This is a genomic window from Sphingomonas sediminicola (genome assembly GCF_014489515.1).
Classification (GTDB): domain Bacteria; phylum Pseudomonadota; class Alphaproteobacteria; order Sphingomonadales; family Sphingomonadaceae; genus Sphingomicrobium; species Sphingomicrobium sediminicola.
In genome coordinates this window covers 57,672-112,249 of sequence record NZ_CP060782.1, presented here as the reverse complement: position 1 = coordinate 112,249, position 54,578 = coordinate 57,672, and the positions used below count along the sequence as shown (strand labels likewise).

Annotated in this window: 56 protein-coding genes and 8 pseudogenes (2 of these 64 cut by a window edge); 33 read left to right on the top strand and 31 right to left on the bottom strand. The window is 63.8% G+C overall.

Going from position 1 to position 54,578, the window contains the following annotated elements; genetic code table 11:
* The 10 genes in view from H9L14_RS16390 to H9L14_RS00585 are tightly spaced (each overlapping or abutting the next) and all read left to right on the top strand, a layout consistent with a single transcriptional unit that may run on beyond the window.
* Positions 1-668: the final stretch of a nitrate reductase subunit alpha gene (locus tag H9L14_RS16390; RefSeq protein WP_281389398.1), read on the top strand. Its footprint begins 1,516 nt before the window's first position; only the last 668 of its 2,184 coding nucleotides appear in the window; its start codon lies off the left edge, out of view; the stop codon is at positions 666-668.
* A complete protein-coding gene (locus tag H9L14_RS16385) occupies positions 608-1,915 on the top strand; it encodes a molybdopterin-dependent oxidoreductase (protein ID WP_281389397.1) in 1,308 nt (435 codons plus the stop codon). The genes H9L14_RS16390 and H9L14_RS16385 overlap by 61 nt, the downstream gene beginning before the upstream one ends.
* Entirely contained in the window at positions 1,831-2,058 is a 228-nt protein-coding gene (locus H9L14_RS16380; protein WP_281389396.1) for a molybdopterin dinucleotide binding domain-containing protein, read from the top strand. The genes H9L14_RS16385 and H9L14_RS16380 overlap by 85 nt, the downstream gene beginning before the upstream one ends.
* Complete coding sequence (locus tag H9L14_RS16375) at positions 2,055-2,282, top strand: hypothetical protein (protein ID WP_281389395.1); 228 nt, start codon at positions 2,055-2,057, stop codon at positions 2,280-2,282. The genes H9L14_RS16380 and H9L14_RS16375 overlap by 4 nt, the downstream gene beginning before the upstream one ends.
* Positions 2,279-3,814 (top strand): nitrate reductase subunit beta, encoded by a 1,536-nt coding sequence (gene narH, locus H9L14_RS00610; RefSeq protein ID WP_187708813.1) that lies wholly within the window; start codon positions 2,279-2,281, stop codon positions 3,812-3,814. Before H9L14_RS16375 ends, narH begins: the two co-directional genes overlap by 4 nt.
* Complete coding sequence (narJ, locus tag H9L14_RS00605) at positions 3,811-4,509, top strand: nitrate reductase molybdenum cofactor assembly chaperone (protein WP_187708812.1); 699 nt, start codon at positions 3,811-3,813, stop codon at positions 4,507-4,509. Before narH ends, narJ begins: the two co-directional genes overlap by 4 nt.
* Positions 4,506-5,300 (top strand): respiratory nitrate reductase subunit gamma, encoded by a 795-nt coding sequence (gene narI / locus H9L14_RS00600; protein WP_187708811.1) that lies wholly within the window; start codon positions 4,506-4,508, stop codon positions 5,298-5,300. The genes narJ and narI overlap by 4 nt, the downstream gene beginning before the upstream one ends.
* Complete coding sequence (locus H9L14_RS00595) at positions 5,297-6,205, top strand: peptidylprolyl isomerase (protein ID WP_187708810.1); 909 nt, start codon at positions 5,297-5,299, stop codon at positions 6,203-6,205. Before narI ends, H9L14_RS00595 begins: the two co-directional genes overlap by 4 nt.
* Positions 6,205-6,543 carry a hypothetical protein gene (locus tag H9L14_RS00590; RefSeq protein WP_187708809.1) on the top strand — a complete coding sequence of 113 codons (339 nt, stop codon included), beginning with the start codon at positions 6,205-6,207 and terminating at the stop codon, positions 6,541-6,543. The genes H9L14_RS00595 and H9L14_RS00590 overlap by 1 nt, the downstream gene beginning before the upstream one ends.
* Complete coding sequence (locus H9L14_RS00585; protein WP_187708808.1) at positions 6,540-6,746, top strand: hypothetical protein; 207 nt, start codon at positions 6,540-6,542, stop codon at positions 6,744-6,746. Before H9L14_RS00590 ends, H9L14_RS00585 begins: the two co-directional genes overlap by 4 nt.
* On the opposite strand, the gene H9L14_RS00580 is transcribed toward H9L14_RS00585, so the two are convergent.
* Positions 6,743-7,582 carry an alginate export family protein gene (locus H9L14_RS00580; protein WP_246444291.1) on the bottom strand — a complete coding sequence of 280 codons (840 nt, stop codon included), beginning with the start codon at positions 7,580-7,582 and terminating at the stop codon, positions 6,743-6,745. The genes H9L14_RS00585 and H9L14_RS00580 overlap by 4 nt on opposite strands.
* Positions 7,579-7,983 (bottom strand): hypothetical protein, encoded by a 405-nt coding sequence (locus H9L14_RS15320; protein WP_246444288.1) that lies wholly within the window; start codon positions 7,981-7,983, stop codon positions 7,579-7,581. Before H9L14_RS15320 ends, H9L14_RS00580 begins: the two co-directional genes overlap by 4 nt.
* Positions 7,984-8,090: 107 nt before the next feature.
* On the opposite strand from H9L14_RS15320, the pseudogene H9L14_RS17235 reads away from it, so the two are divergent.
* A pseudogene (locus tag H9L14_RS17235) lies at positions 8,091-9,272 on the top strand (TSUP family transporter); the annotation flags it as partial.
* A 127-nt stretch (positions 9,273-9,399) separates the two neighbouring features.
* On the opposite strand, the gene H9L14_RS15315 reads toward H9L14_RS17235, so the two are convergent.
* The 5 genes from H9L14_RS15315 to H9L14_RS00555 are packed head-to-tail and all read right to left on the bottom strand — an operon-like array spanning position 9,400 to position 12,299.
* Positions 9,400-10,584 carry a molybdopterin molybdotransferase MoeA gene (locus H9L14_RS15315; RefSeq protein WP_246444286.1) on the bottom strand — a complete coding sequence of 395 codons (1,185 nt, stop codon included), beginning with the start codon at positions 10,582-10,584 and terminating at the stop codon, positions 9,400-9,402.
* Positions 10,581-11,066: a cyclic pyranopterin monophosphate synthase MoaC gene (gene moaC, locus H9L14_RS00570; protein ID WP_187708806.1), complete on the bottom strand. Its 486-nt coding sequence runs from the start codon at positions 11,064-11,066 to the stop codon at positions 10,581-10,583. Before moaC ends, H9L14_RS15315 begins: the two co-directional genes overlap by 4 nt.
* Before the next feature lie 13 nt (positions 11,067-11,079).
* On the bottom strand, positions 11,080-11,598 hold the full coding sequence (gene moaB / locus H9L14_RS00565; protein ID WP_187708805.1) for a molybdenum cofactor biosynthesis protein B: 519 nt from the start codon (positions 11,596-11,598) through the stop codon (positions 11,080-11,082).
* Positions 11,599-11,601: 3 nt separating this feature from the next.
* On the bottom strand, positions 11,602-12,060 hold the full coding sequence (locus tag H9L14_RS00560) for a molybdenum cofactor biosynthesis protein MoaE (RefSeq protein ID WP_187708804.1): 459 nt from the start codon (positions 12,058-12,060) through the stop codon (positions 11,602-11,604).
* Complete coding sequence (locus tag H9L14_RS00555) at positions 12,060-12,299, bottom strand: MoaD/ThiS family protein (protein WP_187708803.1); 240 nt, start codon at positions 12,297-12,299, stop codon at positions 12,060-12,062. The genes H9L14_RS00560 and H9L14_RS00555 overlap by 1 nt, the downstream gene beginning before the upstream one ends.
* A 172-nt stretch (positions 12,300-12,471) precedes the next feature.
* Between H9L14_RS00555 and ccoN the strand changes: the two are divergent.
* The 8 genes and pseudogenes from ccoN (at position 12,472) to H9L14_RS00515 (ending at position 20,334) form a co-directional block, all read left to right on the top strand.
* Positions 12,472-14,113: pseudogene (ccoN, locus tag H9L14_RS00550) on the top strand (cytochrome-c oxidase, cbb3-type subunit I).
* 13 nt (positions 14,114-14,126) lie between these two features.
* Complete coding sequence (gene ccoO, locus H9L14_RS00545; protein ID WP_187708802.1) at positions 14,127-14,858, top strand: cytochrome-c oxidase, cbb3-type subunit II; 732 nt, start codon at positions 14,127-14,129, stop codon at positions 14,856-14,858.
* Positions 14,855-15,016 carry a cbb3-type cytochrome c oxidase subunit 3 gene (locus H9L14_RS00540; RefSeq protein ID WP_187708801.1) on the top strand — a complete coding sequence of 54 codons (162 nt, stop codon included), beginning with the start codon at positions 14,855-14,857 and terminating at the stop codon, positions 15,014-15,016. The genes ccoO and H9L14_RS00540 overlap by 4 nt, the downstream gene beginning before the upstream one ends.
* Positions 15,009-15,969 (top strand): annotated as a pseudogene (gene ccoP / locus H9L14_RS00535) (cytochrome-c oxidase, cbb3-type subunit III). Before H9L14_RS00540 ends, ccoP begins: the two are co-directional and overlap by 8 nt.
* Positions 15,956-17,866 (top strand): cytochrome c oxidase accessory protein CcoG, encoded by a 1,911-nt coding sequence (gene ccoG, locus H9L14_RS00530; RefSeq protein ID WP_187708800.1) that lies wholly within the window; start codon positions 15,956-15,958, stop codon positions 17,864-17,866. Before ccoP ends, ccoG begins: the two are co-directional and overlap by 14 nt.
* The gene (locus H9L14_RS00525) at positions 17,863-19,992 is read left to right on the top strand and encodes a heavy metal translocating P-type ATPase (RefSeq protein WP_281389394.1); all 2,130 of its coding nucleotides are present in this window, start codon (positions 17,863-17,865) and stop codon (positions 19,990-19,992) included. The genes ccoG and H9L14_RS00525 overlap by 4 nt, the downstream gene beginning before the upstream one ends.
* Positions 19,989-20,147, top strand: a complete 159-nt coding sequence (gene ccoS / locus H9L14_RS00520) for a cbb3-type cytochrome oxidase assembly protein CcoS (RefSeq protein WP_187708799.1) — start codon at positions 19,989-19,991, stop codon at positions 20,145-20,147. Before H9L14_RS00525 ends, ccoS begins: the two co-directional genes overlap by 4 nt.
* Positions 20,137-20,334 (top strand): hypothetical protein, encoded by a 198-nt coding sequence (locus H9L14_RS00515; RefSeq protein ID WP_187708798.1) that lies wholly within the window; start codon positions 20,137-20,139, stop codon positions 20,332-20,334. Before ccoS ends, H9L14_RS00515 begins: the two co-directional genes overlap by 11 nt.
* Here the strand turns inward: H9L14_RS00515 and H9L14_RS00510 are convergent.
* Together H9L14_RS00510 and H9L14_RS00505 are read right to left on the bottom strand one after the other, a co-directional pair.
* Positions 20,331-22,634, bottom strand: coding sequence for a bifunctional salicylyl-CoA 5-hydroxylase/oxidoreductase (locus H9L14_RS00510; protein WP_187708797.1), 2,304 nt, complete (start codon positions 22,632-22,634; stop codon positions 20,331-20,333). The two genes, H9L14_RS00515 and H9L14_RS00510, sit on opposite strands and share 4 nt — an antisense overlap.
* Positions 22,635-22,850: 216 nt before the next feature.
* Entirely contained in the window at positions 22,851-23,372 is a 522-nt protein-coding gene (locus H9L14_RS00505; protein WP_281389393.1) for a TetR/AcrR family transcriptional regulator, read from the bottom strand.
* Positions 23,373-23,445: 73 nt separating this feature from the next.
* Between H9L14_RS00505 and H9L14_RS00500 the strand changes: the two genes are divergently transcribed.
* Positions 23,446-23,916, top strand: a complete 471-nt coding sequence (locus H9L14_RS00500) for an ester cyclase (RefSeq protein ID WP_187708795.1) — start codon at positions 23,446-23,448, stop codon at positions 23,914-23,916.
* A gap of 96 nt (positions 23,917-24,012) precedes the next feature.
* On the opposite strand, the gene H9L14_RS00495 is transcribed toward H9L14_RS00500, so the two are convergent.
* From H9L14_RS00495 to H9L14_RS00480, 4 genes and pseudogenes are all read right to left on the bottom strand, one after another.
* On the bottom strand, positions 24,013-24,273 hold the full coding sequence (locus tag H9L14_RS00495; protein ID WP_187708794.1) for a hypothetical protein: 261 nt from the start codon (positions 24,271-24,273) through the stop codon (positions 24,013-24,015).
* A gap of 803 nt (positions 24,274-25,076) precedes the next feature.
* Positions 25,077-25,394 carry a 2Fe-2S iron-sulfur cluster-binding protein gene (locus H9L14_RS00490; protein WP_187708793.1) on the bottom strand — a complete coding sequence of 106 codons (318 nt, stop codon included), beginning with the start codon at positions 25,392-25,394 and terminating at the stop codon, positions 25,077-25,079.
* 1 nt (position 25,395) lies between these two features.
* Positions 25,396-26,555, bottom strand: a pseudogene (locus H9L14_RS00485) (acetyl-CoA C-acetyltransferase).
* 8 nt (positions 26,556-26,563) lie between these two features.
* Positions 26,564-27,346 carry an alpha/beta fold hydrolase gene (locus H9L14_RS00480; RefSeq protein ID WP_187708792.1) on the bottom strand — a complete coding sequence of 261 codons (783 nt, stop codon included), beginning with the start codon at positions 27,344-27,346 and terminating at the stop codon, positions 26,564-26,566.
* A gap of 127 nt (positions 27,347-27,473) precedes the next feature.
* On the opposite strand from H9L14_RS00480, the gene H9L14_RS00475 reads away from it, so the two are divergent.
* Together H9L14_RS00475 and H9L14_RS00470 are read left to right on the top strand one after the other, a co-directional pair.
* The gene (locus H9L14_RS00475; protein WP_246444281.1) at positions 27,474-28,421 is read left to right on the top strand and encodes an RcnB family protein; all 948 of its coding nucleotides are present in this window, start codon (positions 27,474-27,476) and stop codon (positions 28,419-28,421) included.
* An 88-nt stretch (positions 28,422-28,509) separates the two neighbouring features.
* Positions 28,510-30,358: pseudogene (locus tag H9L14_RS00470) on the top strand (DUF885 domain-containing protein).
* Here the strand turns inward: H9L14_RS00470 and H9L14_RS00465 are convergent.
* On the bottom strand, positions 30,351-30,824 hold the full coding sequence (locus tag H9L14_RS00465; RefSeq protein WP_187708791.1) for an Lrp/AsnC family transcriptional regulator: 474 nt from the start codon (positions 30,822-30,824) through the stop codon (positions 30,351-30,353). The pseudogene H9L14_RS00470 and the gene H9L14_RS00465 sit on opposite strands and share 8 nt — an antisense overlap.
* A gap of 146 nt (positions 30,825-30,970) precedes the next feature.
* Here H9L14_RS00465 and H9L14_RS00460 point away from each other — a divergent pair, with 146 nt between their 5' ends.
* The 3 genes from H9L14_RS00460 (at position 30,971) to H9L14_RS00450 (ending at position 32,317) form a co-directional block, all read left to right on the top strand.
* Positions 30,971-31,423: a S41 family peptidase gene (locus H9L14_RS00460; RefSeq protein ID WP_187708790.1), complete on the top strand. Its 453-nt coding sequence runs from the start codon at positions 30,971-30,973 to the stop codon at positions 31,421-31,423.
* A complete protein-coding gene (locus tag H9L14_RS00455; RefSeq protein WP_187708789.1) occupies positions 31,395-32,009 on the top strand; it encodes a S41 family peptidase in 615 nt (204 codons plus the stop codon). Before H9L14_RS00460 ends, H9L14_RS00455 begins: the two co-directional genes overlap by 29 nt.
* 101 nt (positions 32,010-32,110) lie before the next feature.
* Positions 32,111-32,317 (top strand): hypothetical protein, encoded by a 207-nt coding sequence (locus tag H9L14_RS00450; protein WP_187708788.1) that lies wholly within the window; start codon positions 32,111-32,113, stop codon positions 32,315-32,317.
* Here H9L14_RS00450 and H9L14_RS00445 read toward each other — a convergent pair.
* Positions 32,314-33,870, bottom strand: coding sequence for a lysine--tRNA ligase (locus H9L14_RS00445; RefSeq protein ID WP_246444278.1), 1,557 nt, complete (start codon positions 33,868-33,870; stop codon positions 32,314-32,316). The two genes, H9L14_RS00450 and H9L14_RS00445, sit on opposite strands and share 4 nt — an antisense overlap.
* 70 nt (positions 33,871-33,940) lie before the next feature.
* Here H9L14_RS00445 and H9L14_RS00440 point away from each other — a divergent pair.
* Positions 33,941-36,644: pseudogene (locus H9L14_RS00440) on the top strand (ATP-dependent DNA helicase).
* Positions 36,641-37,150, top strand: coding sequence for a SixA phosphatase family protein (locus H9L14_RS00435; RefSeq protein WP_187708786.1), 510 nt, complete (start codon positions 36,641-36,643; stop codon positions 37,148-37,150). Before H9L14_RS00440 ends, H9L14_RS00435 begins: the two are co-directional and overlap by 4 nt.
* Here H9L14_RS00435 and H9L14_RS00430 read toward each other — a convergent pair.
* From H9L14_RS00430 to rpmF, 5 genes and pseudogenes are all read right to left on the bottom strand, one after another.
* Entirely contained in the window at positions 37,147-37,530 is a 384-nt protein-coding gene (locus H9L14_RS00430) for a MerR family transcriptional regulator (RefSeq protein WP_187708785.1), read from the bottom strand. The two genes, H9L14_RS00435 and H9L14_RS00430, sit on opposite strands and share 4 nt — an antisense overlap.
* An 8-nt stretch (positions 37,531-37,538) precedes the next feature.
* On the bottom strand, positions 37,539-37,832 hold the full coding sequence (locus H9L14_RS00425; protein WP_187709805.1) for an integration host factor subunit alpha: 294 nt from the start codon (positions 37,830-37,832) through the stop codon (positions 37,539-37,541).
* A gap of 139 nt (positions 37,833-37,971) precedes the next feature.
* A pseudogene (locus tag H9L14_RS00420) lies at positions 37,972-38,935 on the bottom strand (beta-ketoacyl-ACP synthase III).
* Positions 38,932-39,978, bottom strand: coding sequence for a phosphate acyltransferase PlsX (gene plsX / locus H9L14_RS00415; protein WP_187708783.1), 1,047 nt, complete (start codon positions 39,976-39,978; stop codon positions 38,932-38,934). Before plsX ends, H9L14_RS00420 begins: the two are co-directional and overlap by 4 nt.
* A gap of 29 nt (positions 39,979-40,007) precedes the next feature.
* Complete coding sequence (gene rpmF, locus H9L14_RS00410; RefSeq protein WP_187708782.1) at positions 40,008-40,187, bottom strand: 50S ribosomal protein L32; 180 nt, start codon at positions 40,185-40,187, stop codon at positions 40,008-40,010.
* Here rpmF and H9L14_RS00405 point away from each other — a divergent pair.
* Positions 40,114-40,476, top strand: coding sequence for a hypothetical protein (locus tag H9L14_RS00405; RefSeq protein ID WP_187710013.1), 363 nt, complete (start codon positions 40,114-40,116; stop codon positions 40,474-40,476). The two genes, rpmF and H9L14_RS00405, sit on opposite strands and share 74 nt — an antisense overlap.
* Before the next feature lie 529 nt (positions 40,477-41,005).
* On the opposite strand, the gene H9L14_RS00400 is transcribed toward H9L14_RS00405, so the two are convergent.
* The 3 genes from H9L14_RS00400 to H9L14_RS00390 are packed head-to-tail and all read right to left on the bottom strand — an operon-like array spanning position 41,006 to position 44,904.
* Complete coding sequence (locus tag H9L14_RS00400) at positions 41,006-41,671, bottom strand: MBL fold metallo-hydrolase (protein ID WP_187708781.1); 666 nt, start codon at positions 41,669-41,671, stop codon at positions 41,006-41,008.
* A complete protein-coding gene (locus tag H9L14_RS00395; protein ID WP_187708780.1) occupies positions 41,668-43,584 on the bottom strand; it encodes a S9 family peptidase in 1,917 nt (638 codons plus the stop codon). The genes H9L14_RS00400 and H9L14_RS00395 overlap by 4 nt, the downstream gene beginning before the upstream one ends.
* Before the next feature lie 36 nt (positions 43,585-43,620).
* Positions 43,621-44,904 carry a dipeptidase gene (locus tag H9L14_RS00390; protein WP_343070204.1) on the bottom strand — a complete coding sequence of 428 codons (1,284 nt, stop codon included), beginning with the start codon at positions 44,902-44,904 and terminating at the stop codon, positions 43,621-43,623.
* A gap of 83 nt (positions 44,905-44,987) precedes the next feature.
* On the opposite strand from H9L14_RS00390, the gene H9L14_RS00385 reads away from it, so the two are divergent.
* Positions 44,988-45,236 carry an aminotransferase class IV gene (locus tag H9L14_RS00385; protein ID WP_187708779.1) on the top strand — a complete coding sequence of 83 codons (249 nt, stop codon included), beginning with the start codon at positions 44,988-44,990 and terminating at the stop codon, positions 45,234-45,236.
* A 278-nt stretch (positions 45,237-45,514) separates the two neighbouring features.
* Here H9L14_RS00385 and H9L14_RS00380 read toward each other — a convergent pair whose 3' ends face one another.
* Entirely contained in the window at positions 45,515-45,796 is a 282-nt protein-coding gene (locus H9L14_RS00380) for an NADH dehydrogenase ubiquinone Fe-S protein 4 (RefSeq protein ID WP_187708778.1), read from the bottom strand.
* Positions 45,797-45,916: 120 nt separating this feature from the next.
* Between H9L14_RS00380 and H9L14_RS00375 the strand changes: the two genes are divergently transcribed.
* The gene (locus tag H9L14_RS00375; protein WP_187708777.1) at positions 45,917-46,498 is read left to right on the top strand and encodes a hypothetical protein; all 582 of its coding nucleotides are present in this window, start codon (positions 45,917-45,919) and stop codon (positions 46,496-46,498) included.
* Between the two features lie 21 nt (positions 46,499-46,519).
* On the opposite strand, the gene H9L14_RS00370 is transcribed toward H9L14_RS00375, so the two are convergent.
* The 3 genes and pseudogenes from H9L14_RS00370 to H9L14_RS00360 form a co-directional block, all read right to left on the bottom strand.
* The gene (locus H9L14_RS00370) at positions 46,520-47,533 is read right to left on the bottom strand and encodes a polyprenyl synthetase family protein (protein WP_246444276.1); all 1,014 of its coding nucleotides are present in this window, start codon (positions 47,531-47,533) and stop codon (positions 46,520-46,522) included.
* A gap of 32 nt (positions 47,534-47,565) precedes the next feature.
* Positions 47,566-48,869, bottom strand: a pseudogene (locus tag H9L14_RS00365) (sensor histidine kinase).
* 92 nt (positions 48,870-48,961) lie between these two features.
* Complete coding sequence (locus tag H9L14_RS00360) at positions 48,962-49,636, bottom strand: response regulator transcription factor (RefSeq protein WP_187708776.1); 675 nt, start codon at positions 49,634-49,636, stop codon at positions 48,962-48,964.
* A 233-nt stretch (positions 49,637-49,869) separates the two neighbouring features.
* Here H9L14_RS00360 and H9L14_RS00355 point away from each other — a divergent pair, with 233 nt between their 5' ends.
* Together H9L14_RS00355 and H9L14_RS16370 are read left to right on the top strand one after the other, a co-directional pair.
* A complete protein-coding gene (locus tag H9L14_RS00355) occupies positions 49,870-51,432 on the top strand; it encodes a TonB-dependent receptor (protein ID WP_187708775.1) in 1,563 nt (520 codons plus the stop codon).
* Complete coding sequence (locus H9L14_RS16370; RefSeq protein ID WP_343070270.1) at positions 51,429-51,866, top strand: hypothetical protein; 438 nt, start codon at positions 51,429-51,431, stop codon at positions 51,864-51,866. The genes H9L14_RS00355 and H9L14_RS16370 overlap by 4 nt, the downstream gene beginning before the upstream one ends.
* 151 nt (positions 51,867-52,017) lie before the next feature.
* On the opposite strand, the gene H9L14_RS00345 is transcribed toward H9L14_RS16370, so the two are convergent.
* The 3 genes from H9L14_RS00345 to H9L14_RS00335 all read right to left on the bottom strand — a co-directional run bounded on the left by H9L14_RS00345 (position 52,018) and on the right by H9L14_RS00335 (position 53,386).
* Positions 52,018-52,356 carry a hypothetical protein gene (locus H9L14_RS00345; protein ID WP_187708773.1) on the bottom strand — a complete coding sequence of 113 codons (339 nt, stop codon included), beginning with the start codon at positions 52,354-52,356 and terminating at the stop codon, positions 52,018-52,020.
* 197 nt (positions 52,357-52,553) lie between these two features.
* The gene (locus H9L14_RS00340) at positions 52,554-52,892 is read right to left on the bottom strand and encodes a hypothetical protein (RefSeq protein WP_187708772.1); all 339 of its coding nucleotides are present in this window, start codon (positions 52,890-52,892) and stop codon (positions 52,554-52,556) included.
* On the bottom strand, positions 52,892-53,386 hold the full coding sequence (locus H9L14_RS00335) for a winged helix-turn-helix domain-containing protein (protein ID WP_187708771.1): 495 nt from the start codon (positions 53,384-53,386) through the stop codon (positions 52,892-52,894). The genes H9L14_RS00340 and H9L14_RS00335 overlap by 1 nt, the downstream gene beginning before the upstream one ends.
* A 131-nt stretch (positions 53,387-53,517) precedes the next feature.
* On the opposite strand from H9L14_RS00335, the gene H9L14_RS00330 reads away from it, so the two are divergent.
* Positions 53,518-54,417, top strand: a complete 900-nt coding sequence (locus H9L14_RS00330; RefSeq protein WP_187708770.1) for a TolB-like translocation protein — start codon at positions 53,518-53,520, stop codon at positions 54,415-54,417.
* Between the two features lie 55 nt (positions 54,418-54,472).
* Here H9L14_RS00330 and H9L14_RS00325 read toward each other — a convergent pair whose 3' ends face one another.
* Positions 54,473-54,578 carry the final stretch of a hypothetical protein gene (locus H9L14_RS00325; protein ID WP_187708769.1) on the bottom strand. The gene runs 191 nt beyond the window's last position, so 106 of the gene's 297 nt are visible here — the last part of the coding sequence; its start codon lies beyond the right edge, outside the window; the stop codon is at positions 54,473-54,475.

The window sequence follows — 54,578 nt, the reverse complement described above, 5'->3', positions numbered from 1 at the left end:
GGGCCGAGAAGGTCACCGGTGTCCCGCGCCAGGCCATCATCCAGGTCGCGCGCGAATTCGCATCGAACGCAGAGATCACGAACGGCCGTTCGATGGTGATCCTCGGGGCAGGCCTCAACCATTGGTACCACATGGACATGAGCTATCGCGGGATCATCGCGCTGCTCGTCATGTGTGGATGCGTCGGCCAGTCGGGCGGCGGCTGGTCGCACTATGTCGGCCAGGAAAAGCTCCGTCCGCAGACCGGCTGGCTGCCGCTCGCGTTCGGGCTCGACTGGAGCCGCCCGCCGAGGCAGATGAACGGAACGAGCTTCTTCTACGCGCACACGGACCAGTGGCGGTACGAGAGCCTGAAAATGTCGGAGATTCTGTCTCCGCTCGCTCCAGAAGGCGACTGGTCGGGGAGTTTGCTCGACTACAATGCCAAGGCAGAGCGGATGGGCTGGCTTCCGTCGGCGCCGCAGTTCGACGCCAATCCGATCGAATGGGGCAACCGCATCAAGAGCATTGGCGCCGACCCGGCGACGGTTGTCGTCGACGCCCTGAAATCCGGGACCTCAAGCCCGCGAGCCTCGATCCCGACAATCCGGTCAACTGGCCGCGCAACATGTTCTTCTGGCGCTCGAACGTGCTCGGCGCGAGCGGCAAGGGACACGAATATTTCCTAAAGCATCTCGTTGGCTCGATGCACGGAGTGATCGGCACGGACGAAGAATCAGCGGGCCTCGAACGCCCGAAGGACGTCGTGTGGCGAGAAGACGCGCCGGTCGGGAAGCTCGACCTGATGGTCAACATCGACTTCCGCATGTCGACCACCAGCATCTATTCCGACGTAGTCCTTCCAACCGCCACCTGGTACGAGAAGCACGACCTCAACACGTCGGACATGCACCCGTTCATCCACCCGCTTTCGGCGGCGGTGGATCCGGCGTGGGAAACGAAAAGCGACTGGAACATCTTCCGGGAGATCGCGAAGAAATTCTCCGACGTCGCGCCGGAAGTTCTCAGGGTCGAGCACGACCTGGTGATGACTCCGATCTTGCATGACACGCCGGCCGAGCTTGCGCAGCCCTATGAGCCGAAGGACTGGTTGAAGGGCGAATGCGAGCCGATCCCCGGCAAGACCATGCCGAACGTGACGATCGTCGAACGCAACTATCCGGAGACGTTCGCGCGCTTCACGTCGATGGGTCCGTTGCTCGAAAAGCTCGGCAATGGCGCCAAGGGCCTCAACTGGGACACCAAGCACGAGGTCCAGCTTCTCGGCGATCTCAACGGCAGGGTCATCGAGGGAACGACCGCCGGGCGCCCGAAGATCGATTCCGACATCGACGCCTGCGAGACCATCCTCATGCTCGCTCCGGAGACCAACGGGGAGGTCGCGGTGAAGGCCTGGGAGTCGCTCGGCAAGATCACCGGCCGCGACCACTCGCATCTCGCCGTGGGCAAGGAGGAGGAGAAGATCCGCTTCCGCGACGTCGCCGCGCAGCCGCGCAAGATCATCTCGTCACCGATCTGGTCGGGGCTCGAAAGCGAGCACGTCTGCTACAACGCCGGCTATACTAACGTGCACGAGTTGATCCCGTGGCGGACACTGACCGGCCGGCAGCAGCTCTATCAGGACCATCACTGGATGCGGGCGTTCGGCGAGGCGTTTGTTACCTGGCGTCCGCCGATCGACACCAAGACCGTGCGCCAGGTTCTCGGCAAGCTGCCGAACGGCAACCAGGAGATCCTGCTCAACATCCTCACGCCCCACCAGAAGTGGGGCATCCATTCGACCTACACCGAGAACCTGATCATGCTCAGCCTCAACCGGGCGGGCCGACGGTGTGGATCAGCGAGGATGACGCAAAGGCAGCAGGCATTGTCGACAACGACTGGATCGAGGTGTTCAACGTCAACGGCGCTCTGACCGCCCGGGCGATCGTGTCGCAGCGGATCATGCCGGGCTCCGCCATCATGTACCATGCGCAGGAAAAGCTGGTGAACACGGTGGGTCGGAGATCACCGGCCAGCGCGGCGGAATCCACAACAGCGTCACGCGCATCAACATGAAGCCGACGCACATGATCGGCGGCTATGTCCAACTCGCCTACGGATTCAATTACTACGGCACCGTCGGAGCCAACCGCGACGAGTTCGTGATCGTCCGCAAGATGAGCGAAGTGAACTGGTTCGATAAAGCGGCCGACGATTCCGCCAACGTCGAGGGTGGGACTGCCGACTGGGGAACAGGCGTTAGAGGCGACCTTGCCGCCCGAAAGGAGACGGCGCGATGAAGGTCCGTGCGCAGATCGCGATGGTCCTGAACCTCGACAAGTGCATCGGCTGTCACACCTGCTCGATCACCTGCAAGAACGTCTGGACCAACCGCGAAGGCGTCGAATACGCCTGGTTCAACAACGTCGAGACCAAGCCCGGCATCGGCTACCCGAAGGACTGGGAAAACCAGGATCGCTGGAAGGGCGGCTGGGTCCGCAGGAAAAACGGAAAGATCGTTCCGCGCCAGGGCGCCAAGTGGCGCATCCTGTCGAAGATCTTCGCCAATCCGCATTTGCCCGAGATCGACGACTTCTACGAGCCGTACACCTTCGAATACGAATGGCTGCAAAATGCACCGGAACTGCAGGCGCAGCCGACGGCGCGGCCGCGATCGCTGATCACCGGCGAAAAGCTCAACAAGATCGAGTGGAGCGGCAACTGGGAGGATATGCTCGGCGGCGAGTTCGAGAAGCGCAGCCACGATTACAATTTCGACGGCGTCCAGAAGGAAATCTACGGCCAGTTCGAAAAGACGTTCATGATGTACCTGCCGAGGCTGTGCGAGCATTGCCTCAACCCGGCCTGTCTCGCTTCCTGCCCGTCCGGCGCGATCTACAAGCGGGCCGAGGACGGCATCGTCCTGATCGACCAGGAAAAGTGCCGTGGCTGGCGGATGTGCGTCTCGGGCTGCCCGTACAAGAAGATCTATTACAACTGGGCGACCGGAAAGTCGGAGAAGTGCATCTTCTGCTACCCGCGTATCGAGACCGGGCAGCCGACGGTCTGCTCGGAAACCTGCGTCGGCCGCATCCGCTATCTCGGCGTCGTCCTTTACGACGCGGACCGGATCGATTCCGCGGCCTCGGTTGAGGATCCGAAGGACCTCTATCCCGCACAACTCGACGTTTTCCTCGACCCCAATGACGTCGCGGTGCAGGAAGCCGCGCGAGCCGAAGGGATCACCGATCAGTGGCTCGAGGCGGCGATGCGCTCGCCGGTCTACAAGATGGCCGTCGAGTGGAAGATCGCCTTCCCGCTCCACCCGGAATACCGGACACTTCCGATGGTCTGGTACGTCCCGCCATTGTCGCCAATCCAGTCCGCGGCGGAGGCCGGCAAGATGTCGGTCCAGGACGGAATGCCGGACGTCCGGTCGCTCCGGATTCCGCTGCGCTACCTCGCCAATCTGCTGACTGCAGGCGACGAGGAACCGATCGCGGCGGCGCTCGAGCGGATGCTGGCGATGCGCGCCTACATGCGTGCGAAGAGCGTCGAAGGCCGCATCGACGAGTCCATCCCGGAACGCGTGGGACTGACCCGCACCCGCATCGAGGAAATGTACCGGATCATGGCGCTCGCCGCCTATGAGGACCGCTATGTCATCCCGACTGCGCGCCGCGAGTTGGATGAAGACGCCTATGTCCTTCGCGGATCGTCCGGCTTCGGCTTCCGCGAGGGCACGCAGGGCAGGACCAAGGTCAATTTGTTCGGCGGCGGCGCGGACAAGGCCAGGGCAAAGCGCGAACCTCGATTGGACATTCCCTCATGAAGCTAACGCTGAGATCGCTCGCCGCATTGCTCGGCTATCCTTCGGCGGAGCTGAAGGAGAACGCCGGCGAAATCCGCCATGTGCTTCGATCGGAGGCGGTATTGCCCGCCGCCGAATTGGCCCGGCTGGAGACTCTTCTAACCAAGATCGGGACGACGGAATTGCTCGACCTTCAGTCCGCCTACAGCGAGTTGTTCGACCGCTCCCGCTCGCTTTCGTTGCACCTGTTCGAGCATGTCCATGGCGACAGCCGCGAGCGGGGCCAGGCGATGATCGACCTTGGCCAGCAATATATGGAAAGCGGCTTCTTCCTCGAAGCCAGCGAACTTCCGGACTTCGTGCCGGTGTTCCTCGAATATGCGTCCTGCCTCTCCGCTCGGGACGCTCGCGAGATGCTCGGTCAGCCCGCGCATGTCTTCGCCGCCCTCGCCGAGCGCCTCGACAAGAGGGAGGCACCCTACGGCGCCGTCTTCCACGCGCTCGTCGCCCTGTCGAAGGTTCGCGTGGACGCCGACGCCCGCGCGCTGGTCGACGAGAACACTCCCGCCGTGGATGCCGCGGATATCGATGCCGAATGGGAGGAGGCACCGGTCTCGTTCAACCTCGGCGGAGCACATGAAATGGGCGGCCCGACGGGAGTCGTCGCCAAGATCAGGGCCTCGAACCGCCCGGTGAACCAGGAGGCCGCACGATGACCGATTTCATCAACCAGCTCGCGTTCGGCTGGTATCCGTATCTTGCGGTCACGGTGCTGGTCGTCGGAAGCATCCTGCGTTTCGATTCCAACCAGTACAGCTGGCGATCGCAGTCGAGCCAGTTCCTCCGCCGCCGCCAGATGGTGCTCGGCTCCAACCTCTTCCACATGGGAATCCTGGTGCTCTTGATGGGCCATTTCGTCGGCCTGCTGACCCCGATCAACGTCTTCGACGCGCTCGGCGTGAGCCATTCTTTCAAGCAGACCACGGCGCTGGTGGTCGGCGGGATCGCCGGCCTCTTCGCCTACATTGGCTGCACCTTACTGCTCCACCGGCGGCTATTCGATTCGCGGATCCGCAAGAGTTCGTCGGTCGGCGACATCCTCGTCCTGGTCCTGCTATGGCTCCAGCTCACGCTCGGCTTGCTCACTACCTGGTGGACGTTGAAGCATCTCGACGGCAGCGAGATGGTGAAGTTCATGAGCTGGGCGAACGGAATGCTTCGGCTCAACCCTGCGGCACCGGAAATCCTCAAGGACGTGGCGCTCGTCTACAAGCTCCACATCATCCTTGGGCTGACGCTGTTCCTGATCACGCCGTTCACGCGCCTCGTGCACATCTGGAGCGCGCCGGTCTGGTTCCTGCTGCGGCCCGGATACCAGATCGTCCGGACCCGGCGCTCAAAGCACACCGCCGCATCGCCGACCCGCGGACCGGCAGGCGGGGCACCCAGCTACGGCGGGCCGACCGTGCTTCGGCAGATGGCCGAAAGCGGGCAGGAAGGCGCATGAGCCGCCGCCTCGACGTCATCAATCTCGGCGATCCGGCGCAGCGGCCGGATCCGCGGATGATGAGTTCCTGCGAGACCGGCGGATGCGGCGGCGGCGCGGAACCGCTGATCCCGCCGCCGCCAACATTCGGGGAAGTCCGGATCAACGGCGTGGAGATTTCGCCCGAAGCGATCGCACAGGAGATCCAGCACCACCCGGCACCTGACGCCGAGACCGCATGGGTGGAGGCGGCACGCGCGCTCGCCGTCCGTGAGTTGCTGCTTCAGGAAGCCCGCCGCCTCGGTGTCGAAGCAGAGCCGGGCACCGACGATTCCGGCCGTTCCGAGATCGGCGACGATGCTACGATCCGGGCCCTGCTTGAAGAGGAAGTCGTTCCAGCGGAGCCGGGCGAATCCGAATGCCTTCGCTACTATCAGGCGAACGAAAACCGCTTCCGGACTCCGGAGCTGTTTGAGGCGGCCCACATCCTGATCGAGCCTGAAGGCGATAGCGAAGAGGCCTGGAAGACAGCGCTCGAACGCGCCCAAGGCATTGTCGAGCAGGTCGGCGACAGACCGGAAGCATTCGCCGCTGCGGCTCGCTCACACTCCGCATGTCCTTCGGCACAGCAGGACGGCTCGCTAGGCCAAATCCGTCGCGGCGAGTTGGTGCCGGAAGTGCAGGCCGGGCTCGAAGCGCTGGGCGAAGGAAGCACGGCCCGCGAGCCGATCCGCTCCCGCTTCGGCTGGCATATCCTTCGCCTCCATCGCCGCATCGAGGGACGCACAATTCCCTTCGACGTCGTGCAGGGCAGGATCGCCGACATGCTCGAAGCGCGCAGCTGGTCGGTCGAGGCGGCGCGCTACGTGGCTTCGCTCGCCGCTCGAAACGAGGTCGAGGGCGTGCAGATCGCGGGAGCGCCCTGATGCCGATGCTCGGCGACATGCTGGCGGCGGCTCGGGATTCATCGGGCCATTTCCAGGCCTGGCTCGAACGGTCCGATCCGGAACTTGCGAAAGAAGTTCAGCGAGTTTCCACCCTGCAGGGCATGTCTCCGACCGGCTACGTCCGTGCCGCGATGTCGGACTTCAACCGCTTCGCCTCCGAAGAGGATTGGGCGACGCTCACCTCGAGTCTGAAGACAACGGACGATCCGGGAACCCTGTGCCTGCTAGGAATGGTGCACTGGCGCTTGACCGCCCGCGGGTGTGCGGAGCACTCTTCAATCCCGCGCGGTGGAGCGTCGGCGGAGCATCGATCATGAACGACCGAAAAGACGAACGGCAAAATGTCCCGCTCAATCCGGCACTGAAGAGCGAGACCGAAACCGTCTACGAGACGAAGGTCTCGTCGCCCGCTCCGATCGAGACGACTTCGGCCAAGGAGAATGAGGGCGAGACCTGGCCGATAGTCTGGCTGCTGGTGACCTTCCTGGGTCTCATTTTGGCTGTCTACTTCCTCGTCTAGAGGCTCCACTCGGCCTGAAGCCAAAGCTTGCGGGTGTCGATCCCGAAGTCCCTGGCGTTGTAGTCCGCATATTTCAGCAGGAAGCCGATCTTGCCGAGCTTGAAGCCTGCCGAAGCGTCCCACTCCGTTCCATATTCCAGACCGCCTTTGGCGCTGTCGAACTGGTGGAAGGCGACAACCGCGTTGAGGCCGGGTAGCGCCTTCACCTTATCGAACGTCCTGCCGACGGAGACATAGGCGTCCTCAAGTCCTGCCGGCGGAGTCGTGAGGAAGATGTCCGCCCATCCATTGAACTTGTGAAGCGTGGCCAGCGGCGTTTGCACCGATCGCCCATTGTCGCTGCCGAGCCGTTCCCAGCCTCCCGTAAGGTTGAAGCCGGCGAGCTTCGTGCCAGCCTCGAACGACCAGTAATCCGCCGCATAGTTGAACGGATTATCGCCGTAGTCCGACTGCCGGGCATAGCTTCCGCGGAGTATCAGTTTCGTCTTTCCGCCCAGGGGAATGGCGCCGCTTACAAAGCCGCCATAGGTCTGGCTGCTATTCGGCAGGGCGAAGGTCTCGTCATAGTCGATCAAATAGGCGAACAGCTTACCCTGCACCGGACCGAGCTTCGAACCGACACCGGCAAATACGAAATTGCCGTCGATCGAGGTTCGCGGACCTGCATCGCCGCCGAAGATCGTCCGCTGGCTGATCGCGTAGGTCAGGTCGGCCGTGACCGGGCCAAGCTTCCCCTCGCCGCGAACGCCGTCGAACGTCTGCTCGTTCTGGCGCCAGCCGACCGATCCTACCCAGCGCTGGTCGTCCAGGTTGATGCGCTGGCGGCCAATCGTCACGCCGACGTTCTTCGACTTGTACTGAAGCTGCAGCCGGTTGAGCTCGATGTTCTCGGGTCCGAGACCACCCCATATTGCGGACGCCTCTGGCTGTCGGCGATCGGGAAGGGGAAGGCATTGTAGTGATTGACCAGCGCCGCCGTGCCCTCGCCTTCCGCGAGGATCGAGAGCTTGCCCAGCTTCGCTTCGGCTCCGGCGCGCAGGCGCAGCGTGAACGCGTCCGCATCGAGCGCGCCCTGATCGACGGCCTCGTAACGCAGCCGCGCATCGAGGATCGGCTTGATCTGCAGCTGGTCGGCTCCAGTCGACTTGTCCGCTTCGGCCGCGAGTGCAGGGCTCGAGATCGCGAGCGTCGCCAGGACGGCCACCGCCGCCCCCGCCAGATGGTTCAACTTGCGCATAAGCTGCCCGCCGTTTGTCGTTTCCCGCTATTCTCATTAGTCCGGGCGAGCGTTGGCGAAGTGATCTAGCGCAAAGCCTTTTGGGTAGGCTGCATCGAGGGAGGGCGATGGACGGGACCACGATCATCTGGATCGCCGCTCTGATGGCCATAGCTGCAGCACTCTATTCGAGCGTCGGCCATGGCGGGGCGTCGGCCTATCTCGCGATCATGGCCTTGTTCTCCATCGCGCCCGAGACGATGCGTCCGACGGCGCTCGCGCTTAACCTGGTCGTCGCGACGTTCGCAGCCGCAAGCTTCGCGCTGAAGGGCCAGACGAACTGGAGACTGCTTGCCGCCTTTGCGGCGACCGCGGTGCCGGCTGCTTACATCGGCGGCAGTGTCGAACTTCCGCCCGAAATCTATAGACCGCTCGTCGGCGTAATACTCCTGCTCGCTGCGGCCAGGCTCTTCTGGCAGCCGGAACGGCTCGCTGCGCGCCCGGTGCACACGCCTTCGCTGGCGGTGACACTACCGGCGGGAGCAGCCCTCGGCTTGCTTGCGGGGCTGACCGGAACCGGCGGCGGAATCTTCCTCAGCCCGCTGATTATCCTGTTTGGGTGGGAGGAGGCGCGAAAGACTTCGGGCATCGCCGCGGCGTTCATTGTTCTCAATTCCGCGGCGGGCTGCTCGGCAATCTGGCGAGCGTTCAGAAGCTTCCGATCGAACTGCCGGTCCTCGTCGCGTCGGTCTTCGCCGGTGCGCTTCTCGGACCTGGCTGGGCGTGTCGCGCCTGCCAAGGCATCGCCTGCTGCAGGGACTGGCGATCGTCCTCGTGATTGCCGCCGTCAAGCTGCTACTGACGTGAAGATCGCCGCCGTCATCCTTGCTGGCGGCGAAGGGAGCCGCATCGGCGGCGATAAACCGATGCGACTGCTCGGCGGAACCACCTTGCTGGACCGGGCGATCGATTACGCGAGCGGACTGTCAGACGAGGTCGCGGTGGCGGTGCGCGACCAGCTGGTTGGCCATGCGGGAGTGGCGATCATTCGGGACAACCCGACGATAGAAGGTCCGCTAGCCGGCTTGGTCGCTGCGCTCGGCTTCGGACGCGATGAGGATGCGGATGCAGTCCTGACATTGCCCGCGGACATGCCGTTCCTGCCACCGGATCTCGCCGATCGACTTGCTGAAAGATTGGCGAATAACGGCGCCGCGATCGCGACGAGCGGCGGGTACCTCCATCCGGTCTGCGGGCTTTGGCTCACCGCAACGCTCGATTTCGTGCCGGAGTATCTCGCATCGGGGAGGCGGTCACTTAGGGGCTCGCGGAAACGGTCGGCTATGTCGCTGTCGACTGGCCTGCCGACCCCGAAGACCCGTTCTTCAATATCAATACTTCGGCCGAACTCGCTCAGGCGGAGCGAAGGGTTCAGCGCTAGAAGTCGAGGACTTCGACTTCCGCGCCTGCCGGCACGGCTGACGCATCTGCGAGTTGGCGGACGAGTACGTCGGCGTCTGCCAACGCCTGCTGGGCGCTCGAATCCTGGAAGCCGAGGATTTCGACCTTGCCCCCGCTCCACCGCGCCCGGTGAAACGTCTCGCGAGAACCGCACTCTTTCAGCGGCGTGCCCAGACTTGCGGTCCGCCACTTCAGCGCTTCGTCCGGGTTTCGCCCCGACAACCCGGCTAGCAATGGCGCGAGGAACAGCCTTCCGGTGACGAGCGCGGACGTCGGATTTCCGGGAAGTCCGATCACCAGCTTGGAACTGGCGCGGCCGAGCCAGACCGGCTTTCCGGGCTTGATGGCAACCTTCGAGAAAATCAGGTCGAGGCCCAATGGCTCGAACATCGCCTTCGCGAAGTCCTTCTCCCCCACCGAGGCGCCACCGGTGACGACCACCAAATCCGCGTCCGTTAGGGCCTCGACTGCAGCTTCCTCCATTACTGGAAGCTTGTCGCGAAGGCGTTTCCTCCGGACGACGTCAGCGCCCCAATCGGCCACCATCGCTGCAATGCCAAGCGATACGCTTTCTGGAATCGCGTCCGGAAGTTCCGCCGCCATCCCAGGCTCAGCGAGCTCATCGCCCGTACCGAGGATCGCCACGCGCGGCCTCGAATAGACTTCGACCTGGGCGAGGTCCGCAGCGGCCGTGGCCACGATAGCCCTCTTGTCGAGCAGGCGGCCTGCAGCGAGAAGCTGCTGCCCCTGCTCGAAGTCGCTGCCACGCTTCCGGATATGACGCGCGTCGCCGGCCTGTCCGATCACGGCGAGGTCGTCTTCGCGCCGCACATTCTCCTGAATGACGACCCGATCGGCTCCTTCGGGAACGGGCGCACCGGTAAAGATCCTGACGCACTTGCCCGATCCGATCGCACCATTCCAGCCGCCGCCAGCGAAGGAATCCCCGACGATCTTCAGCTTTGCCGGAAGGGTTGAGAGGTCGGCCTCGCGCACCGCATAGCCATCCATCGCCGACACGTCCCGGCGGGGCGATGCAATTCGCGCAATGGCGGGCGCCGCGAGCACTCGCCCGGCTGCCGCGTCGATTGCGACGGTCTCGGTCCCAAGCGGATGCGCAGCGCCGCGAACGCGCTCGAGTGCCTCGTCGAAGCTGATCATTGCGCCTCCGACCGCTCCCAGTCGCCGGACTTGCCGCCGCTCTTCGAAACGACCCTAATCGCGCCGATCGACATCGTCCGGTCGATCGCCTTGAGCATGTCGAACAAGGTGAGGCAGGCGACGGATACGGCGGTCAGCGCCTCCATCTCGACGCCGGTTACGCCGTTGGTGCGCACCTCGGCCGCGACCCGGAAGCCGGGAAGCGAATCGTCCATTTCGATCTTCACGTCCGCCTTCGTGATCGGCAGCGGATGGCAGAGCGGGATCAGCTCGGCGGTGCGCTTCGCGGCCATGATGCCCGCAAGTTCGGCAGTCCGAATGACAGAGCCTTTAGGCGCCGTTCCGGCCTTCACCTGCTCAAGCGTGACGGCACTGCACGAAAGCGCGCCCTCAGCCACCGCAACGCGCGCGGTCACATCCTTTCCGGACACGTCGACCATCCGCGCGCGTCCTTGCTCGTCGAGATGGGTGAGCTTGCTCACGCGCACAAATGCCTCAGACGGGGATCTGTCCGGCTAGAGAGCAGGGGCGATAGCGGCTGTCGAGCTCGTGGCGCAGCACGAGGTCCCAGCCGTCCCGGCAAGCCCCGGTCGAGCCCGGCAGGCAAAAGACGAACGTATCGTCGATCTGACCGGCGAACGCCCGTGACTGAAGCGTTGAGAAACCCACGGTTCCGAAACTCGCCTGGTGAAACAGTATCGAGAAGCCGTCCATCTCCCGCCGGAACAGGGGCTTGACCGATTCCGGAGTCACGTCCCGCGGGGAAAAGCCCGTGCCGCCGGTAGAGATGACAAGGTCCACGCCCGGGTCGTCGACCCACGACCGGACCTGTCTCCGGATCGCGTCCACGTCGTCGGTCACGATCGCCTTGCCGGCAAGCTCATGCCCAGCAGCTGTCAGCCGCTCTGCAAGAAGGCCGCCGGACTTATCCGTTTGCTCGTCGCGCGTGTCGGACACCGTCAGCACGGCAATGCGCAGCGGATAGAAGGTCAGGCTCTCGTCAATTCCAGCCACGCGTCACTCCCACCGGCCCCGGTCGGCATAATCCGCCTCGGTCGGCTCGATCCAGCTTGCGCCGGCCGGGCCTTCCTCGCGTTTCCAGAAGACTGCTTCGGTCTTCAAGCGGTCCATGAGGTAATCGGCCGCCTCGAACGCTGCCCGCCGGTGCGCGGACGCCGCGGCGGCGAAGACGATCGGCTCGCCCGCGCCAATCTCGCCGCAGCGATGGACGACCCTGACCTGGCTCACATCGAACCGCTCCGCGGCTTCGACCGCGATATCCTCGAGCGATTTCAGGGTCAGGCGCGGGTGATGTTCCAGCACCAGCCGGTCGACATTCGCTCCATCCTTCGATTGCGGCCGGGCGAGGCCGACGAAACTGACCACCGCGCCATCGTTCGAAGCAGCCTCGACCAATCTCGCCAGCTCGGCCGACGGATCGAACGGACCAGCTTCAAGGCGCGCTCTGACGCTCATCAGCCTCCGGATACCGGTGGGAAGAATTCGACGCTGTCGCCGGAGCGGACGATGTGGCTGTCCGCGACCACGATATCGCCGACCAATGCGCGGACCCGATGCCCGAGCGCATTCGCCGCACGCGGATACTCTGTCGCTAAAAGCGCCCGCAGCTCCGAGACCGAACAGCTTTCCGGAACATCGACTTCGATCTCCCGGCCGACCGATTCCGCCAGCCTTCCGTAGAAGTGAATCTTCATGCCTCTGCGCCTTATCATCTTGGCCGAGAGCGGCGCTAGCTGCCCGGGAAGCCTGGCAGAGTGATGCAGGTCAAGACTGCCCATACGTTCCAGTCCGTTATCCGCGAGAATTGACCTCCATCAAATGATCGGCTGCCCGCTCCGCATAGTGGCGAAGGCTGGGAGGGCCTCCATGGTCTCGACGATTTCGCGCAGTTTCTCACTGTTGGTCGCCGCGTGCGCCGCCTTGTTCATGGCGGCGGCCGCTCGCGATTCAGCATTTGCAGTCCACATGCTGATCTTCGCCAGTGCGGGCATTCTCGCCGCATTCGCGACCGCCAACGGCATTGGGTTCCTGCAGCCCTCGGCACGTGATCTCGAGAGTCGGTACGACGACCAGCTCATCAGGTTCGGCGTGATCCTGACCGTCTTCTGGGGCGTGGTCGGCTTCTTGGTGGGACTAGTCATCGCGGCCCAGCTCTCCTTCCCGCTGCTCAACCTCCATTTCGAATGGTCGACCTTCGGAAGGCTCCGGCCCTTGCACACCAGCGCGGTCATCTTCGCATTCGGTGGCACCGCGCTCATCACGACGAGCTTCTACGTGGTCCAGCGAACCTGCCGGGCCCGCCTAGCCTTGCCGTCGCTCGCACGCTTCGTGTTCTGGGTTACCAGCTGTTCATCGTCCTGGCCGCGACCGGTTACCTCATGGGGTCACGGAATCGCGCGAATATGCCGAGCCCGAATGGTACGTCGACATCTGGCTGACCCTCGTTTGGGTCGCCTACCTCGCAGTGTTTGTCGGCACGATCATGAAGCGGAGCGAGCCGCACATCTACGTCGCGAACTGGTTCTACCTCGGTTTCATCCTGACCGTGGCCATGCTCCACTTGGTCAACAATCTGAGCATGCCGGTCAGCCTGCTCGGCTCCAAGAGCTACTCCGCCTTCTCCGGGGTCCAGGATGCCCTCACGCAGTGGTGGTACGGCCATAACGCGGTCGGCTTCTTTCTGACCGCCGGCTTCCTGGCCATGATGTACTACTTCGTGCCCAAGCAGGCTGAACGCCCGATCTACAGCTACCGTCTGTCGATCGTGCACTTCTGGAGCCTGATCTTTCTCTACATCTGGGCCGGCCCGCACCACCTCCACTACACCGCTCTGCCCGACTGGGCGCAGACGTTGGGGATGGTCTTTTCGGTCATGCTGTGGATGCCGAGCTGGGGCGGGATGATCAACGGCCTCATGACCCTCAACGGGGCTTGGGACAAGCTTCGCACCGACCCGATCATCCGCATGATGGTCGCGGCGCTCGCCTTCTACGGAATGAGCACATTCGAGGGCCCGATGATGTCCATCAAGGCCGTCAATTCGCTCTCGCATTACACCGAATGGACCATCGGCCACGTCCACAGCGGAGCGCTCGGCTGGAACGGGATGATCACCTTCGCTGCGATCTACTATCTCGTCCCGCGCCTCTGGGGCCGCGAGCGGCTCTACTCGCTCCGCATGGTCAACTGGCACTTCTGGTTGGCGATCGTCGGGATTGCGATCTACGCCGCCTCCATGTGGGTGGCGGGCATCAGCCAGGGGCTGATGGCGCGCGAATATGGCGAGGACGGTTACCTCGTCTACTCCTTCGCCGACATCGTGAAGACGATGCATCCCTATTACGTGATGCGCCTGTCCGGCGGCGGCCTCTACTTCATCGGCGCGCTGATGATGGCCGTGAACGTATGGCGGACCATCCGCGGCGACGTTCGCCAGGAACAGCCGCTCTACGCACCGAAGTATGACGTTGCCGCCGACCGCCCGGTCGTCCAGCCGGCCCACGCCTGAGGAGTATCGAACAATGAGTATCCTTGCTCTTCAGAAGAAGCTGGAGCGCAACGTGACCCTGCTTGCGGTCGGCGCGCTGGTCACGGTCGTCATCGGCGGGATCGTCGAGATCGCGCCCCTGTTCTGGATCGATCAGACGATCGAGAAGGTCGAAGGCGTCCGCCCACTCACGCCGCTGGAGCAGGCCGGCCGCGACATCTACCAGCGCGAAGGCTGCTACACCTGTCACAGCCAGATGATCCGCCCCTTCCGGGACGAGGTCGAACGCTACGGCCACTACAGCCTCGCCGCCGAGAGCATGTACGACCACCCCTTCCAATGGGGCTCGAAGCGGACGGGGCCTGACCTGGCCCGGGTCGGCGGCCGCTACTCCGACGAATGGCATGCCCAGCACCTCAAGGACCCGCGCAGCGTCGTGCCGGAATCGATCATGCCGCCTTACGCATTCCTTGCTGACCGCGACCTCCAGACGGACGGTTACAGCGGCAATCTGACCGCGCTTCGCCGGGTCGGCGTCCCCTACAGCGACGAGGACATCAAGAAGGCCGAGGAGGATATGCGGACGCAGGCTTCCGGCGACGCTGACGCAGCGGGTCTGGCAAAGCGTTATCCCGATGCGCAGAGCCGCGACTTCGACGGCCAGCCTTCGCGCCTGACCGAAATGGACGCCTTGGTCGCCTACCTTCAGCAGCTCGGCACGCACGTCGACTTCCGCAAGGTCGAGCCGCACGAGGTGCAGCGGTGAGCTACGAGGCCCTTCGGCATTTCGCCGACAGCCACGCCCTCGCAGCAATGGCGGTCCTCTATCTGGCGCTTGTGGGATGGGCCTTCCGCCCCGGCGCGCGGTCGGCGAACCGGCACGCAGCCACCATGATTTTCGACGAGGAAAACAGCGATGGCTGAGCGCAAGCGCATCGACGAGCCCACTGGCACCGAGACCGTCGGCCACGAATGGGACGGGATCGAGGAGCTTGATACCCCGATGCCGCGCTGGTGGCTGTGGACGCTCTACGCGACCATTGCCTGGGCCGTCGTCTACACTGTCCTTTATCCCGCCTGGCCGATGATCAGCAGCGCGACCGCCGGGACTCTCGGCTGGTCGAGCCGCGGCCAGCTGGAAGCCGAGATGAAGGCCGAAGCGGACCGCAAACGCCCGGTCGAGCTCGCGCTGGCGCAAATCCCGATCGAGCGACTGCCGGAGGACAGCAAGCTGCTGAACGCCGCAGTCCAGGGCGGAGCGGCCGCGTTCAAGGTCAATTGCGTCCAGTGCCACGGCTCCGGCGCAGCGGGGACAAAGGGCTATCCGAACCTCAACGACGACGACTGGCTCTGGGGCGGCGACCTCAAGGCGATCCACAAGACTTTGGAGAACGGCATTCGCCAGCCGGGCGACAAGCAGACCCGCACGAGCCAGATGCCTGCATTCGGCCGGGACGGGATCCTCCAGCCGAACGAGATCCTGTATCTCACCAGCTACGTCCGGACTCTGTCCGGCGCGGAAAAGCCGGGGCCGCCTCTCAGCGCGGCGCGGCGCTCTTCGCGGTCAATTGCGCCCCTGCCACGGGGCGGACGGCAAGGGCAACCGGGCGCTCGGCGCACCGAACCTGACCGACAAGATCTGGCTTTATGGAGGTGACCGGGCCTCCATCGCCGAGACGATTACCAATTCGCGCTACGGCATCATGCCCGCATGGGGACAACGGCTCGATCCGGTCACCGTGAAAATGCTGGCCGCCTACGTCCATTCGCTCGGCGGCGGTGAAAAGTTCATCGCCGAAGCACCGGCCAGTGACGCGCAAGTGAAAGCGGAGGCCGGCGCGGTGCCGGCTCCGATGAAGGCCAATGCAAGCCGCTGACGATCTGACCAACCGCGCCAGGAACCGTTACTTCGAGAAGCGCAAGAAGGTCTTCCCCCGCCAGATCGACGGACCGTTCCGCCGGTTCAAATGGCTCGTCATGCTGGTCACGCTCACGATCTATTATGTGACTCCGTGGCTGCGCTGGGATCGCGGCCCGCACGCGCCGAGCCAGGCGGTGCTGGTCGATCTCGCCCACCGGCGCTTCTACATGTTCTCGATAGAGATCTGGCCGCACGAATTCTATTACGTCGCTGGCCTGCTGATCATGGCCGCGATCGGCCTGTTCCTGGTTACAAGCGCGGTCGGACGGGCCTGGTGCGGCTATGCCTGCCCTCAGACCGTCTGGACCGACCTGTTCCAGCACATCGAGCGCTTCGTCGACGGCGACCGGAATGCTCAGCGCAAGCTCGACGAGGCCCCATGGAGCGCGCTGAAGGTCACCAAGCGGCTGATCAAATGGACGCTCTGGCTGATCGTCGGAGTGCTGACCGGCGGCGCGTGGATCTTCTATTTCGCAGACGCCCCAACCCTGTTCCAGCAGCTGATGCACGGCGATGCTCCAAGAATCGCTTACCTGACGATCGGAACCCTCACCGCGACGACCTTTATCTTCGGCGGGTTCATGCGCGAGCAGGTGTGCATCTACATGTGCCCGTGGCCGCGGATTCAGGGCGCGATGCTCGACGAGCAGAGCCTCGTCGTAACCTACAAGGGTTGGCGGGGAGAACCGCGGGGCCGCGGCGTCAAGCGCCGGGAGGAGGATGCGGCGGCGCTCCTTCCGCAAGGCGACTGCATCGACTGCATGGCTTGCGTCGCAGTCTGCCCGACGGGCATCGACATCCGCGAAGGGCCGCAGATCGGTTGCATCACCTGCGCGCTATGCATCGACGCTTGCGACCAGGTGATGGACAAGATCGGAAAGCCCCGGAAGCTGATCGGCTACACGACGATCGCTGACGAACGGCTGGCTCGTTCGGGACAGCCGACAAGGACACCTCTGCAACGCCTGCTACGCCTTCGCACGCTACTCTATCTTTCCGTCTGGGTTGCGATTGGCGCTGCGCTCCTGTTCACGCTCGGAACCCGCGAGCGGATCGAACTGGACGTCGCTCAAAGCCGTAACCCGGTCTGGATTCGCCTCAGCGACGGACAGGTCCGCAACAGCTACACGATCAAACTCCGCAACATGGAAAATCGTGCTCGCCGCTACGAGCTGAGCGTACGCGGCATCGACGGCCGGATGTGGAATCAGGAGATGAGCCGCCAAGCCGCGACGCCCACCGTGACGTTCGAGGTCGAGCCGGACAGCGTCCTCAAGCAAAGCATTTATCTCGCGGCGCCCGACACCGGACCTACGCAGACTCCCATATTGTTCACGGCTCGCGCGCTCGACGAAGATGGGGACAGGCGGTCGGCCAGGCACGCTTCGAACGGCCGGAGGAATAAGCGAATGAACCAGCGTTTCACCGGCTATCACGCGACCGCAATCCTCGTCGGCTTCTTCGCACTGGTCATTGCCGTGAACCTGACGATGGCAAGGCTCGCGACGAGCACTTTCGGCGGAGTGCTTGCCGAGAACGGCTATGTCGCCAGCCAGGATTACAATCGCTGGATCGCCGAGAGTGCTGCGCAGGATCGGCTCGGCTGGGACGTTGCAGCTCGCGTCGAAGGCAATCGCCTGATCCTCGACACCAAGGGCGTGTCGCACGCAGTCGCAAATGTCGTCGCCGAGCACCCGCTCGGGCAGGTCGATGACCGTAGGATTCCCATGGTCGTCGCGGGGACCAATCACTTTCGTTCGGCGGATGCGATGCCATCAGGACGGTGGAAGCTCCGGATTACCTTGCAACAGGGCAATTCCGAGGCCCGTTACCTCCGCGAAGTGCGATCGTGAACGCGCACGCCGCAATCACAAAGCCGGATGCTTTCGAGGCGTCGCTCTTTGCGGTGGAAGGCATGCGCTGCGCCGCCTGCATCGCGCGCATCGAAGGCGGACTTGTCGAGATTCCCGGCATTCACTCGGCACGCGTGAACCTCTCGGCCCGCAGGGTCCGTGTCGAGCACGATCCTGCAGTCGGCGAGGACGTCATCCTCAAGGCCCTCCGGAAGGTCGGCTTCGACGCGCATCCGTTCGCCGGCGACGCCATAACCGGGAAGCGCTCGGACGAAAGCCGGAAGCTGGTGCTCGCGCTTGCCGTATCGGGCTTCGCGGCGATGAACATCATGCTCCTGTCCGTCAGCGTCTGGGCCGGCGCGGTTGGGACGACGCGCGACCTCTTCCACTGGATCAGCGCTCTGATCGGCGTGCCGGCAGTCGCTTATTCCGGTCGCCCGTTCTTCGAGAGCGCGCTTGCTGCGATCCGCAAGCGCCGAACCAACATGGACGTGCCGATCTCGATCGGCGTCATCGTCACGGTGGCGATGAGCCTCTACGAGACGGCGACCGGCGGCGAGCATGCCTATTTCGACGGCGCAGTCATGCTGCTGTTCTTCCTTCTGGCTGGGCGATTCCTCGACAGCGTAATGCGTGCCCGAGCGGAGGATTCGGTTGCAGCTTTGCTCCGCCGCGTTCCCAGCGAGGCGACCGTGCTGATCAACGGGAAGCAGGTGCGCCGCCGAGTCGACATGCTGCTCCCCGGCGACTTGCTGTTCGTCGCGGCGGGCGAGCGCATTGCGGCCGATGGGGTCGTGGTCGAAGGCAGCAGCAACATCGACCGAGCGCACATCACCGGAGAAAGCCTGCCCGAACGGATTGCGCCCGGCGGTCGCGTGCTGGCCGGCACGATCAACCTTTCCCGGCCGCTGACCATCCGCGCCACGGCGGTCGGCAACCAGACCGCTATCGCCGACATCGCGCGGTTGATGGAGCAGGCGAGCGGATCGAAGTCGCTTTACGTCCGGATCGCCGACCGCGCCGCGCGTCTCTACGCACCGGCGGTCCACAGTCTTGCCGGCTTGACCTTCCTCGGCTGGATGCTCGCGGGCACGGGCATTCATCAGTCGCTGCTGATCGCGGTTGCGGTCTTGATCATCACCTGCCCATGCGCGCTCGGCCTTGCCGTTCCGATTGCGCAGGTCGTCACCGCGGGCGCGCTGATGAAGCGGGGCATTTTGGTGAAAGAAGGCTCGGCTCTGGAGCGGCTGGCGACTGCCGACATCGCCCTGCTCGACAAGACCGGTACTGCGACACGCGGTCGCCTTGATGCTTCGGACCTGCCGGAGAAGGTAGGCGAGCGCGCCATCCTCGCTGCGCTCGCCCACGCCAGCCGCCACCCGCTCGCCCGCTCGGTGACCAGCGCCCTGGAGGGTGTCGAGGCGGCGAAGGGCGATCGGATCGCTGAAGTCCCCGGCCTGGGCGTCGAAGGCTATTTTGCCGACCGCCGCTGGAGGTTCGGACGGCCCGACTGGGTCGGCACCGACCGAGACGGCGGAACGACCACGGCGGCATTCGGGCCGACCGACGGAGGTGTCCGCCTCATCCATTTCGCGGACGCTCTTCGGCCGGACGCGCAACGCGCGATGGCAGAACTCGACGGCCTCAAAGTCCTCCCGCAGCTCATTAGCGGTGACCAGGTCGATGTCGTTCGACAGGTTGCCGGTGTTATGGGAATTCAATGGCGTGCCCGCGTCACTCCTGCCGAGAAGAACGTGCTGGTCATCGAGCAGCAGGCGGCGGGACATCACGTGCTGATGGTCGGGGACGGACTGAACGACGGGCCGGCGCTTAAGGCGGCCGACGTGGCAATGGCCCCTGCGGCGGCGTCGGATGTCGGGCAGATGGCGGCCGACATCGTGTTTTTCGGCGATAGCCTCGACGCCGTTCCGCGGTCCGTCCGCGCCGCGCGCAGGATGATGCGCGTTGTGAAGCAGAATTTTGCCCTCGCGATCGGCTACAACGTGCTGGCCGTGCCGCTCGCGATCGCGGGCATGGTCACGCCGCTGATCGCTGCGCTCGCAATGTCCGGGAGCTCGATCCTGGTCGTCGCCAACGCGCTTCGCCTGAGGAGTGCCGCGAGATGACCGGCATCGGCTTCCTTCTTCCGATTGCGCTCGGCCTTGGCCTGCTGGGTCTCGGCGCCTTCTTCTGGTCAGTGAAGAGCGGACAGTTCGAAGATCTCGACGGCGCCGCAATGCGCATCCTGATCGACGAGGAAGAGCAAGACGGTGGCAACTGAGCTCCAGGTCGTGCTCGCCGTCGGCGCCTGCCTTGGGCTCGCTCAAGCCCCGATGACGATGCACGGCCCGGGTAGGAGCCATTCAGGACACTGCGGCGAGAAAGCTCCGGCTCAGCCCGCTCCGGAGAAGGCCATGGCCGGCTGCCATGCCTGCACCTTGCCGAGACCGGACGACGAGGAAGACTAGACGCGTAGTGCGGCTGCGGCTTCGGCCTCCCGCTTCAGGTTCCGGGCGAGCTGGCTCATTCCATTGAGATACTGCGGCGGGACGTGGACGTCGCGGTAATCGAGCTGCGCCGCGGCGCGCAGAGTCCAGAACGGATCGATCAGGTGCGGCCTCGCCAGCGCGACAAGGTCGGCGCGGCCGGCGGCGAGGATCGAATTGGCGTGGTCGGGCTCGTAGATGTTGCCGACCGCCATCGTCGCGAGGCGAGCTTCGTTGCGGAGCTTGTCGCTGAACGGCGTCTGGAACATGCGTCCGTAGACTGGCTGTGCGCCGGTCCATGTCTGCCCTGCCGAAACGTCGATCAGGTCCGCGCCCCCGTGCGCGAAGGCTTCCGCAATCTCGACCGCGTCGTCGGGCGTGATTCCCTGTTCGCCGGCCCAATCGGTCGCAGAAATGCGCACCGACATGGGTTTGTCTGCCGGCCATGCGTCGCGCATCGCCGCGAAGACTTCGAGCGGATAGCGAATGCGGTTCTCGAGCGACCCGCCATATTCGTCGGTGCGCTTGTTCTGCAGAGGTGTCAGGAACCCGGACAGCAAATAGCCGTGCGCCGCGTGCAGCTCGACCATGTCGAAGCCGGCCTCGATTCCCATGCGCACTGCGGCGACGAATCGGTCGCGCACCGCATCCATGTCCGTGCGGGTCATCGGCATCGGCACCTGGTTGACCGGCGACCAGGCCACGTCACTCGCGGCCATCACTGGCCAGTTGCCGTCGGGCAGCGGCGCATTGTCCTCTTCCCAGCCGACGCGGGTCGAACCCTTCGCGCCAGAATGGCCGAGTTGGAGGCAGATCTTTGCCTTCGAATTGGCGTGCACGAAATCGACGATGCGTTTCCACGCGACGACATGGTCGGCGTTCCACATGCCCGTGCAGCCCGGACTGATCCGTCCCTCCGGCGACACGCAGGTCATCTCGGTGAAGACGAGCCCCGCACCGCCGATCGCACGCTCGCCGTAATGCACGAAGTGGAAGTCATTCGGCGTTCCATCGACCGCCGAGTACATCGCCATAGGCGAGACGGTGACGCGGTTCTCCACAATCATCTCGCGCAGCTTGAACGGTGCGAACATCGGCGGCGCGGTCTTGTTCGAGCGGCCCTCGGTGGCGCGCTTCCAGAACCAGCGCTCGACACCTTCCAGCCATTCGCGATCGCGAAGGCGGAGGTTCTCATGACTGATGCGCTGGCTGCGCGTCAACAGCGAGTAAGCGAACTGCAGCGGCTCGAAATGCGTGTAGCGCTCGAGTGTCTCGAACCATTCGGTCGAGTTGCGCGCGCTGTTCTGCAGCTTGAGGACTTCGAGATTCCGCTCCGCGACATATTCATCCATCGCGGCCTCGAGACTAAGCCCCGGGCGATTGAGCACGTCCGCAAGCTTGATCGCGTCCTCGAGCGCAAGCTTGGTGCCAGACCCGACCGAGAAGTGCGCCGTATGCGCAGCGTCTCCTAGAAGAATGACATTGCCAGTCGACCAGCGCTCGCATTTGATGCGCCGGAAGTTCAGCCATGCCGCCGACCCGCGCAAATGCGCGGCGTTCGACATGAGGCTGTGGCCGTCGAGATATTTGGCGAACAGCTTTTCGCACGCGGCGATGGCCTCGGCCTGCTCCATCCGGTCAAAGCCGAAATTGCGCCAAGTCTCCTCCGAACATTCGACGATGAAGGTCGAGCAGTCCGGCGCGAAGCGATAGGCGTGCGCCCAGATCCACCCGTGCTCGGTCTTCTCGAACGCGAAAGTGAAGGCGTCGAAGACCTTCGACGTTCCGAGCCACACGAACTTGTTCGCGCGCACATCGATGTCGACGCCGAATGCATCGGCATATGCGTCGCGGAAGCGCGAGTTGATGCCGTCCGACGCGATGACGAGGTCGTACTCGCGCCACTTCGCGTCCGCCGGATCGCACTCTGCATTGAATTCGATATTCACGCCAAGTTCGCGCGTCCGATCCTGAAGGATTTCGAGCAGGCGCTTGCGTCCGATGCCGATGAAGCCGTGGCCTGAAGACGTGATCGTCTCGCCGCCAAAGTGAACGTCGATATCGTCCCAATGCGCGAATTCGTCGGCAATGATCCTGGCGGACTTCGGATCGTTGGCTTGAAGGTTCTCGACCGTTTGGTCGGAAAAGACGACGCCCCAGCCGAACGTCACGCCCGGCGCGTTGCGCTCGAAAACAATGATGTCGTGCGACGGGTCGCGCAGTTTCATTGAGATGGCGAAGTAGAGGCCGGCCGGACCGGCGCCGACGCAGGCGATCTTCACCGGAAAATCCTCGGACGTTCGCCAAGTTCGCTCCTTAACGCGCGCGAGCGAGCCCGTGCGGCATCTGCTGGGCGGAGGTTCGAACTCGGGTTCAGGCAACGGAGCGACATGGCCGCAGCATGGCACAACAGGCCTCGCGTAGGACAGCGCAATGTCCGCAAACAGGTCAACCCACCGGCCTAGACAGCATGGCAAGGAGGTCACCGAGGCCAGCTTTCAGATCCTGCCTAACGGCCTTTCCGTTACCGGTTCGTCCTGCGGTTCCTTCGCTCCTCTTCCATGCTCCCAGGGCAAGGCCGGCCCCATTGAGATAAGCCCGAGCACGCGAGCGCGCCTCAAGGCCTCCTGTTCGCTGCACCCCATCGCCTGGAAATAGGATACGAAGGCCATCGCGGCCGCCTTCGCGTTCGGCCCTCGCCAGACACGAGTAGCGACGAGGATGAATGCGTCCGGGTGTCGTACGGCGAGCGTCAGATAGGCCGAAGCAGCGGCCGCGATATCGCCCGGAAGCGGAGCCGCAGGAAGCACTGAAGCGAGCAGCTGGTCCACGACGCCGTCGAGCAGATCGTCCATGCTGGCGACATGGTTGTAGAGCGACATCGCCTTGCAGCCGAGGCGGGCGGCCAGCTGCCGCGCGCTCAGCCCGTCGAGACCTTCCGAGTCGATCAACTCCAACGCAGCTTCAATGATCCGATCTCGGTTGAGCGCGCCTCTCGGCACACGCGGGGGTTCTGGCATGTTGACAAACATACAACGTAAGTTTATCGGGTCAAGTGTCACGTACGATGTACGTTGAAAAAGGAACGATCCAATGAAATCTCGAATCTTTCGTGCCGCCCTGCTGTTCGCCTGTGTCGCGTATGCCTCGCCGGCATTGGCGGACATCGCCGCCGACAAAATCACGGCTTCGCGGGTCTTGCTCGAGAAAATGGGGCGAGGCGACTTCAGCAAGCTCGACGAAATCTACGGGCCGGGTTTCGTCGCGCATGCCGGCGGCAAGGATTATTCGCTCGAAGAGGACAATCGGTCCGGCCAGGCGATCCGGGCGGCGGTGCCGAACCTGCAGGTGATGGTCGATCACCTCATTGGAGAAGATGATCTCGTCGCGGTTCGCTGGCGCGCCAAGGGTACGAACTCGGTTGCGGCGGCAGGTATGCCTGGCAAGGGCGCAACGATGGAGGTCGAGGGAGTGACGATCTTCCGTTTCAGGGATGGGCGCATCGTCGAGGAATGGAGCCTGACTGATCGCCTTGCGATGATGAATCAGCTGGCGGCGAATTGAATTTCACCAAGCTTCGGTGAAACCAGATTTGGGCGGGCGCGAATGTCCGTTTTCGGCAGAGAGCGTACGGAAGCGGTCTGGTGAGCCGGCGCCAACCTACGCGCCGCTTGCCCCTTGAATCAGATCCATGAAATTCCGCGCTGCCTCACGATCTGCGTCGGTCTCGAATACGACGTCCAGGTCGGGCGCCGACCCCAGTGTCTGCAGCAGCGCCCAAAGGGCAAACCGCTCACCTCGGTCCCTGGTCAGACCGAGGTCGACCTGCATGTGTTCGATGCCGGCGTCGAGAGCTTCCGGTGGGACTGCCGCCAGATCTGAAGTGCCAAAGTATCGGTGGAACTGATCATCGAGGTTCATCGATCTCATCTGATCCAGGACGGGCGGGCCGGCAAGTGGCAGCAGTAGCTCTTGCGACCCCGATGTCGAAGCAAAGCCAGGAGCGGAGTGAGCGAACCGAATGTCTTCTTTGGGTGGAAAGCGGACACTCGACGTGGGCCCAAACCCATACGCGGATTGTTGATTACCTATGTCAGACCCAAAAAAGCGCGCTGAGCGGCGAAAGCAGCACACAGCAGAGATCGAGGCGAGCCAAGACGACCTGCGGAAAAGCATTGCTGAGACTGAGCGTCTTGTGGGAGAATCCGACGAAATGCTGCGCCGTCACCGCAGAGAATGCGAGGAAGATGACGCCTAGGTCACCGATCCTACGGTCTGCCCGTCCTTAAGGACGTCGCACACCGGGCAGTCTTCGCTATCGGCGGCTCTTTGCACCGCGTCCCTGTCAGACGCCGCAAGGACGTCTTTCTTCTTGACGACCGCACCTCCTGGCCCAGTCAACTTGTTGATCCGATACAATTTCACGATGCCCGTCCCCGAGTCCCAGCGGCCCGGATCCAAGCACCAATGCTGGGTCACAGCAATCTCTAATGTCCGCTTTGGGTCGAGGCACTAGCAGCGTGTCTGGAAGTCCCGGATGGAGCGGCCCAGCCCCAGGTGGGCTCGGCTCTCTTACGGGTGGTGGTGAGGGGAGGAGAGCCGAGCCTGGGGATGAGGCATTGTCTCGCCGTTGTTTGCTAGACCGAAAGCGATGCCTCAATCGCCGGATACATTGGAATTATGACAGGCCGAATAAGGAGTTATCCGTAGGGGAAGTCCCTATGTCAGTCCTCGGGGGCGACCGTCACGCAGAGGCCTTCCAGCTCATCCGTCACCTTGATCTGGCAGGACAGGCGGCTGTTCGGTTCGCGCCAGTCGGAGAAGGCGAGGATGGTTTCCTCGTCCGACTGGATCGGCGGAAGGCGGTGGAACCAGTCGTCCGCGACATAGACGTGGCAGGTGCCGCAGCTTGCGCAGCCGCCGCACAGCCCAAGGATCTCGTCCATTCCGCCGCGCTTGAGATTGTCCTTGAGCGATTGGCCGGATTTCGCGTGGACCTCGCGTGTTTCGCCTCCGCGCGTCGTGGCCCAGACCGTCGGCACGTCAGCCCAGCGCCTCCACGATGGTGACGTTGGCGATGCCGCCGCCTTCGCACATCGTTTGCAGGCCGAAGCGCTTACCGTGAAGGCGGAGCGCGTGGACGAGCGTCGCCATCAGCTTCGCTCCGGACGCGCCGAGCGGATGGCCGAGGGCGATGGAGCCGCCGTGCACGTTGAGGCGCGACGGGTCGGCTTGGAGCTGCTGAAGCCAGGCCAGCGGAACCGGCGCGAACGCCTCGTTGACTTCGTACAGGTCGAGCTCGTCCATTGACCGGCCCGACCGTTCCAGCGCGACGCGCGTGGCGCGGATCGGCTCGTCGAGCATGATCACGGGGTCGCCGGCGGTGACCGTCAGATGATCGATTCGGGCGATCGGCGCCAGGTTGTGCGCTTTCAGGGCGCGCTCGTTGACGATCAGGACCCCGACGCGCCGTCGCAGATCTGCGAGGCATTGCCGGCAGTGATCACGCCGTCGGGAACCAGGGTCTTCAGGCCGCCGAGACCTTCCAGCGATGCGTCGTAGCGAATGCCCTCGTCGGTGCGGTGCGTGTCGCCGTTGACGGGCAGTGGCACAATCTCCGCCTCGAATGCACCGGCTTGCGTCGCGGCGGCAGCCTTGCGGTGACTTTCGAGCGCAAACGCATCAAGGTCGCCGCGCGAGAAGCCGTACTTCTTCGCCATCATCTCCGCGCCGCGGAACTGGGTGAAGTCGTTGACGCCGTAGCGATCCTTGATCGACTGCGGCCAGGGACCGATGCCGATGCCCGCCTGCATCGGCAGGATGATCGGGGTTCCCATCGGCACCCGCGTCATGCTCTCGACGCCCGCGGCTATGACCATGTCCTGCGTTCCGCTCATCACAGCCTGGGCAGCGAAGTGGACCGACTGCTGCGAGCTTCCGCACTGGCGATCAATCGACACGGCTGGAACGCTGTCGGGAAGCTTGGAGGCCATCACCACGTTGCGGCCGATGTGAAAGGCCTGCTCGCCCACCTGGCCGACGCAACCGACGATCACGTCGTCGATGGCCGCGGGATCGATACCGGTCCGTTCGACCAGGGCGTTGAGAACGGCGGCGCCGAGGTCCGCCGGATGCCAGTCCTTCAGAGCGCCTTCGCGCTTGCCGCCCGCGGTCCGCGCTGCATCGATGATATAGGCTTCCATTGCGGCCCTCAGTACGCTTCGGCCTCGACGGCGGAAAGGAAGTCGTCGATGGCCGCATTGAATTCGGCGGGCTTGTCGAGGTTGGCGAGGTGCGAGGCGCCCGCGATCACTTCCAGCCGCGAGCCGGGGATGAGCGCGTGAAGCTCTTCGGACAGGGCCGGCGGGGTGATGGCGTCCTCGTCACCGACGATGATCAGCGTGGGGACGGCGATGGAGGCCGCGCGGACGCGCTGGTCGGCGAGCCAGACGGCCTCGGCGCCGATCCGGTAGGCCGCGGGATCGATCCGGGCCATTGTGTCGATGACGTCCCCGCGAAGGTCCCTTTCTTCGGACGCGAGGAGCGCGCCGACGCGAGCCTCGGCGAGCCCGCGGATGTCACTGCTGGCCGCGATGGAACGGTTGTAGATGGCCTGACCGTCCGGGTGCACCGCGAAGCTGTCGGCGATAATCAGCGAAGCGCTTCGATCGGGTACGGCGGCGTTCAATGCAATGGCGACGACACCGCCGAGCGAGAGTCCGCAGACATGCGCCTTTTCTACTCCGAGCGCATCCATCGCGACAAGGACTGCGGCTGCAAAATCGTCCCGCGTCGCGCCTTCGACGAACGCGCTTTCACCGTAGCCGGGATAGTCGAACGCGAGCGCTCGCCGTGACCGGGCGAAATGCTCGAGCTGCGGGCGCCAGACGGACTTGTCAGAGCCCACGCCGTGCAGGAAAATGATTGGCGTACGGCCGTCGCCGCCCTGCTCGACGAAGCCAACCTTGCCTCGTGAAGTTTCGATCGCTGCCATCGCGTTCGCGTGAACGGCGGCGCCGCGGTTTGCAAGATTACGATTCGCTTGCGGAACGGTTCACGCTCCGCTCATCTGCAAAGGCGCACGGATCGCCGTAGAAACCGACAGTGCCGAGGTAGTGGCCATGCGTGACTTCCTTATCCTGATGCTCCTGGCCAGTGCGGCCTCGCCAGCGCTCGCGGCGCCCGACAATGACGGCACTCCCAATCGCCGGGCCAATCGTTCGGAGCGCGCGCAGTCCGACAATGATGCGCCTAGACGGGAAGCCCCCGTTGTCCGGCCACAGCGAAGCTCCGAAAACGTTAGCCGGCCGGATACGGGCGGCCAGCGCGCGTTCGGCGACGGCATCACGAATACGTCCGACACTCCCCGGGCCGAGCACGTGCAGCGCGGATCGGCCGGCGACACCGTCCGCAGCTGGCGGCAGGACTCGGATAGCTCGTTCGATCAGAGAGTCCGCAAGCCGGAGGGGCGTCCGACGCTTCCGGAGCGGCCGGCGACCGAGCGAGTGCGCGAGGTCACGAACCAGGGCGACACGGTCCGCAACTGGCGCCGGGTCGAGCGCGACGGGTCGGGCAGCAATTCGTCGATCCAGGACCATGTGCGCACCGCGCCCGGCACCCGCGAAGGCGGGCTGGTCGAGCCGCGCCGCCCGCTTCCGCGAGTCCTGACCCCGACCGAGCGTCGAATCAGCCGCACTCCGGTATTCGGGACCGAGCCGCCGGAGCCGCGCGCCGCTAAAACGCTGCAGGCCAATCCCAGCAGGCGCTGGGACCACAACTGGCGGCACGATCGGCGGTACGATTGGAACGACTGGCGCCACCGGCACCGGTCGCGGTTCCACATCGGCTTCTATTACGATCCGTTCGGCTGGGATTACTTCCGCTACGGCATCGGCTGGCGCCTGTGGCCCAGCTATTACGGCAGCAGCTTCTGGCTGAACGATCCGTCCTATTATCGCCTGCCGCCGGCGTACGGACCGTATCGCTGGATCCGCTATCACAACGACGCCGTGCTGGTGAACATCTACACCGGTAGCGTGGTCGATGTGATCTACGACTTCTTCTGGTAGACAGCAGAAGGTCATTGGACGAAGGGGCGTTGCGGCTTGGCCGCAGCGCCCCTTTTCCATCCCGCCAGCCCGCAATGAAAGTTTCACGATGAAGCACAGTTTCCGCCTGCTCGTTCTTGGCGCATCGATCGTCGCGCTTGCAGCCTGTGCGACGGCGCCCGCTGCAGCGCCGGAGCCGATCGCTTCGGCCGCCGGGCCTGCTGCGCCGCCGGTTGCGGAGAAGAGCGCCCACGATCGGCTGTTCGAACTCTTCAAGGCGAGCGACGAGGCCTATCTCAAGCGCAATCCGGTGCAGGCCTCTTCCGCGGGGACCTTCGCTACGCGGACCGGCTCGGCGACAACATCACAGACGAATATTATGCGGGCGAAAAGGCGGCTGCAGAGGCAGACCTCGCCGCGCTCAAGGCAATCCCCCGCGACCATCTCGATGCGACCGACCAGCTCGCCTACGACACGTTCGATTATACGACCAAGGACGAGCTGCGCGCGTACCAGCCGGACATACTGAACTTCACCAAAGTCCGGCCCATGAACCACTTCTACGGCCTGCACACCTTCTATCCGACCTTCGCCAGCGGGAAGGGTGGTGCGCCGTTCAACACGCTCGAGGACTATGAAAACAACCTCAAGCGTCACAAGGATTTCGTCACCTATATCGACCGCGCCATCGGTCGGTTCCGGGAAGGCGAGCAGGCGGGGTCGTCGAGACCAAGCTGACCGTCCGCAACATGATCGAGCAGCTCAACGAGCAGCTGAAGATGAAGCCGGAGGACTCGCCCTATTACGGACCGGTCAAGCAATTCCCGGAGGCGATCAGCGCGGCGGATCGCGCGCGGCTGACGAAGGAGTATCGCGCGGCGATCACCGACGAGCTCTTTCCCGTCCTCACCCGCCTGCGCGACTTCCTGAAGAACGAATATCTCGGCAATGCCCGGGAGGGCGTCGGCCTCATGTACATGAAGGGCGGCGACAATCTGTACCGCTACGAGGTCCAGTCGACGACGACGCTCCCGATGACTCCCGAGCAGATTCATGAGCTCGGCCTGAAAGAGGTAGAGCGGATCACGGCGGAGATGGAGAAGGTCCGGCAGGAGGTCGGCTTCAAGGGCACTCTCCACCAGTTCTTCGAACACATGCGCTCGGCGAAGCAGTTCCAGCCGAAGAGCCGGGATTCGCTGACCCAGGACTATTACCGCATCGGCAGGACGGTCGAGGCGAAGATCCCGACATATTTCTCAACGGTCCCCAAGGCGTCGCTGGTCATCAAGCCTTACGATCCGTTCCGCGAGAAGTTCGAGGCCGGCGGCTCGTACGAGCAGGGCACGCCCGACGGCTCAAGGCCCGGCACCTTCTACTTCAACGCCTATGACCTGCCGTCACGCAGCACTTGGGGCGAAACGACCCTGTTCCTTCACGAGGGCGAGCCCGGGCATCACTTTCAGATCAGCCTGGCGCAGGAGAATGAGGCGCTGCCCGCGTTCATGCGGTTCGGCGGGAACACCGCCTATGTCGAAGGCTGGGCGCTCTACGCCGAGACACTCGGCTACGACATGGGCCTGTACAGGGACCCGTACCAGCGCTTCGGAACCTTGAACGACGAGATGCTGCGCGCGATGCGGCTGGTGGTCGACACCGGGATCCATTCGAAGGGTTGGACCCGCGATCAGGCGATCAAATACATGCTCGATCATTCGGGCATGGGCCGCACCGACGCGACGGCGGAGGTCGAGCGCTACATCGCGATCCCCAGCCAGGCGACCGCCTACAAGGTTGGCGCGCTCACCATTCAGCGCCTTCGCGACAAGGCGAAGGCGGAGCTCGGCGACAGGTTCGACATCCGCGAGTTCCACGCGCAGGTGCTGAACACCGGCGCCCTTCCGCTCCAGATCCTGGAGCAGAAGATCGACCGCTGGATCGCGGCGAAGAAGTCTAGCTAGCCGGTTCGCTCAGCTCGACGAAGGGCGCGAACTTCACCTCGCGCTTGACGAAATGCGTCTCGTACCGCCGCACCGTCGGCGACGAGACGAGCAGTTCGTCCGCAGCCTCATTGAAGGCCGACATGCTCTCGCAGTCGAAGAGCGCGAGGATGTCGTGGGGTCCGGCGATCTCGTAGCAGAACTGCACGCACGGCGAGTCCAGCAGACGTTTCTCAAGCGCGTTCTTGCCCTTCAGGTCGGCGTGCTCGCTGAGTTGGATCAGGACGATCGCGCGGAGACGGCGGTCCGTGAAACGCGGCGCAAGCAGGGCAATAGTCCGGGCGATGGTGCCGTCGGCACGAAGCCGCCGAAGCCGGCGCGCGATCGCGGACGGCGACAGCGCCACCTCCGTCGCTAGCGAATCGGCGGTTCGGCCGTCGTCTCTCTGGACGAGATTCAGAAGCGCGATGTCGAAACGGTCGAGCATGGAATGCAGCCTGCCAAAATTTGGCGTGAAGTGAAGCAAATTTGCGTGCAACGAGCGCCCGGATTGCGTTACTGTATTATGTATGTAATACAGTAGTGAGTTTCACAATGCCGTTGAAGATGATCTTTCTCGCAGGAGTAGCCTGCATGTCCGCGCCGCTCCTCGCTCAGGCCGCGCCACTTCCTGCCGCGGAGACCGCGCCTGCGAAAGCGCCGTTCGTGAAGGCAGATGCCGAGGCAGCGGTGCGCGACCTCGCCAATGCGGTCGAGGAGAACTACCTCTTTCCGGAATACGGGCGGAAGTACGCGATATTCCTCCGCGCGAACCTCGCGGCCGGGAAATATTCGGACTTCGGGGACGCCGAGACCTTTGCCCGCAAGGTAACCGACGACCTTCGCGAATTTCACAAGGACGGACACCTTCGGCTCGAAGTAGCTCGTCCCGAAGAGCGCGGCACTGCCCAGGCGCCGAACGGGGACCCGCGAACGTCAACGACGTTGCGAAGGCCGGCTGGCTGGCCCCGGCGTTGCCTACATCGACTTCAACGGCTTCCCGGGCAGCGAGACGACATTGGCGGAGGTCCGCAAGTTCCTGGATGAGCACAAGGATGCCAAGTCGCTGATCATCGACATCCGCCACAATGGCGGCGGTGGACTGGCCGAGATGAACCTGATCTTCGCGCAGATCTACGCGAAGCCGACGACCCTCCTCGACATGGACATCCGAAGCGCAGTCGAGGCGAAATATGGATCGCCGTTCGATCCGAAGGACCCCCTGCTCCGCAGGATCGCGGGTCCCGACACCATCAACCGGCGAGAGCATCTGGCCGTCCCGGCCGCTCAGCAAAGCGGCCTCAAGGACGCCCAGGTCTATCTGCTGACCTCGAAGCGGACCTTCTCTGCCGCCGAGCATCTGTCCCTGGCGCTGAAGCGCACGCATCGCGCGACTCTGGTCGGCGAAGCGACCGGTGGAGGGGCGCATTTCGGCGGGATGGCGCCGATGGGCACGGGCTACGCCGCGTTTATCCCGGTTGGCCGTACGTTCGACCCGGACACGGGCGAAAGCTGGGAAGGCACTGGCGTGAAGCCGGACGTTGCAGTCCCTGCCGACAAGGCGCTCGACGAGGCTCTCAAGCTGGCGGGCGCCAAGGTCACCGGCAGTGCGGCACTGGCTTCGCTGCAGTGAAACACGTGGGCCGTTTGCCGATTTCTGGCAGGCGGCCCATCGAAATTGCACGAATTGCGACGGCCAGCGGGAGTAGAATGGACGGGTCGAGGAGCACATCGATGGCAAGGCAAATTCGGAACCTGCTAATGATGGCGGCTTTGTGCTGGGTCGCGCCCGTTGCTGCTCAGCAGCCTCCCGCAGAAAGCGAACCGCACCTGAGTGGCGGATGCCCTCACGCCAAGCAGGGTGCTGAAGTCGTGGTGGTGAGCGAACAGGCGCTTGGCGAGGTGCCGATCTCGGCAGGCCTCCGCGCCTTCATGCCTTAGGCCGCGACACTCTCCAAGGCTTCTGCGATCAGCTTCCGGCTATTGTCCACGCCGTAGAGCGCGATGAAGCTGCCCATGCGCGGGCCCTGGCTCGATCCGAGCAGCGTTTCGTAAAGCGCCTGAAACCAGCCGCGCAGGCTCTCGAACGGATGGCGCTTGCCGACCTCGAACACGAGATGTTGGATCGCCTCGCCTTCGGCATCGGCCGGAAGCTCCGCTAATTCCTTGTCGAGGTCGCGCAGCGCCGCTGCCTCCAGCTCGGTCGGTGACCGCCGCTTCAGCGTCGGAACAACGAAATCACGAGCGTAATTGACGGCGAGCCCGATCAGCTCGTCGAGCTCGGCATGCGTGTCCGCCGACGTGTCCGGTGCGTAGCGCTGCACGAACCGCCAGGCGGTCTCCTTGTCGTGGATGCCCGGCAGGCTGACGAGGTTAAGCAGCAGGCCGTAAGTGAGCGGCAGGCTCTGCGGCTCCGGCGCAGCGCCGTTGTGGATGTGATGGACCGGATTGCCGAGCTGCTGCTCTATCGGCTGGCTCTGATAGTTCCCGCGGAACTGCCAATATTCGTCGACCGCGCGCGGGATGAGACCGAGGTGAAGGCTCTTCGCCTTCTTCGGCTCGCGGTAAATGTAGAATGCGAGGCTCGGCTCACTGCCGTAGCGCAACCATTCCTCGAGGCTGAGCCCGTTGCCCTTCGACTTTGAGATCTTCTCTCCTTTTTCGTCGAGGAACATCTCGTAATTGAAGCCCTCCGGCGGGCGACCACCGAGGACGCGCGTGATCTTCGATGACTGGACGACGCTGTCGATCAAATCCTTGCCGGCCATCTCATAGTCGACGCCGAGCGCGACCCAGCGGGCGGCCCAATCGACCTTCCACTGAAGCTTCGCCTGTCCGCCAAGCGCCGACTGCTCGACGCGGCCTTCCTCGTCGTTGAAGGCGATGAGCCCGGCCTCGGCATCGATGACCTCGACGGGCACCTGCAGGACGCGGCCGCTCGTGGGCGATACCGGCAGGATCGGCGAATAGGTCTGCCGGCGTTCTTCGCGAAGGGTCGGGAGCATCACGCCCATCACGCCGTCCCAGTTACGAAGGACCGAGCGCAGGACTTCGTCGAACCGGCCGCTTGAATAGCATTCGGTCGCGGACAGAAATTCATAGTCGAAGCCGTAGCGGTCGAGGAAATGGCGGAGCATCGCATTATTGTGATGCGCGAAGCTCTCGTGGCTCCCGAACGGATCGGGGATTTGCGTCAGCGGCTTTCCGAGATGCTGCGTCAGCATTTCCTGCTCGGGAACATTGTCCGGGACCTTGCGCAGGCCGTCCATGTCGTCGCTGAAGGCGATCAGGCGCGTCCGCGCTCCACCAGTGAGTTCCTCATAGGCCTGGCGGACGAAGGTGGTACGCAGCACCTCGTTGAACGTGCCGATGTGCGGGAGGCCCGACGGACCGTAGCCGGTCTCGAAGACCATCGGCTCGCCGTTGGGCTTTCCATCCGGCCAGCGCTTCAGGAGCTTGCGCGCCTCTTCGTAAGGCCAGGCCTTTGAAGCCATTGCGGCTGTCCGAAGGGTCTGCGCGTCCAAATCCGTTGCTCTTCTGTTCTCTTGGCGACAAGGTCTGGGAATGGGCGCTCCTTTGCCTCTTCCCGCGCTGCACGCAACCCACGCCGGCATCTGGATCGCCAATAGCGGCGACGAATCGCGCGAGGCGAGCCGCGGAGAGGCAATCGCGCGTGCTGCCGAAACGCCCCACATCATCCTCAACGCGCCACTCGTCGGACAGCGCCTCGGCTACCCCGAATTGTCGGGACTCGACCTTCTGGAGCTGTTCGCTTTCATCCATCCGGCGCGATTCGCAGTGCCGACGGTAGCAGGCATGTGCCGCGCGGTCGGGCTGGAGCCGCCTACGGGAGAGGCGCAGGCGGCGGAGTCGTTCCGGGCCATAGCAGTCGCCTTGCTCGACGTGCTGGAACAGTCCGACTGGAAGGAACGCGAGGGCGCCTGGACGTCGAGCCAGTCGCTGGCGCGTATGGGCTGGGGCTGGGCGCCGCTGATCGCCGCCCGGCTCGAACGGCCGGAGCGCGGCGAGCGAATGCTCTTTTCGCGACTCAAGCAATGGGAGGAAACGGCTGATCGCCCGCCGCCGCGGACCGTTATGATCGATCCAGACGCGGCGCGAGACCGGCTGAAGAAGCTGACCGGATCGCGGTCCGAGCTTCGCGCCGGGCAATCGGCCATGGCCGGGGAAGCGACCAGCATCTTCGCGCCGCGACGGCAAAAAGATTCGCCGAATATGCTTCTGGCCGAGGCGGGCACCGGAATCGGCAAGACGCTCGCCTATCTGTCGCCTGCATCGCTCTGGTCGGAGGCTTCCGGCGGGACGGTGTGGGTCTCGACCTTTACCAAGGCGCTGCAGCGGCAACTCGATGCCGAGGGCCCGCGGCTATTCGAAAACGCCGAGGAGCGCGCCCGTCGGATCGTCGTCCGCAAGGGCCGCGAGAATTATCTCTGCCTGCTCAACCTCGAGGACGCGTTGCAGGGATCGTTCGCGGGTCGGGCGGCAATCCTCGCCCAGCTGGTCGGGCGTTGGGCCGCCTATTCCAAGGACGGCGACATGGTCGGCGGGGACCTGCCCGGCTGGCTGCCGAGCCTGTTTCGCCGCGCAGGCGCTACCGCACTGACCGACCGTCGCGGCGAATGCGTTTATGCGGGTTGCCCTCACTATCGGCGTTGTTTCATCGAGAAGGCTGAGCGCGCCGGTCGCGAAGCCGACATCGTGATTGCCAACCATGCGCTGGTGATGGTCAACGCCGCTCGCGCCCGCGAAGATTCGCCTCAGCGGATCATCTTCGATGAAGGCCATCACCTGTTCGATGCCGCGGATTCGACGTTCGCCGTCGCCTTCGGCGGGCAGGACGCGATCGAGATGCGGCGCTGGATCGTCGGGCCGGAAGGCCGCTCGCGGGGCCGGCGGCGTGGGCTTGCGGCGCGCCTGATGGATGTCGCCAGCTATGACGACGAAGGCGCGCAAGCGCTGGAGGCGGCCATCGACGCGGCGAAGGCATTACCGTCCGACGGCTGGCTGCAGCGGATCATCGAAGGATCGCCGTTCGGCCCTTCGAGGCCTTGCTCGGCGAGGTGCGCGGGATGGTCTACGCACGGGCCAAGGCGCAGGACGCGGGTTACGGGATCGAGACCGAACTTGCCGAGCCGGACGGCGCGCTGGTCGCTGCGGCCGCGAAGGCGCTGGAGACGCTCGAGGCCCTTCTTAAGCCGCTGGCCGCGCTTGGCCGCCGCCTCGAAGCGGTCATCGAGGACGCACCTGACTGGCTCGATTCGCAAGCTCGTGCGCGGGTCGAGGGTGCGATCAACGGCCTTTCCTGGCGGCGCGAGATCCTTTCGGCCTGGATCGCGCTGCTGGGCCGGGTCGGCGGAGCGGCGGACCCCGAGTTCGTAGATTGGTTGGCCATCGAGCGCGCAGAAGGACGCGAGTTCGATGTGGCGATCCATCGCCGCTGGCTCGACCCAACCAAGCCGCTTGCCGGTGCGGTACTGAAGCAGGCGCATGGCGTGCTGGTCACCTCCGCGACGCTTCGGGGCGGCGATGGAAGCTGGGCTCGGGCCGAAGCACGGACCGGAGCGGCGCACCTCGAATCGAATGTCGACCGGTTCGAGGCTAACAGCCCTTCGACTATGCCGCCTGCTCCGAAGTGCTGATCGTCACCGACGTAAAGCAGGGCGACTCGGCGGGACTTGCGGGTGCCTATGCTCGCTTGATTGAGGCGGCGGGCGGCGGGACACTTGGGCTGTTCACCGCTATCCAGCGGCTGAAGACGGTGCATTCGCGCATCGCCGACCGGCTGGCACGCACCGGCCTGCCCCTGCTCGCGCAGCACGTCGACCCCATAGATCCCGGGACTCTAGTCGACATCTTCCGCGACGATCCTCGTGCGTCGCTACTAGGAACAGATGCCCTTCGCGATGGAGTCGATGTGCCGGGCGAATCGCTTCGGCTGGTATTGATGGAGCGGGTGCCCTGGCCGCGACCAACAGTACTGCACGCGGCCCGGAGAATGGCGGGCGGCGGTAGCGCCTATGACGATGCAGTCGTCCGCGCCCGCCTCGCACAGGCATTCGGCCGATTGATTCGTCGCGAGGGTGATCGCGGGACGTTCGTGATCCTGTCGGCGGCAATGCCGTCGCGGCTCCTGTCGGCTTTCCCGCCAGGCGTGCCGATCCGCCGCGTTCCGCTCGACGAGGCGATTGCGCACGTCGCGGCGACGCGATCTGCTAGGCCGGCGACAGCGGTTCCGGAGCCCGTCAAATGAAGACGCTTTACCTTCTTCGTCACGCCAAATCGGACTGGGGCGATTCCTCGCTCAAGGATTTCGACCGACCGTTGAACGATCGGGGCTGGAAGGCTGCGAAGGCGATCGGCCACGAAATGCGCGAGCGGGAGCTTGTCCCGGACCTGGTCCTACTAAGCCCTGCCGTTCGGACGAAGGAGACCTTGGCGCGGGCGGAGGAGGGCTTCGGCGGCAAGCTCAACGCGGTCGAAGACCGGGCGATCTATCTCGCGGAGACGGAAACATTGGTCGAACTGGTACGCCGCGCGCCCGCCGACGCCGCTCGACTACTGATCGTCGGTCATAATCCCGGAATGCACGAGCTGGTTCTCGTCCTTTCGAACGGACCGAACGAGCTAAGGGAAGAAGTGGCTCACAAATTCCCAACGGGCGCGATGGCGGAAATCACCTTCGACGTCGAAGACTGGCCGGACGTGGCGTCCGGGACCGGCCGCCTTCGGAGCTTCGTTAAACCCCGCGATCTTTAGTCTTCGATCAGCGCCGCAAGATGGTGGCGGATCGCCTTCAGGCGCTCGACGTCGATGCTGCTCGCGGATGGACGCTCCATTGCAACGGCGGCATCGCCGACGGCAGCGGCGACCGGCCCAACCTGCGGCACGTCCTTGCTCCGAAGCACTTTCTGGACGCCCCGGACCGTATAGCCCTCGCTGTTCAGGAGGCGATGGATCATACGCGCAAGCTCGACGTCGGCAGGCCGGTAGTAGCGCCGGTTGCCGGCGCGCTGAAGCGGCCGCAGCTGGGGAAACTTGGTTTCCCAATAACGCAGGATGTGCTGCGCAACGCCGAGCTCGTTGGAAAGCTCGCCGATTGTCTTGAAGGCGCCCGGAGCCTTTTCGCCGGTCGCCATCCCGATTCTTACCGGGCAATCCTGTCGCGCATGATCTGGCTCGCGCGGAAGGTCATGACGCGCCGCGGAGCGATCGCAACCTCGATGCCCGTCTTCGGGTTGCGGCCGACGCGCTCGCCTTTGTCGCGAAGGATGAAGCTTCCGAAGCCGGAGATCTTCACGTTCTGACCCTCCGACAGGGCATGGCACATGTGGTGAAGCACCCGCTCGACGAGCTGCGCCGATTCGGCGCGCGATAGGCCTAGCCTATTATGGACGACGTCCGCCAAGTCGGCACGGGTCAACGTCCCGCCCAAACCCATCTCCTTGCTCATCCGTGCGATGCCGAGGTCGGCCATCTGATTCTCCCGCCCAAGACTCGCCGCATCCCCGGTTACGGCATATTACAGCTGCGTAACGGAAATCAGCCGTGTCGACAATGCGACTTTTCACTGATTTCCATTAGTTTTCAATACCTGAGGACTGCAGCCCCCACGTGAAGCCACCCCCATGGCTTCGAGAACAACAATATCCCGCGCTTGATTCGTCCATCCTTCACCGCAGTGTCCAACGCAAGAGGAACCGATGCGGCCGACGTATTTGCATGCCGGTCCACCGTGACGACGACCTTCTCGCTCGGAAGGCCGAGCTTCTTCGCAGTCGCGTCGAGGATCCGCGCATTGGCCTGATGTGGCACGACCCAATCAACGTCCTCGGCCTTCAGGTCGGTCGCGGTCAGTACTTCGTTCAGCACGTCGGCGAGATTCACGACTGCGTGGCGGAAAACTTCGCGCCCCTTCATCCGGAGCTTGCCGACCGTGCCAGTCGTGGAAGGCCCGCCATCGACGAACAGCAAATCGTTGTGACGGCCATCGGCGTGTAGTTTCGTCGCCAGGATTCCGCGCTCGCCTTCCTCCGCGCGCAGGACGAGCGCCCCGGCACCATCGCCGAACAGGACGCAAGTGGTACGGTCTTCCCAGTCGAGGATCCTGCTGAATGTCTCTGCGCCAATGACGAGCGCGGTCCGACCCGTGCCCCCACGGATCATCGCGTCCGCAACGCTCACGGCATAGAGGAAGCCGGTGCAGACGGCGTGGACGTCGAAAGCAACGCAATCGTTGATTCCAAGCGCGGCCTGAACCTTGGTTGCCGACGACGGGAAGGTCTGGTCGGGGGTCGCCGTTGCTAGGACGATCAGGTCGACTTCGGCCGATTCGATCCCGGCATTCTCGAGCGCGGCGCGCGCTGCGTCGGTCGCGAGGCTCGCGGTCGTCTCGCCTTCGCCCGCAATGTAGCGGCTGCGAATGCCGGTACGCTCGACGATCCACTGGTCGGACGTGTCGACCTGCCGCGCCAGTTCTTCATTGTCGACGCGGCGCTTGGGGAGAGCGGAACCGGTTCCAATGACGACGGAACGAAGGGTCACTGGGCAGCCTCGTTGAAGGCGTGAGCCCGGAAATTGTCGAGATCGTCGCCGATCTTCCGGATGATGTCGTTGCGGACCATGCTCGCCGCGACGTTGATCGCGTTGGCGACGCCTTTCGGATTCGCGCCGCCGTGGCTTTTCACGACCAGGCCGTTGAGGCCGAGGAAGACCGCGCCGTTGTGGTTGTTCGGGTCGAGGTGGTGCTTGAGCAGGTTCAGCGCCGGCTTCGACAACGCGAACCCCGCCTTGGAGCGAAGCGAGCTCTTGAAGGCCCGGCGCAGAAGATCGGTCACGAAGCGCGCGGTGCCCTCGGCGGTCTTGAGCGCGATGTTGCCGGAGAAGCCGTCGGTTACGACCACGTCGACGTTGCCGCGCGACAATTGGTCGCCCTCGGTGAAGCCGTCGAACCGGAACGCCAGATAATCGGCATCGCGCAGCAGAGCGGCAGCCTCCTTGAGCTCGTCCGTGCCCTTTAACTCCTCGGTTCCAATGTTGAGCAGCTTCACACGCGGCTTCGAAACGCCCAGGACAGTGCGCGCATATGCCGAGCCCATCACTGCGAACTGGACGAGGTTCTGGGCGTCGCACTCGGTGTTGGCGCCAAGGTCGAGCATGACACAGTCTTGCTCGCCGAGCGTCGGCAACAAAGCGGCGAGCGCCGGCCGGTCGATGCCGGGCATGGTGCGCAGCGCAAGCTTCGACATAGCCATCAGCGCGCCGGTGTTTCCTCCGGAGACCGCGGCGTCGGCCTGCCCGTCTTTCACGGCATTGATTGCCACGCCCATCGACGTCGTCTTGGCGCGGCGGATCGCCTGGCTGGGTTTCTCTGAAGCGGCGATGGATTCGGGCGTGTGACAAACAATCACACCGCGATCGAGCTGGCCATGCTTCTTTAGCTCCGCGCGGACGATCTTCTCGTCGCCGAAGAGGGTGAATTGAAGGGCGGAATCCTTGCGGCATGCGCGGACGACGCCGGCGATGATCGCCGCCGGGCCGGTGTCGCCTCCCATTGCATCAATCGCGATCCGCGGGCCTGCGTTCATCGCCTTCAGCCCCGCGCCTCCTTTGGCCGTTAGGCTTCAGTCGAAACGATCTCGCGGCCATTATAGTGGCCGCATGCCTGGCACAGATTGTGGGGGAGCTTCAGCTCACCGCAGTTCGGGCATTCCTGAAACGTCGTGGCCTTCAGCGCGTGGTGGCTGCGGCGCATGTTGCGCTTCGAGGGCGAGGTTTTTCTCTTCGGAACGGCCATGGAGGCACCTGTCTTGGAATCTGATTACAAAAAAATTGGCGACGATCGGTGCCTCTTCAACGGGGAAGCCCCGCGGCGGCGTCCGGATCGTCGCGAACGCGGCTCCTATAACGGAAAGAGACGAGAGCGCAAGGCGGTCGGACTATTAGAACCAAGCGCGAATTGCATGGCCGCGCTCGCCCCAGAAGACGAACCACTTTCCTGCAGCCTCAACTATCCTCTTCTGTTCCTCGAGCGGGAATTCACTCGGCGGCCGCTTTGGCCGACCGAGGCCGAACATTCGCCCTAAGCCACTGGTCTGCACTCCAGTATCGACATCCGCTGTCTTCGCCACGTCGGCCGCCGCGAGCAAGTCGCGGCCATACTCGACAGCTTCCTCAGGAAATCTGTGCTCCCAAGCAGCCTCAATCAGCTGCGACGAAAGAACATCTGTGCATGCGCCAAGGAATGCACCACGGAAGCTAGTTTCATCCAATCCCTCGTATTGGCCTCCATGGCTATACAAGGGGATGCCATCGGATCTTGCCAATCGCAGGACACAGTACCCGTGGAAGTCTTTCAGTGCGGCTGCCACCTCCGCTGGCGTTTGCGCCCCGCGCGCCTGGATAATCCAGCTATCCGCATCAGGGTCGAAGCCGACACGGGGAGCTCCAACTCGCTCATGCGGGGGATGCTGATCTCGCCGAAGCGACTGGCGTCCGAATCGATTGGTTCGCCGTCACCAAAAGATCGCGCGAGAATTTCTCGCCATTCTGCTTCGTGTCCTGGCTTTGGGCATCCTTCGACAACGAGATCCAACCCCATTGATGCTCTCCCACTCAGGCCGCCAACGCCGCATCTCCGCAGAACGGATTTGTCGCCCGCTCATGCCCGAAGGTCGACATCGGCCCGTGCCCCGGTATGAAGGCCGTCTCGCCGCCCATCGGCCAGAGCTTCTGTGTAATCGATTCGATGAGTTGCTGATGATTGCCCATCGGGAAGTCCCAGCGCCCGATCGAGCCTTTGAAGAGAACGTCGCCGACGATCGCCAGTTTCGACTCCGCGTGGTGGAAGACGACGTGGCCCGGCGTGTGGCCGGGGCAGTGACGGACGTCGAAGGTCAGCTCGCCGACCGTCGCGGTGTCGCCATCCTCGAGCCAGCGATTGGGCTCGAACGGCTTGCCGGTGATGCCCCAGCGCTTCCCGTCGTCGTCGAGACGCGAGATCCAGAAGCGGTCGGCCTCGTGCGGCCCTTCGATCGGGACGCCCAGCTCCTCGGCGAGGATTCCGGCCGACCCGCAATGGTCGATGTGGCCGTGGGTCAGCAGGATCTTCTCAATCGTCACCCCGGCCTGCTGCGCCGCCGCTTTTAGCTTAGGCAGGTCTCCGCCCGGATCCGTGAGCGTGCCGCGCATCGTCTTTGTGCACCACAACAGTGTGCAATTCTGCTGCAGCGGCGTGACCGGGATGATGGCGGCGCGAAGAGGTGGGTTCGCCTCGGTCATTTGGCGAGCAGGGTCTTTTCCCAGAACTGGAGGGTCGACCAAAACTGATAGTCCTGGTTCTCCTTCTTTGCGAACCCGTGGCCCTCATTTTCGCCGACGAGGTGCCAGACCTCGCTGCCATTGGCGCGGACCGCCTTTACAACCTGGTCTGCCTCCGACTTCGGAACGCGCGGGTCGTTGGCTCCGGTCACCACGAACAGAGGCGCCTTGATCTCGCTGACCCGTCGGAGCGGCGAGATTTCGAGCAGCTTTTTGCGCTGCTTCGGGTCACGCTCGTCGCCATATTCGACGCGGCGAAGGTCGCGGCGATAGCTTTGCGTGTTCTCCAGGAACGTCACGAAATTGGAGATGGCCACCACGCACAGCGAGCCCTTGAACCGGTCCGCATAGGCAATGGCCGAGGCGTAGCACATGTAGCCGCCATAGCTTCCGCCCGTCTCCGCCATGCGCGACGCATCGATCCTGGGATCGGCGGAAAGCCGGTCGAGGAAGGCACCGATGTCCTTCACGCTGTTCTCACGCTTGAACGGCCCGTTATCGAGGCTGACGAAGCGTTTTCCGTAGCCCGACGAGCCGCGCACGTTCGGATAGAAGATCGCGATTCCAAGCTCGTTCACGAGATAATTGTTGCGGCCGAGGAAGCCGGGTCGGCTCTGCGATTCCGGACCACCGTGGATGTTGAAAAGCAGCGGCCGCCTGCCGGGGAATTTCGCCGGGTCTGGCCGATAAAGGAAGCCCGAGACGGTTTCGCCGTCGAAGCTCTTTGCCTCGATCAGCTCAGGCTCGACGTTGATGTTCGGGTCCAGGCCGCCAGTCTCGCTTTGCGTCCAGCGCGTGACGGAAAACGTGTGCGGATCGAGGGAGTAAGCGTCGCTCGGGCTCTTTGCCGAGACCATCGAGAATCCAAGTGCTCCCCAGGGTGCGAATTCGAGATTGGAGATTTGCCCGAGCGGGAGGCTGGCGGCCTGTTGAGCGCGGCCGCTTGCCACGTCGAGCAGGAAGAGACGGCTGCTACCCGCTTCGTTGACCGTGTAGGCGATCGTCCGACCGTCCTTGCTAAACTCGAATTCCTCGACGTCCCAGAGCGACTTGGGGCTCACGGGCGTGAACTTGCCGGTCTTGGGATCGAGGCGTCCGAGTCGCAGGACGTCGCTGTTCTCGTCGGAGGTCGCCCACAGCGTTCCGTCGGGCGCGAACTCGAGGTCGCCGTAGGAAATGGCCTTCCTGTGATCGCCAATCGGCGCGAGCTTTCCGCTGGCGACGTCCAGCAGGTACGGATTGCTCTTCGTGATCGAGATGTACTCCATCACCGCCGCCTGCGCGCCGCCGGGAGCAAAGCTGTCGAAGTTCCATCCGCCGCCCTTCACCTGCGCGACCAGGCGATTGCTCTTCGGGTCGCGCGGATCGACGATGTAGAGGTCGGAATCGGTGCCGTTGCGACGGGTCGAATTATATCCAACCAGCCGGCCCTCCTTGTCCCAAGTGCCGAACTCATTGCGGCTCTTGCCGTCGGTCAAAAGCGTCAGTGTTCCCGACGCCAAGGTGTAGAGCTGGTAGAATTCGTCGCCACCCTTGTCCTTGGTCACGACCAGCACGTCACCTTTGGGAGACCAGCTTCCGCCGACGGGCTCGACCTCGAAGCTGATCTGGCGGCGCATCCCCATCGGCGCCGCGACCGTGTGGAGCTGGCTGGTATTCCCGAAGCGGGTCGCGATCAGCATTGACCGATCGGCCGCGTTCCAGCCTCCAAAGCCGGCCGTGCGGAACTCCATGTAAGGGCGAGTGCGCGCCGCAAGCTCGTCCGGGACGGCAGGTAGGCCGTCGGCAGTCAGCGCCGCGGGTTTGGGAACTTCGGCGACTGCAGCTGTCGACAACAAAGCGGCGGCGGCGAGGGCGACACGGATGGAACGCAAAATGATGCTCCCCTGATCGGATTGTTGGTCGGTGAACTATTCGGGCTTGGCGGGCGCAGGCGCCGGCAAGGTCGCGAGCGACGGCGGCACGTCCTTCATCGACGCCGACACTTCCTCGGCCCGGCGCAGGACGCGGAGGATGTTCCCGCCGGCGAGCTTGGCGAGATCCTTGTCGCTCCAGCCGCGGCGGATCAGCTCGGCGAATAGCAAGGGGTAGCCGCTAACGCTGTTCATGCCCGGTGGGGACTGATCATAGGGAATGCCGTCGAGATCGCCACCGAGGCCGACATGATCGTCCCCGGCGACCTTGGCGATATGCTCGATGTGGTCGGCGATGATTCCGATCTCCGCCTTTGGGGGCGGGTTCGCCTTGTCCCATGCATCCATTGCTGCCGTGCGCTTGTCGGGCTGGCCGGTGAAGAGCGATTTGAGCTTGGCCTCTTCACCCGCGCGCATCGCGTTCCACTGGCGGAAGGGCTCGGAGAGATAGCCGGTGTAGAAGTTTACCATCACCACGCCGCCGTTCGCCGGAAGCAACGCGAGCACGTCGTCCGGCACATTGCGCGGATGGTCTTCGAGCGCGCGCGCGTTGCTGTGCGAAAAGATGACCGGAGCCTTCGAAGCCTCGATCGCGTCCTTCATCGTGTCCGGTGACACGTGGGCGAGGTCGACCAGCATGCCGATGCGGTTCATCTCTTTGACGACCTCGACGCCGAACGGGCTGAGGCCGCCGTACTTCGGATCGTCGGTTGCGCTGTCCGCCCAGTCGTTGGTCGCGAAGTGGGTCAGCGTCATGTAGCGGGCGCCGAGCCGGTAGAACTGGCGGAGCGCCGCCATCGATCCGCCCATCTGGTGGCCCCCTTCAACCCCCATCACGGACGCAATCTTGCCCTTGCGGTGGATGCGCTCGAAGTCGGCAGCGGTCGACGCGAGCTCGAGATCGTTCGGATAGGCTTTGACAAGCCTCGTCACGATGTCGATCTGCTCCAGGGTCTGGCGGATCGCCTCATCTCCATGAACGCTCGCGTCGATGTAGACCGACCAGAACTGGCCGCCGACCCGGCCTTCGTGAAGGCGGGCCATGTCGGTCATCATCGGGTTCGGCTGACGCTTGTCTGAGCCGCTCGCGAGACCCTCGACGCTCATCTTCCAATTCTCGCGGATCTGCTCCGGCACGTCGTTGTGGCCATCGATCAGCGGCGTTCGCTTGAGGATCCGGTCGATCCGCTTTTGGACTGGGGCCGGGATCGGCTGGGCCAATGCTGGGGTAGCGACGAGCAGCGCGGCTGCGGCTGCGAGCAGGCGGGTTTTCATGTCCATGGCGCGAAGGTGTATGGGCCGAAACAGCCGTGCGCAATCGGCAGGGCTTGTCCTTCCCCGCTTCGCCGTCAATGAAGGCGTTGATGAGTCAGCCAGCCCCACGTCCAGACCTGTCGATCACCATGCGCTTCGATCCCGAGGATGGGATCACGGATCTCGAAACGCACCTCGACCAGCTGAAGCGCGAAGCGGACCAGGCCGGCTTCAAGTTCGACCATCATGCCGCCCGGAACGAGCTGCAGGCCGCGACATTTGGACGGCGCGCGGCGGCTACTGCGCGGCTGGTACTGTCGTCGACCGGAGCGATGGCGATCGAGGTTCGGCCGGCCTGACGCCGCGCCTGAGCCAGCTTACGATCTCGTGCGCAATCCGCTGCGACGCACGGCCGTCGCCATAGGGATAACTCGGTCTCCGCATCGCATTCAGTGTTGCGGGGTTATCAAGTAGTCGGGCCACCGTCTTTTCGATCAAATCGGGATGCGACCGACCAGCAGCATGTTGCCGCTTGCGATGGCTTCCGGCCGCTCGGTTCGATCGCGCAGGATCAGCCGCGGGATGCTCCGCGCAGGCGCGCCCTATGTCTGGCGGCCGGCCGAGAAGCTGGCAAGGCCTAACGGAAGTTGTCGGCGTAGGCCTGGAGCTTCATCTTCAGCGGAGCCGCCGGGATCAGATGATACTGAAGCCCGCGCTTTTCGCAGAATGCGATTGCCTCATCCTTGGTCTTGAACGTGATGCGCACCTGCGTGTTCGTGTCGCCAGATCCGTTCCAGCCGGTCAGCGGGTCGGGACGGAGCGCCTGCTCGCGCTCGAACTCGAGAAGCCAGAGGCCGTTGTTGGCCCTGCCCGACTGAGTCGTGCGACGGTCGAGCTCGGAAATGCGTGCAATCGTCATTACCCGCGAGGTGGCCCAGTGCCGCTCCGAAATCAAGCGCTTGAGTGGCGCAGATGTTCTCGTGCGCGGCGCAGCAGTTTGTGCTAATCGGCGCGTCCTCCCTGGGAGAGGAGGAACAGCATGTATCGTGCAAGTTATGCGTTGCTGGCGGCGGGAGTGTCGCTGGCCCTGTTCGGCTGCAACAAGTCGCCGGTGGCGACCAACGTGCAGGAAGCGAATGCCGAGAATGCAGCGGCTTCAGCGACCGACCACAATGACCCGGTCGCGAGCGCAATGTCGGCCGCGCCCTCATCGATTTCCGAGGGCGCGACGATTGTCCAGGCGCAGGCCGACGGGTCGATGAAGACCCTGCGCGAAGGAACGAACGGCTGGACCTGCATGCCCGACAGCCCGACGACTCCGGGACCCGACCCGATGTGCATGGACGCCAATGCGGCGAAGTGGGCGCAGGCCTGGATGGGCAAGAAGGACCCGCCTGCCAACACCGTCGGCGTGATGTACATGCTCGAAGGCGGAACGGACGCCAGCAACTCCGATCCCTATGCGACGGCTCCGACTGCCCAGAACGATTGGATCAAGACGGGTCCGCACATCATGATCGTGGGCTCCAAGGAGATCCTCGCCGGATATCCGTCAGGTGCGAAGCCGGACACGGCATCCCCTACGTCATGTGGTCGGGCACGCCTTACGCGCACCTCATGATACCGACCGGGGGAAGGCCGCTCAGTAAGCGCGGGAAATGGCGAACTCGACCGCTTCGCTGAGCGCCGATTTCGCCTTGCCCGCCGGGAATTGCGCAAGCGCGTCTAGCGCGCGCCGTCCATAGTGGCGCGCGCGCTCGATGGTTTCGGATAGGGCATCTGTCCCGCGTAGCAGTGCGATTGCGTGCGTCAGGTCTTCGTCTGAGATACGCTCGCCGAGCATCGCATCGCGCCAGAAGGCCCGGTCTTCGTCGGACCCGCGCGCGTGAGCGAGGATGACGGGCAGCGTGACTTTTCCGTCGCGGAAGTCGTCGCCCACGCCCTTACCCATGATGTCCTGCTTCGAGCCATAGTCGAGCGCGTCGTCGACGAGCTGGAACGCAATCCCGAGATATTTGCCATATTTCTCGAGCGCGACCTCGGCTTCCTCGCCCGCTTCGGCAACGACCGGCGCAATTCGGCAGGCTGCAGCGAACAAAGCTGCGGTCTTGGCCGAGATGATGGTCAGATACTGGTCTTCGTCGGTTTCGACGCGGCGCTGGGTGGTCAGCTGCTCGACCTCGCCCTCGGCAATTACCGCAGAGGCATGGCTGAGGATCTTGAGCACGCGAAGGCTGCCGTCCTCCACCATCAACTCGAAGGCGCGGCTGAACAGGAAGTCGCCGACGAGCACGGTCGCCGGATTGCCCCAGATGAGGTTCGCGGTGCGCTTGCCGCGGCGCAGGCCGGAGCCGTCCACGACATCGTCGTGAAGCAGCGTCGCCGTGTGGATGAACTCGACCGCCGCCGCGAGCTTCTGGTGCCGCGTTCCGCTATAGCCGAGCAGCGCCGCCGACCCGAGCGTCAGCATCGGCCGCATCCTCTTGCCGCCACCGGCGATCAGGTGGCCAGCCAGTTCAGGTATCAGCGCGACCTTGCTCTGCATGCGCTCGAGGATGACGGCGTTCACGCCGTGCATGTCATCGGCGACGAGTGCCATCAGCGGCTCGAGCGAAGGAGCGGTCGCGGGCTTGAGTTCGTGGACGGTCGCGGTCACGCGCGCCACCTAGCCGCCGCGCGGCCTTTTTCCTAGCCCGCCGGAAGGCTCAGCCGCGCGAGAAGCCCGCCGAGATCCTCGCTTTCCTCCAGCGTGATCTTGCCGCCGTAGATTTCGGCGACATCGCGGACGATGGCCAGGCCGAGACCCGTGCCCGGCTTGTCGGTGTCGAGGCGGGCACCGCGCTGGAAGATCGCTTCGCGCTGCTGTTGGGGAATCCCCTTGCCGTCGTCCTCGACCAATATGTCGATCATCCCGTCCTGCGGCTCGACGGTAACAAACACCCGGCCGCCGCCATATTTCGCGGCATTCTCGACCAGGTTGCCGAGCATCTCGTCGAGGTCCTGCCGCTCGACACGGACCTGGGCCTTCTTGTCTCCCGCGATGTCGACGGTGACCTTCTCGTAGAGCCGGTCGACTGCGCGTTGCACCGATTCCAGGCTCTCCCAGACAGTCGCGCGCGCATGCGCCGAGGCGCGCCGGCCGATCGCGCGGGCTCGGGCGAGATGGTGGTCGACCTGCCGGCGCATGACGATCGCCTCCCGGCATACGGTTTCGGCGAGGTCCGGCGCGTTTGCGGTCGCGGCATTGGTGATAACCGTCAGCGGCGTCTTCAGCGCATGGGCGAGGTTGCCCGCATGGCGACGCGCTTCTTCCGCCTGCTCCTCGCTGTGCGCGAGCAACTGGTTGATTTCGTCGGTGAGTGGGCGGACCTCATTCGGGAAGTCCTCGGTAATACGCGTCTTCGCGCCGGATCGGATGGCAGCGACATCCTGCCGGACCCTTCGAAGCGGCCACAATCCATAAAACGTCTGGAGCGCGGCAAGGATCAGCAGGCCGATGCCGAGCGCGAAGAAGCTCCAGAACAGGGTCGAGCGCAGCTGCTTGATCTGTGTGTCGATCATCTCGCGCGATTGCGCGACCTGGAAGCGCCAGCGGACTTTCGAGCCCGGAAGGATAACGTCGCGTTCGGAGATACGCAGCGGCTCGCCGTCGAATTCGTCGCTGTCGTAAGTGTGGACGTTGACGTCCTGGTGGCGGTCCTGGACTTGCAGCCGCCGATCCCACAAGGAGCGCGAGGGAAGGTGTCGGCCCCCTGGCCACTGACCTGGAAATAGACGCCGGAATAGGGCTCGATGAACCTCTGGTCGGCGGGGGGACGGTTGAAGCGAACCTCGCCGTCCGGTCCGATTTCCGACGCCGCGATCATCGCGTTGAGGACATATTTGAGCTGGTCGTCGAAGTTCTGGACGATCGACGCAGACAGCACACGGTCCAGCGCAAAGCCGCCCATCAGCAGAAGAGCGGTAATCCAGAACGCCGCGACGACGATCATGCGCCGCGTCAGCGAGCCGACGCGCGCGACCTTGCGTCTCGGCGGCGCTACGGCTTGCCCATCCGCCGCCGTTGCCGGGGCGGTTTGATCGTTCAAGCGCGCTTATCCTCCGGGTCATCGAGCGTGTAGCCCAGCCCGCGAATGGTGGTGATGACGTCCGCACCGAGCTTCTTGCGGATGCGCGTCACGAACACTTCGATCGTGTTCGAATCCCGGTCGAAGTCCTGGTCGTAGATATGCTCGATAAGCTCGGTGCGGCTGACGACCTTGCCCTTGTGATGCATCAGATAGCTGAGCAGCTTGTACTCCTGCGCCGTGAGCTTCACCGGCTCGCCGTCCTTGGTGACCTTGCCCGACCGTGTGTCGAGGCGGATGTCGCCGGCTATCAGCTCCGACGAGGCATTGCCCGACGCGCGGCGGATGAGCGCGCGAAGCCGCGCGATCAGTTCCTCGGTCTGGAATGGCTTGGCGAGATAATCGTCCGCGCCCGCGTCGAGGCCGGCGACCTTGTCCGACCAGCTATCGCGGGCAGTCAGCACGAGAACAGGCATGCGCCGGCCTTCCCTCCGCCACCGATCGAGCACCGTGAGACCGTCTACCTCAGGAAGCCCAAGATCGAGGATCACAGCGTCGTAGCTCTCGGTGGAGCCGAGATAATGTCCGTCTTCCCCATCCGTCGCGAGGTCGACGGCATAACCGGCGCCTTCGAGAGTCGAACGGAGCTGCCGCCCGAGATTGGGCTCGTCTTCGACGATCAGCACACGCATGCGTGTCAGTCCCCTAAAAACCGTGTTTCGCAGCCTCAAACCAACGCGAAGCTGAACGGTTGCTTGAGCGGAATGAACTGGGGAGGTCCGCGCAAATGTCAATGCGCCGCCAGTTACTAGGCCAAAGGCAATAACTTATGTAACATCGACTGCGTCTGCGTGGCCTTAGGGGGTTCATGCCCGCGCCTGTCGGTTTGATCGTGCTGGCCGTTCTCGCAGCGAATCCAGATTCCGTGACCACTTCTGATGAACAGGAACGGGACGTCATCGTCACCGGCGAGCGCGTTTCTCGCACTCTTCGCGAGACATCTTCCAGCGTCACGGTCGTCAACGAGGCTGAAATCGAGGCTAGCGGCGCCAATCGCGTCGATGACATCCTGGCGCTGATCCCCAACGTACAACTGGGCAACGGCAGCCAAGCGCCGGCAATCCGTGGGCTCGATACGACAGGGCCATTATACGCGCTCCCGGCCTTTCTTGGCGGCAATCGTCCAAGGATGACGCTGATCGTCGACGGGCGGCCGGTGACCTACAACGAATTTGTCTTCGGCACTTTCCCCGTTTGGGATGTGCAGCGGCTAGAAGTTTTCCGGACGCCGCAGACCACCACCCAAGGCCAGAACTCGATCGCCGGCGCGATTTTCGTCAATACGAACGAACCTTCTGCACATCCGGAATTCCGGGCGCGCGGAATCGTCGGCGACTTCAGGATGCGGCAAGTCTCAGCTGTCGCATCCGGGCCGCTCGCCGGCGAAGCGGTCGCGCTCAGGGTCGCGGGCGATTTCCGTTACAGCCGCACGACCAGCAAGATCATCGACGAAATCGAGGGCGGCGATCCCAGCCACGATGTCTTTGGACTGCTCCGCGCAAAGCTTGCTCTGAAGCCCTCGTCCCGTACTCGGATCAACCTGACCTACGTCCATTCTCAATCGCAAATGCCCCAGGCCGTCGGGCTCACTGCACCGTTCCGTGAACGCAGGGATGAAGACGGCGGCTACGGAGTGTTTCGGATCAACGTGGATTCGCTGACCGCGGGGCTCCGTCATGAACTGAGCGACGATTTGATGGCGGACGTCATGCTGACCGGCGGCGACAGCAAGGCGCAGCGGCTTGCAATACCCAACTTCGGCCAAACGAGAAACGACGGCCGCGACTGGTCAGCGGAAGCGATTCTCAGGTGGTCGCCCGAGGGGCCCCTGTCGATCGTCGGCGGCGCTTCCCACACGCATGTGCGGCTCAAGCAGTACATCAACCTGTCCCTGCTTTCGGGGTCTATCGGCCGGTTCCGCGACTGGCAGGACGGATCGGGCGTATTCGTGGACGCGAGCCTTGCGCTCTCCTCACGCGCCAAAATGACAGCCGGCATCCGCTACCAGCGCGACCGGCAGAAAAGGCAGGGTGCGCTTACCGCGACATCTTTCGAGATTCCGGTCGATTTCGTCGGAACGTTCGATGCCTGGTTGCCAAAGATCACCTTCGCGTACGACGTCACTCCCCAGCTGCGGATCGGCGCGATGGTCCAGAGGGCCTACAATCCGGGCGGAACGACAATCAGGGTGGATACTTCGCGGCCTGACGACTTCAGGGCCGAATCCCTCTGGGATTACGAGGTCTTTGCCAGGGCGGAGCTGGCCGGAGGACACGCGACCGCAGAGGCGAACCTCTTCTATTACGACATGCGCAACGCGCAGCGCTCAAAGCCGATACTCATCCGCACGCCGTCAGGCCGGCCGGTCGGGTTTGCGAATCTCTTCAACGTCCCAAGGCCCGCAGCTACGGCGCCGAGGGGCAGCTGAACTGGCGGTTCGATAAGACGCTGTCACTCACCGTTGCGGTGGGCTTGCTGGGAACAGAGATCATCCGGACAGACGCTGAAAGCGCGGGTCTGGAAGGCAATGAATTCGATCGGTCGCCCCACTTCAGCGGGTCGGCGGCGATCGACTGGAAGCCGATCGATAGGGTACGGATTTCTGCGCAGGTTCGGCGTCACAGCCCATATTTCACGGACCCCGAAAACTCGCCGGAGGTTCGTGTACGAAGCAGCCTAAGGATCGACGCTCGCGCGCAGTATGACCTTGAGCGAGTTTCGCTGTTCGCGCAGGTTCGAAACGTCTTCGATGCACTCAACATGCTCGATCTAAGCGATCCGGATCCGCTAACCAGTCTCCCTCAATCCGGTGAATCCGAAGACCCGCGCACGTTTGCGGCCGGCCTGGAAGTGCGCTTCTAGAGCTGCTTCAGGTAATCCGGCCGGACATTTCGTGCCTTCCAATAGTCGCTCAATCCGATCCCCTCGACCAGACTCTGGAACCGGGGGTCGGCACGCATCGGAGCTATGGGTGGGATGAATAGCCACGGGGCAAAGCGCCAAGCGGTGCTTTTCACTGGCGTATTTGCGCCGCGACCGGACTCGTTCGATCCCCGACCGCAAAGAATGCATTGGCGATCTCGAATGCGGTGTCGATCTCGCCGAGCGCAGACATCACCATCGTCGCCTGTGAAGTCAGGCGCAGGTTCTTTTTCACTGCCTCGAGGTTTGCCTTGCGTGCGGCCGCAATGCTCGCCGGCGTTCGCTGGTCCAATGCCGGAAGAGACACGCGCCACAGCGCGATTGCTTCGGGCGAGTAATTCTGCGGCGCGGTTCCCGGTTTCTCGATCATCGCGAGCGCCGCGCGAGGCCGGTCGGTGAACGCGAAAATGATGAATCGCGCAAACCGCACAAATCTGTGCGTCGGCCAATACTGCATCGCCCTCTCAATCACCCTGTCCGCTTCGGCCGTTCGGCCTGTGATCCAAAGGAGTTGCGCTCGCGGATAATGTGATCCGGAAGCGAGCGGCTTGATGGCCAGCGACCGCTCGACGAGCGCTAGCGCCTCCCGGCTTCTGCCTACGCATTGAAGCAAATTCCATAGCTGCTTCATCGCATTGATACTGTCGGGATAGGCCCCAGGATTCGACGTAGCCGATCTTCGGTGCCCGCCAGGTCCAGGCTGCTACTTTGTAGTATAATTCGGGCGAGCTGGGCGTTCGGCTCGTTGGGATCGAGAGCAAGTGCAGCCGTCGCCGCGCTTTCCGCCTCTTGCAGCGCTGCCCGGGTCTGGTCGGGCTGGCCATTGTCCGTGCGTATCGCCTCGGCATAAGCCAGGCTGCCTTGTGCTTTGGCGTCGGCCGGCCGCAAAGCGACGGCCCTCCGAAAATATTCCGCGGGATGGCTGTCTGGATCACTCGTAGCCTGCGCATCTTCACCGCGATCCATCAGCTCCTTGAATTCGCGGTCTTCGCGCGAGTTGAAGAACCAAATCCCCCTGCACCAAGGGCTGCGGCCGTGGCTGCGGCTCCACCAACAAGCCTGCGTCGGGAAATCGCTTGCGGCGCTTCCCTACCCGGGCTCGTCGCATCATCCTTGCTCAGTAATTCGAGTATCTCGCCTGTCAGCCGGTAGCCCGTGCGCGGGATCGTCTCGATCTCGAGAAGGCCAGGCGCAACATGCGCCGACGTTCTCCGCACCTTCGCGATTGCGCGATTGAGGCTGTCGTCGCCGACGATGACCCCGCCCCAACACTGGTCGAACAATTCATTGCGGGTTACGACCTTCCCACCCGCATCGAGCAGCAGGAGGAACACCTGCATGATCAAAGGCTCGAGATGAGTGTGGCCGCCTGGTCCCTCGACGAGCCGGCGGGACGGGCTCACGAGCATGGGGCCGAGCTGCAGATCCGGCCGAAGCGCCAGGTCGCTCAGCTTCAACATCGATGCCCCACGCCTCCGCGACAAAACAACGATCAGCAAATGATCATAAGATCATCGGCAAACCTCCATCGCACATCCTCAGACCCGATTCTACGCCCGCTCAATCACTTGCGGATTGACGGGAGGTTAGAATGAAAAGGCACATTTCGAAGACGGCGTCTGCCGTCGGTTTCCTGGCCGTACTGAGCGCAACCGCTGTGGGCGCCAAAAATTGGGACGGCTGGAACATCCCGGTAAACGTCGAGAGCCTGCCGGGATCGAGCACCGCGATCAACACGCCGAGCATCGATGGTTGCGCAAGCACCTCGCCGGACGGCCTGACCCTACTCTACAACTCCTTCAGCAACGGCAATTTCGACATCTTCATGGCCACTCGGTCGAGCACGTCAGAAGGGTTCGGCGCGCCAGTGCGGCTGCCGGCGCCGATCAATACGTCCGCGAACGACTCATGCCCGACGCTAACACCGGGTCATCGGCTTTATTTCTCCAGCAACCGGGATGATCCGTCGTACGATATCTATGTCAGCAAGCTTGGCCCGAACGGCTGGAGCCAGCCTCAGAACCTCGGCCCGAACGTCAACACTCCGGGCTGGCTGGATGAAAGCCCATCCTTCTACGAAGACGACGAGGGCCGCGAAGTGATGATCTTCTCGAGCCGCCAGAACGGCGGTGCGGGCGACGGCAACATCTATCAGAGTATCAATGGTGGGCCGAAGACGTTGCTCGCCGGTGGACCGAACAGCTCGGCATCCGACAATCGGCCGAGTGTCACGCGCAACGGCCTGACCATCTTCTTCGATTCCACGAGGACGGGCGGGCTTGGAGCCAACGACATCTATTATGCAACGCGTTCGAACACGTCGGAGCCGTTCGGCCCCGCCATTCACCTGTCTGAACTGAGCTCGGTTTCGACCGATTCGCGGCCCGTGATCAGCAAGGACGGCTCGTTCATGATCCTGAGCTCGGGTCGGCCCGGAAGTGAAGGTCCCGACATCTGGTACGCCAGCCGGGACAAAGCCACGGGCAATTAGGAGCGTTGGGGCGCCTTGTCCGTGGCCGCCGGGATCGGCCGGAGAAAGCAGGAGGCTACGGCCTCGATTTGCCCTTGATCCGGCCGGTCGCGGCGTCCACGTCCACCCAGATCACGCGGCCGTCCTTGACGAACTTCAGCCGATAGGTGTCGCCGTCGAAC

What these genes read in the sequence shown, in the direction of transcription:
- H9L14_RS16385 (WP_281389397.1), top strand. Translation starts at nt 608, where the DNA reads ATGTTCTTCTGGCGCTCGAACGTGCTCGGCGCGAGCGGCAAGGGACAC.
- H9L14_RS16375 (WP_281389395.1), top strand. Translation starts at nt 2,055, where the DNA reads ATGAAGCCGACGCACATGATCGGCGGCTATGTCCAACTCGCCTACGGA.
- narH (WP_187708813.1), top strand. Translation starts at nt 2,279, where the DNA reads ATGAAGGTCCGTGCGCAGATCGCGATGGTCCTGAACCTCGACAAGTGC.
- narJ (WP_187708812.1), top strand. Translation starts at nt 3,811, where the DNA reads ATGAAGCTAACGCTGAGATCGCTCGCCGCATTGCTCGGCTATCCTTCG.
- narI (WP_187708811.1), top strand. Translation starts at nt 4,506, where the DNA reads ATGACCGATTTCATCAACCAGCTCGCGTTCGGCTGGTATCCGTATCTT.
- H9L14_RS00595 (WP_187708810.1), top strand. Translation starts at nt 5,297, where the DNA reads ATGAGCCGCCGCCTCGACGTCATCAATCTCGGCGATCCGGCGCAGCGG.
- H9L14_RS00590 (WP_187708809.1), top strand. Translation starts at nt 6,205, where the DNA reads ATGCCGATGCTCGGCGACATGCTGGCGGCGGCTCGGGATTCATCGGGC.
- H9L14_RS00585 (WP_187708808.1), top strand. Translation starts at nt 6,540, where the DNA reads ATGAACGACCGAAAAGACGAACGGCAAAATGTCCCGCTCAATCCGGCA.
- H9L14_RS15320 (WP_246444288.1), bottom strand. Translation starts at nt 7,983, where the DNA reads ATGCGCAAGTTGAACCATCTGGCGGGGGCGGCGGTGGCCGTCCTGGCG.
- H9L14_RS15315 (WP_246444286.1), bottom strand. Translation starts at nt 10,584, where the DNA reads ATGATCAGCTTCGACGAGGCACTCGAGCGCGTTCGCGGCGCTGCGCAT.
- H9L14_RS00560 (WP_187708804.1), bottom strand. Translation starts at nt 12,060, where the DNA reads ATGAGCGTCAGAGCGCGCCTTGAAGCTGGTCCGTTCGATCCGTCGGCC.
- H9L14_RS00555 (WP_187708803.1), bottom strand. Translation starts at nt 12,299, where the DNA reads ATGAAGATTCACTTCTACGGAAGGCTGGCGGAATCGGTCGGCCGGGAG.
- ccoO (WP_187708802.1), top strand. Translation starts at nt 14,127, where the DNA reads ATGAGTATCCTTGCTCTTCAGAAGAAGCTGGAGCGCAACGTGACCCTG.
- ccoG (WP_187708800.1), top strand. Translation starts at nt 15,956, where the DNA reads ATGCAAGCCGCTGACGATCTGACCAACCGCGCCAGGAACCGTTACTTC.
- ccoS (WP_187708799.1), top strand. Translation starts at nt 19,989, where the DNA reads ATGACCGGCATCGGCTTCCTTCTTCCGATTGCGCTCGGCCTTGGCCTG.
- H9L14_RS00505 (WP_281389393.1), bottom strand. Translation starts at nt 23,372, where the DNA reads ATGCCAGAACCCCCGCGTGTGCCGAGAGGCGCGCTCAACCGAGATCGG.
- H9L14_RS00500 (WP_187708795.1), top strand. Translation starts at nt 23,446, where the DNA reads ATGAAATCTCGAATCTTTCGTGCCGCCCTGCTGTTCGCCTGTGTCGCG.
- H9L14_RS00495 (WP_187708794.1), bottom strand. Translation starts at nt 24,273, where the DNA reads ATGAACCTCGATGATCAGTTCCACCGATACTTTGGCACTTCAGATCTG.
- H9L14_RS00480 (WP_187708792.1), bottom strand. Translation starts at nt 27,346, where the DNA reads ATGGCAGCGATCGAAACTTCACGAGGCAAGGTTGGCTTCGTCGAGCAG.
- H9L14_RS00475 (WP_246444281.1), top strand. Translation starts at nt 27,474, where the DNA reads ATGCGTGACTTCCTTATCCTGATGCTCCTGGCCAGTGCGGCCTCGCCA.
- H9L14_RS00465 (WP_187708791.1), bottom strand. Translation starts at nt 30,824, where the DNA reads ATGCTCGACCGTTTCGACATCGCGCTTCTGAATCTCGTCCAGAGAGAC.
- H9L14_RS00460 (WP_187708790.1), top strand. Translation starts at nt 30,971, where the DNA reads ATGTCCGCGCCGCTCCTCGCTCAGGCCGCGCCACTTCCTGCCGCGGAG.
- H9L14_RS00450 (WP_187708788.1), top strand. Translation starts at nt 32,111, where the DNA reads ATGGCAAGGCAAATTCGGAACCTGCTAATGATGGCGGCTTTGTGCTGG.
- H9L14_RS00445 (WP_246444278.1), bottom strand. Translation starts at nt 33,870, where the DNA reads ATGGCTTCAAAGGCCTGGCCTTACGAAGAGGCGCGCAAGCTCCTGAAG.
- H9L14_RS00435 (WP_187708786.1), top strand. Translation starts at nt 36,641, where the DNA reads ATGAAGACGCTTTACCTTCTTCGTCACGCCAAATCGGACTGGGGCGAT.
- H9L14_RS00430 (WP_187708785.1), bottom strand. Translation starts at nt 37,530, where the DNA reads ATGGCGACCGGCGAAAAGGCTCCGGGCGCCTTCAAGACAATCGGCGAG.
- H9L14_RS00425 (WP_187709805.1), bottom strand. Translation starts at nt 37,832, where the DNA reads ATGGGTTTGGGCGGGACGTTGACCCGTGCCGACTTGGCGGACGTCGTC.
- plsX (WP_187708783.1), bottom strand. Translation starts at nt 39,978, where the DNA reads ATGAACGCAGGCCCGCGGATCGCGATTGATGCAATGGGAGGCGACACC.
- rpmF (WP_187708782.1), bottom strand. Translation starts at nt 40,187, where the DNA reads ATGGCCGTTCCGAAGAGAAAAACCTCGCCCTCGAAGCGCAACATGCGC.
- H9L14_RS00400 (WP_187708781.1), bottom strand. Translation starts at nt 41,671, where the DNA reads ATGACCGAGGCGAACCCACCTCTTCGCGCCGCCATCATCCCGGTCACG.
- H9L14_RS00390 (WP_343070204.1), bottom strand. Translation starts at nt 44,904, where the DNA reads ATGGACATGAAAACCCGCCTGCTCGCAGCCGCAGCCGCGCTGCTCGTC.
- H9L14_RS00385 (WP_187708779.1), top strand. Translation starts at nt 44,988, where the DNA reads ATGAGTCAGCCAGCCCCACGTCCAGACCTGTCGATCACCATGCGCTTC.
- H9L14_RS00380 (WP_187708778.1), bottom strand. Translation starts at nt 45,796, where the DNA reads ATGACGATTGCACGCATTTCCGAGCTCGACCGTCGCACGACTCAGTCG.
- H9L14_RS00375 (WP_187708777.1), top strand. Translation starts at nt 45,917, where the DNA reads ATGTATCGTGCAAGTTATGCGTTGCTGGCGGCGGGAGTGTCGCTGGCC.
- H9L14_RS00360 (WP_187708776.1), bottom strand. Translation starts at nt 49,636, where the DNA reads ATGCGTGTGCTGATCGTCGAAGACGAGCCCAATCTCGGGCGGCAGCTC.
- H9L14_RS00340 (WP_187708772.1), bottom strand. Translation starts at nt 52,892, where the DNA reads ATGGATCGCGGTGAAGATGCGCAGGCTACGAGTGATCCAGACAGCCAT.
- H9L14_RS00335 (WP_187708771.1), bottom strand. Translation starts at nt 53,386, where the DNA reads ATGTTGAAGCTGAGCGACCTGGCGCTTCGGCCGGATCTGCAGCTCGGC.
- H9L14_RS00330 (WP_187708770.1), top strand. Translation starts at nt 53,518, where the DNA reads ATGAAAAGGCACATTTCGAAGACGGCGTCTGCCGTCGGTTTCCTGGCC.